Origin of the sequence: Paucibacter sp. TC2R-5, assembly GCF_025717605.1 — a bacterium.
Taxonomy (GTDB): domain Bacteria; phylum Pseudomonadota; class Gammaproteobacteria; order Burkholderiales; family Burkholderiaceae_C; genus Paucibacter_A; species Paucibacter_A albus.
On the sequence record NZ_JAJIRQ010000008.1, the window covers coordinates 230686 to 287525 of the forward strand.

Annotated in this window: 52 protein-coding genes and 1 pseudogene (2 of these 53 only partly in view); 31 read left to right on the top strand and 22 right to left on the bottom strand. The window is 61.1% G+C overall.

Annotated features, from left to right (window positions below; all coding sequences use genetic code 11):
- Positions 1 to 1997: the 5' portion of an AAA family ATPase gene (locus LNV08_RS18695; RefSeq protein ID WP_263535256.1), read on the bottom strand. 265 nt of this gene lie to the left of the window's left edge; the window shows 1997 of its 2262 coding nt (coding positions 1-1997); it begins with the start codon at positions 1995 to 1997; the stop codon falls past the left edge of the window.
- Positions 1994 to 2659 carry a hypothetical protein gene (locus LNV08_RS18700; protein WP_263535257.1) on the bottom strand — a complete coding sequence of 222 codons (666 nt, stop codon included), beginning with the start codon at positions 2657 to 2659 and terminating at the stop codon, positions 1994 to 1996. Before LNV08_RS18700 ends, LNV08_RS18695 begins: the two co-directional genes overlap by 4 nt.
- Before the next feature lie 1045 nt (positions 2660 to 3704).
- On the opposite strand from LNV08_RS18700, the gene LNV08_RS18705 reads away from it, so the two are divergent.
- Positions 3705 to 6032 carry a penicillin-binding protein 1A gene (locus LNV08_RS18705; RefSeq protein WP_263535258.1) on the top strand — a complete coding sequence of 776 codons (2328 nt, stop codon included), beginning with the start codon at positions 3705 to 3707 and terminating at the stop codon, positions 6030 to 6032.
- Between the two features lie 7 nt (positions 6033 to 6039).
- Here LNV08_RS18705 and LNV08_RS18710 read toward each other — a convergent pair whose 3' ends face one another.
- Positions 6040 to 7170 (bottom strand): beta-ketoacyl-ACP synthase III, encoded by a 1131-nt coding sequence (locus tag LNV08_RS18710; RefSeq protein ID WP_263535259.1) that lies wholly within the window; start codon positions 7168 to 7170, stop codon positions 6040 to 6042.
- A gap of 113 nt (positions 7171 to 7283) precedes the next feature.
- On the bottom strand, positions 7284 to 7772 hold the full coding sequence (locus LNV08_RS18715; protein WP_263535260.1) for a hypothetical protein: 489 nt from the start codon (positions 7770 to 7772) through the stop codon (positions 7284 to 7286).
- 207 nt (positions 7773 to 7979) lie between these two features.
- On the opposite strand from LNV08_RS18715, the gene LNV08_RS18720 reads away from it, so the two are divergent.
- From LNV08_RS18720 to LNV08_RS18735, 4 genes are all read left to right on the top strand, one after another.
- Positions 7980 to 8603 (top strand): hypothetical protein, encoded by a 624-nt coding sequence (locus tag LNV08_RS18720; RefSeq protein WP_263535261.1) that lies wholly within the window; start codon positions 7980 to 7982, stop codon positions 8601 to 8603.
- Positions 8604 to 8723: 120 nt separating this feature from the next.
- Positions 8724 to 9467, top strand: a complete 744-nt coding sequence (locus LNV08_RS18725; RefSeq protein WP_263535262.1) for a metallophosphoesterase family protein — start codon at positions 8724 to 8726, stop codon at positions 9465 to 9467.
- 1 nt (position 9468) lies between these two features.
- Positions 9469 to 10956: a bifunctional serine/threonine-protein kinase/universal stress protein gene (locus LNV08_RS18730; RefSeq protein ID WP_263535263.1), complete on the top strand. Its 1488-nt coding sequence runs from the start codon at positions 9469 to 9471 to the stop codon at positions 10954 to 10956.
- A 20-nt stretch (positions 10957 to 10976) separates the two neighbouring features.
- Positions 10977 to 11327: a YkgJ family cysteine cluster protein gene (locus LNV08_RS18735; protein WP_263535264.1), complete on the top strand. Its 351-nt coding sequence runs from the start codon at positions 10977 to 10979 to the stop codon at positions 11325 to 11327.
- 2 nt (positions 11328 to 11329) lie between these two features.
- On the opposite strand, the gene LNV08_RS18740 is transcribed toward LNV08_RS18735, so the two are convergent.
- A complete protein-coding gene (locus tag LNV08_RS18740) occupies positions 11330 to 12511 on the bottom strand; it encodes a tetratricopeptide repeat protein (protein ID WP_263535265.1) in 1182 nt (393 codons plus the stop codon).
- Between the two features lie 197 nt (positions 12512 to 12708).
- On the opposite strand from LNV08_RS18740, the gene LNV08_RS18745 reads away from it, so the two are divergent.
- From LNV08_RS18745 to LNV08_RS18760, 4 genes are all read left to right on the top strand, one after another.
- Positions 12709 to 13617 (top strand): ion transporter, encoded by a 909-nt coding sequence (locus tag LNV08_RS18745; protein ID WP_414858766.1) that lies wholly within the window; start codon positions 12709 to 12711, stop codon positions 13615 to 13617.
- A gap of 29 nt (positions 13618 to 13646) precedes the next feature.
- Positions 13647 to 15023 carry a TAXI family TRAP transporter solute-binding subunit gene (locus LNV08_RS18750; RefSeq protein WP_263535266.1) on the top strand — a complete coding sequence of 459 codons (1377 nt, stop codon included), beginning with the start codon at positions 13647 to 13649 and terminating at the stop codon, positions 15021 to 15023.
- Positions 15024 to 15184: 161 nt separating this feature from the next.
- Positions 15185 to 16144, top strand: coding sequence for an ABC transporter substrate-binding protein (locus LNV08_RS18755; RefSeq protein WP_263535267.1), 960 nt, complete (start codon positions 15185 to 15187; stop codon positions 16142 to 16144).
- A 4-nt stretch (positions 16145 to 16148) separates the two neighbouring features.
- Positions 16149 to 17801: a diguanylate cyclase domain-containing protein gene (locus LNV08_RS18760; RefSeq protein WP_263535268.1), complete on the top strand. Its 1653-nt coding sequence runs from the start codon at positions 16149 to 16151 to the stop codon at positions 17799 to 17801.
- A 73-nt stretch (positions 17802 to 17874) separates the two neighbouring features.
- On the opposite strand, the gene LNV08_RS18765 is transcribed toward LNV08_RS18760, so the two are convergent.
- Positions 17875 to 18768, bottom strand: a complete 894-nt coding sequence (locus LNV08_RS18765) for an RDD family protein (RefSeq protein WP_263535269.1) — start codon at positions 18766 to 18768, stop codon at positions 17875 to 17877.
- Between the two features lie 183 nt (positions 18769 to 18951).
- On the opposite strand from LNV08_RS18765, the gene LNV08_RS18770 reads away from it, so the two are divergent.
- Positions 18952 to 20028, top strand: coding sequence for a patatin-like phospholipase family protein (locus LNV08_RS18770; RefSeq protein ID WP_263535270.1), 1077 nt, complete (start codon positions 18952 to 18954; stop codon positions 20026 to 20028).
- Between the two features lie 61 nt (positions 20029 to 20089).
- On the opposite strand, the gene LNV08_RS18775 is transcribed toward LNV08_RS18770, so the two are convergent.
- From LNV08_RS18775 to scpA, 8 genes are all read right to left on the bottom strand, one after another.
- On the bottom strand, positions 20090 to 20506 hold the full coding sequence (locus LNV08_RS18775; RefSeq protein WP_263535271.1) for a PaaI family thioesterase: 417 nt from the start codon (positions 20504 to 20506) through the stop codon (positions 20090 to 20092).
- Positions 20503 to 20988 (bottom strand): VOC family protein, encoded by a 486-nt coding sequence (locus tag LNV08_RS18780; RefSeq protein WP_263535342.1) that lies wholly within the window; start codon positions 20986 to 20988, stop codon positions 20503 to 20505. Before LNV08_RS18780 ends, LNV08_RS18775 begins: the two co-directional genes overlap by 4 nt.
- A gap of 2 nt (positions 20989 to 20990) precedes the next feature.
- Positions 20991 to 23039, bottom strand: coding sequence for an acetyl/propionyl/methylcrotonyl-CoA carboxylase subunit alpha (locus LNV08_RS18785; RefSeq protein ID WP_263535272.1), 2049 nt, complete (start codon positions 23037 to 23039; stop codon positions 20991 to 20993).
- Between the two features lie 132 nt (positions 23040 to 23171).
- Complete coding sequence (locus tag LNV08_RS18790; protein WP_263535273.1) at positions 23172 to 23645, bottom strand: hypothetical protein; 474 nt, start codon at positions 23643 to 23645, stop codon at positions 23172 to 23174.
- Entirely contained in the window at positions 23642 to 25174 is a 1533-nt protein-coding gene (locus tag LNV08_RS18795; protein WP_263535274.1) for an acyl-CoA carboxylase subunit beta, read from the bottom strand. The genes LNV08_RS18790 and LNV08_RS18795 overlap by 4 nt, the downstream gene beginning before the upstream one ends.
- Positions 25167 to 26156 carry a methylmalonyl Co-A mutase-associated GTPase MeaB gene (gene meaB / locus LNV08_RS18800; protein ID WP_263535275.1) on the bottom strand — a complete coding sequence of 330 codons (990 nt, stop codon included), beginning with the start codon at positions 26154 to 26156 and terminating at the stop codon, positions 25167 to 25169. The genes LNV08_RS18795 and meaB overlap by 8 nt, the downstream gene beginning before the upstream one ends.
- Positions 26153 to 26602 (bottom strand): GNAT family N-acetyltransferase, encoded by a 450-nt coding sequence (locus LNV08_RS18805; protein WP_263535276.1) that lies wholly within the window; start codon positions 26600 to 26602, stop codon positions 26153 to 26155. Before LNV08_RS18805 ends, meaB begins: the two co-directional genes overlap by 4 nt.
- A 1-nt stretch (position 26603) precedes the next feature.
- Complete coding sequence (gene scpA, locus LNV08_RS18810; protein WP_263535277.1) at positions 26604 to 28784, bottom strand: methylmalonyl-CoA mutase; 2181 nt, start codon at positions 28782 to 28784, stop codon at positions 26604 to 26606.
- Between the two features lie 98 nt (positions 28785 to 28882).
- Between scpA and LNV08_RS18815 the strand changes: the two genes are divergently transcribed.
- The 5 genes from LNV08_RS18815 to LNV08_RS18835 all read left to right on the top strand — a co-directional run bounded on the left by LNV08_RS18815 (position 28883) and on the right by LNV08_RS18835 (position 31519).
- On the top strand, positions 28883 to 29545 hold the full coding sequence (locus tag LNV08_RS18815; protein WP_263535278.1) for a GntR family transcriptional regulator: 663 nt from the start codon (positions 28883 to 28885) through the stop codon (positions 29543 to 29545).
- A 49-nt stretch (positions 29546 to 29594) separates the two neighbouring features.
- Positions 29595 to 30239, top strand: coding sequence for an endonuclease III (gene nth / locus LNV08_RS18820; protein ID WP_263535279.1), 645 nt, complete (start codon positions 29595 to 29597; stop codon positions 30237 to 30239).
- A 15-nt stretch (positions 30240 to 30254) separates the two neighbouring features.
- A complete protein-coding gene (locus LNV08_RS18825) occupies positions 30255 to 30470 on the top strand; it encodes a cell division protein ZapB (protein WP_263535280.1) in 216 nt (71 codons plus the stop codon).
- Positions 30467 to 30787 (top strand): cell division protein ZapA, encoded by a 321-nt coding sequence (locus LNV08_RS18830; protein WP_263535281.1) that lies wholly within the window; start codon positions 30467 to 30469, stop codon positions 30785 to 30787. The genes LNV08_RS18825 and LNV08_RS18830 overlap by 4 nt, the downstream gene beginning before the upstream one ends.
- Positions 30788 to 31042: 255 nt before the next feature.
- On the top strand, positions 31043 to 31519 hold the full coding sequence (locus tag LNV08_RS18835) for an EVE domain-containing protein (RefSeq protein ID WP_263535282.1): 477 nt from the start codon (positions 31043 to 31045) through the stop codon (positions 31517 to 31519).
- 9 nt (positions 31520 to 31528) lie between these two features.
- On the opposite strand, the gene LNV08_RS18840 is transcribed toward LNV08_RS18835, so the two are convergent.
- Positions 31529 to 32551: a GGDEF domain-containing protein gene (locus LNV08_RS18840; protein WP_263535283.1), complete on the bottom strand. Its 1023-nt coding sequence runs from the start codon at positions 32549 to 32551 to the stop codon at positions 31529 to 31531.
- Positions 32552 to 32892: 341 nt separating this feature from the next.
- Here LNV08_RS18840 and LNV08_RS18845 point away from each other — a divergent pair, with 341 nt between their 5' ends.
- The 5 genes from LNV08_RS18845 to LNV08_RS18865 all read left to right on the top strand — a co-directional run bounded on the left by LNV08_RS18845 (position 32893) and on the right by LNV08_RS18865 (position 37665).
- Positions 32893 to 34125 carry an NAD(P)/FAD-dependent oxidoreductase gene (locus tag LNV08_RS18845; protein WP_263535284.1) on the top strand — a complete coding sequence of 411 codons (1233 nt, stop codon included), beginning with the start codon at positions 32893 to 32895 and terminating at the stop codon, positions 34123 to 34125.
- A 176-nt stretch (positions 34126 to 34301) separates the two neighbouring features.
- Positions 34302 to 34514 (top strand): 30S ribosomal protein S21, encoded by a 213-nt coding sequence (gene rpsU, locus LNV08_RS18850; protein WP_105262375.1) that lies wholly within the window; start codon positions 34302 to 34304, stop codon positions 34512 to 34514.
- Positions 34515 to 34698: 184 nt separating this feature from the next.
- On the top strand, positions 34699 to 35145 hold the full coding sequence (locus tag LNV08_RS18855) for a GatB/YqeY domain-containing protein (RefSeq protein ID WP_263535285.1): 447 nt from the start codon (positions 34699 to 34701) through the stop codon (positions 35143 to 35145).
- A gap of 180 nt (positions 35146 to 35325) precedes the next feature.
- Entirely contained in the window at positions 35326 to 35919 is a 594-nt protein-coding gene (locus tag LNV08_RS18860) for a TRAP transporter small permease subunit (RefSeq protein WP_263535286.1), read from the top strand.
- Between the two features lie 12 nt (positions 35920 to 35931).
- Positions 35932 to 37665 carry a TRAP transporter large permease gene (locus LNV08_RS18865; protein WP_263535287.1) on the top strand — a complete coding sequence of 578 codons (1734 nt, stop codon included), beginning with the start codon at positions 35932 to 35934 and terminating at the stop codon, positions 37663 to 37665.
- Between the two features lie 137 nt (positions 37666 to 37802).
- Here LNV08_RS18865 and LNV08_RS18870 read toward each other — a convergent pair whose 3' ends face one another.
- On the bottom strand, positions 37803 to 38885 hold the full coding sequence (locus LNV08_RS18870; RefSeq protein WP_263535288.1) for a TRAP transporter substrate-binding protein: 1083 nt from the start codon (positions 38883 to 38885) through the stop codon (positions 37803 to 37805).
- A gap of 168 nt (positions 38886 to 39053) precedes the next feature.
- Positions 39054 to 40469, bottom strand: a complete 1416-nt coding sequence (gene pmbA / locus LNV08_RS18875) for a metalloprotease PmbA (protein ID WP_263535289.1) — start codon at positions 40467 to 40469, stop codon at positions 39054 to 39056.
- 230 nt (positions 40470 to 40699) lie between these two features.
- Here pmbA and yjgA point away from each other — a divergent pair, with 230 nt between their 5' ends.
- Complete coding sequence (gene yjgA / locus LNV08_RS18880) at positions 40700 to 41281, top strand: ribosome biogenesis factor YjgA (protein WP_263535290.1); 582 nt, start codon at positions 40700 to 40702, stop codon at positions 41279 to 41281.
- Positions 41274 to 41873 (top strand): molybdopterin adenylyltransferase, encoded by a 600-nt coding sequence (gene mog, locus LNV08_RS18885; protein WP_263535291.1) that lies wholly within the window; start codon positions 41274 to 41276, stop codon positions 41871 to 41873. The genes yjgA and mog overlap by 8 nt, the downstream gene beginning before the upstream one ends.
- Before the next feature lie 10 nt (positions 41874 to 41883).
- Here mog and cysE read toward each other — a convergent pair.
- Positions 41884 to 42660, bottom strand: a pseudogene (cysE, locus tag LNV08_RS18890) (serine O-acetyltransferase); the annotation flags it as partial.
- Positions 42661 to 42706: 46 nt separating this feature from the next.
- Positions 42707 to 43435, bottom strand: a complete 729-nt coding sequence (locus LNV08_RS18895) for an RNA methyltransferase (protein WP_263535292.1) — start codon at positions 43433 to 43435, stop codon at positions 42707 to 42709.
- Between the two features lie 157 nt (positions 43436 to 43592).
- Between LNV08_RS18895 and LNV08_RS18900 the strand changes: the two genes are divergently transcribed.
- The 9 genes from LNV08_RS18900 (at position 43593) to LNV08_RS18940 (ending at position 53696) form a co-directional block, all read left to right on the top strand.
- On the top strand, positions 43593 to 44543 hold the full coding sequence (locus LNV08_RS18900; protein WP_263535293.1) for an inositol monophosphatase family protein: 951 nt from the start codon (positions 43593 to 43595) through the stop codon (positions 44541 to 44543).
- A 104-nt stretch (positions 44544 to 44647) separates the two neighbouring features.
- Positions 44648 to 47206, top strand: a complete 2559-nt coding sequence (mutS, locus tag LNV08_RS18905; protein ID WP_263535294.1) for a DNA mismatch repair protein MutS — start codon at positions 44648 to 44650, stop codon at positions 47204 to 47206.
- A gap of 4 nt (positions 47207 to 47210) precedes the next feature.
- Positions 47211 to 48026 carry an alpha/beta fold hydrolase gene (locus tag LNV08_RS18910; RefSeq protein WP_263535295.1) on the top strand — a complete coding sequence of 272 codons (816 nt, stop codon included), beginning with the start codon at positions 47211 to 47213 and terminating at the stop codon, positions 48024 to 48026.
- Positions 48027 to 48102: 76 nt separating this feature from the next.
- Positions 48103 to 49746: a CTP synthase gene (locus LNV08_RS18915; RefSeq protein ID WP_263535296.1), complete on the top strand. Its 1644-nt coding sequence runs from the start codon at positions 48103 to 48105 to the stop codon at positions 49744 to 49746.
- Positions 49747 to 49759: 13 nt separating this feature from the next.
- The gene (gene kdsA, locus LNV08_RS18920) at positions 49760 to 50617 is read left to right on the top strand and encodes a 3-deoxy-8-phosphooctulonate synthase (protein ID WP_263535297.1); all 858 of its coding nucleotides are present in this window, start codon (positions 49760 to 49762) and stop codon (positions 50615 to 50617) included.
- 127 nt (positions 50618 to 50744) lie between these two features.
- Positions 50745 to 52028, top strand: a complete 1284-nt coding sequence (eno, locus tag LNV08_RS18925) for a phosphopyruvate hydratase (RefSeq protein WP_263535298.1) — start codon at positions 50745 to 50747, stop codon at positions 52026 to 52028.
- 32 nt (positions 52029 to 52060) lie between these two features.
- On the top strand, positions 52061 to 52330 hold the full coding sequence (locus LNV08_RS18930; RefSeq protein WP_263535299.1) for a septum formation initiator family protein: 270 nt from the start codon (positions 52061 to 52063) through the stop codon (positions 52328 to 52330).
- Between the two features lie 34 nt (positions 52331 to 52364).
- Positions 52365 to 53009, top strand: a complete 645-nt coding sequence (pnuC, locus tag LNV08_RS18935; protein ID WP_263535300.1) for a nicotinamide riboside transporter PnuC — start codon at positions 52365 to 52367, stop codon at positions 53007 to 53009.
- Between the two features lie 6 nt (positions 53010 to 53015).
- A complete protein-coding gene (locus tag LNV08_RS18940) occupies positions 53016 to 53696 on the top strand; it encodes an ATP-binding protein (RefSeq protein WP_263535301.1) in 681 nt (226 codons plus the stop codon).
- Here the strand turns inward: LNV08_RS18940 and LNV08_RS18945 are convergent.
- The 3 genes in view from LNV08_RS18945 to LNV08_RS18955 are tightly spaced (at most 39 nt apart) and all read right to left on the bottom strand, a layout consistent with a single transcriptional unit that may run on beyond the window.
- Positions 53682 to 54749 carry a 6-phosphofructokinase gene (locus LNV08_RS18945; RefSeq protein WP_263535302.1) on the bottom strand — a complete coding sequence of 356 codons (1068 nt, stop codon included), beginning with the start codon at positions 54747 to 54749 and terminating at the stop codon, positions 53682 to 53684. The two genes, LNV08_RS18940 and LNV08_RS18945, sit on opposite strands and share 15 nt — an antisense overlap.
- 39 nt (positions 54750 to 54788) lie before the next feature.
- The gene (locus LNV08_RS18950; protein WP_263535303.1) at positions 54789 to 55403 is read right to left on the bottom strand and encodes a LysE family transporter; all 615 of its coding nucleotides are present in this window, start codon (positions 55401 to 55403) and stop codon (positions 54789 to 54791) included.
- Positions 55404 to 55440: 37 nt separating this feature from the next.
- On the bottom strand, positions 55441 to 56840 hold the final stretch of the coding sequence (locus LNV08_RS18955; protein WP_263535304.1) for a hypothetical protein. Its footprint extends 2398 nt past the window's final position; the window shows 1400 of its 3798 coding nt (coding positions 2399-3798); the start codon falls outside the window, past its right edge; the stop codon is at positions 55441 to 55443.

A 56840-nucleotide genomic window follows, 5' to 3' on the forward strand; every position in this document is an offset into this window, starting at 1 on the left:
GGCTCGACATCCCACTCCAAATCAGCCGCCACAACCACCGCCGAACTCATTGAATCAAGGCTGTCGTCATCGCCCGAGATTCCCAAATCGACGCTCTTTAAGCGATAGGCAAGCTCCAAATCCGTCGCCCCGTCACGCTGCTTATCGAGCCTCAAGGTGCACACATCACCTGTCCGCGTGACAATGATTTGCGTGTCGAGCGCGGCCCTCAAGCTTGAATGGCCCCGGGCGCCCTTTTTAGCGTCCTTGCCAGTGTGATGAATCAGCAGCACCAGCGCGCCTGTCAACTCAGCTATCTTCGCGGCCGAGTTGATCACAGCGCCCATGTCAGGGCTGGAATTTTCTTCACCGCCGGCCATGACTCGCGCCAAAGTATCAAGAACCACAAGCCGCAACGGTTGCCCCGTATCGGCAACGAATTCCTTCGCTGCTGCGATAACCCGATCAGCGTCAACCAAGCTTGTCCTAAGGTCAATCGCCGAGTCGACCAAACCGAATGGCGCATCGTCCAAGTTGACGCTGTGATGCAACTCGTAGGCGTCTTGCCGCACGCCAAAACCATGCCCGCCTTCTGCCGCGACATAGAGCACACCACCTTGAATCACTGGCCGACCCAGCCAAGGAACGCCACGGGCAATAGAGAGGCCGAGATCCAGCGCAACAAACGACTTGCCCACGTTCGAGTCGCCCACTAAGCCGGCCGTACCTTGCTCAGGAAGCCAGCCTTTGGCAAGCCACTTGGCGGGCGCGCGATTGCGCATGTCCTTGCGACGCCAGACCCTGAGCGGCTCCCTACCCCCTTTCGTGGTCGCGGCATGGTGCGTATCTGCCGCTGGCGCTTGATCGTCAAGCCCTCCAAAATCGTCCTCGGGTGAACTGCCACGCGGTTGCACATCGGCCAGAACCTGAGGGTGATGGTCGGCCACCCATTCGCAAAACGCCACCATGCTTGGCCGGCGGTGCATTGCCCCGTCTTCGGGGAAGTCAGCATCCAGATCATGGAACAAGTGCAACCGTATGAAATCGGCCAGATTGAGCCGACGCGACCCGCCCGGGGCTGTTGCATGGCCGTTGTAGAGACCATGGCCGCAGTCAGTGACAAAAATGCCCGATCGACTGTCGTGGCCGAGCCAGCTGAAATGGTTTGCGCTGCGTCCAATTGCAAACAAATCAGGCAGCAGCGTCGCCAATTGGGTCGGTGGAAAAGCGCGACAAAACGCGCCGATCAGGCCAGCCTTGAGTTTTGGGTCACTCATCGGCTCACGCATTCCTTGCGCCCGCACCGTCGCCAAAACTGATTGGTCGATGTTAAGTTCCACGGCATCAAAGCAACCTTGAAAGATGCCGGTGCGCTTTGCTACAGGATCGGTCACACCAGCTTCGAAAATCGGCGTCGCCGTGTACAGCATTTGCGCCGGCTGGTACACGCTGGGGTCGAGAATCCCAGGCGGCAGGCTTCGCGCCCATGCCTGCAACTCTACGCAGGTACGCGGTTCCGTGAGCATGAACCACACGTGCACCTTGAGCACGCCAACGTGCTTGGGGTGTCCTGCAGAACCGCTCAGCTGCCAGTAGTAGCTGGTCCCCAAGAACGCGGGCAAGTACTTCGCAAAAAGTTCCGCAAGTGCCAGCTCAACCTGCGTGATCGGATCGGCGTTCGACGGTTTGTACCCGTCTATGTCCAGCATTAGATATGAACGTGGGACGTCGACAAAATTGGTGCTGTTGCGGCGAACACAACCAACGCCCATACCTTCACCCGCGTCGTTGATAGCGGCTTGAACAAGGCCGACGAACTGGCCGCGCACAACAGCGAATGAGGGGCGTTCTTTTATGTCATCAAGCGCGCTGGCAAGTTCAGCCAAGTTGTTCGCGGCACGGCTGCGAGCGCGAAACTGCCTAGCGTTGGCCCGAGCTGCGATGGTGCCATCAGCAAGCCAAGCCTTTGCAAGCGGCCCGCTTACTGAATGCAAGACGGTCAATTCGTTTGCGCTCATGCCGACCTCCCTTCTGATATCGAGGCCACGGGGTTGTTCCACAGGCCGATCGGCACACCGTCGATCAGAATATTGGCGCAACCCCGGGGTGCCCGATTGAGGGCTCGCCAGTCAAAGTTGCCATTAAAGTAGGTGAACCCCTCGTGCTTATGGTCCAAGCCATGCATCAGCGCGGCAGCAACAAATGACCCCTCCATCACATAGCCGTTTGCTTCGCTCTGGGCGCTTTGTTTGAAGAACTCGCTGCCACCGTTCCGGCTGATGCGCCCGCCCAGCCTTTTTGAATACTTGGCAATGAATGCCAAAGAAGCGCAGATTTGCCGCAAGCCCCAGCTTGTAAGCAGTAGGTCACGTTTCAGCGCAGACAGATCTAGCGATTCAACCTTCCTAAACCCGTAGGTGCCAAGCGTTGGGTACTTACCCAGCACGTGAACCGCTTTAGCGCGCACAGCCGCCGAGTCGAATCGGTGCACCTCTGAACATGAGATCAGCGGGCAGAATTCGCCGAGGGCGATGCGAGGCTCTTGGATACGAAACCCTGTCATTTCTATGTCCTTTGCCCGTAGGCCGTTAATATGTAGCAACACTTCGGCCAGCCCTACTGAAGGGGGCTTAGTTTGCGTTTGTGTCTGGCTTTGATACAGGTTTAGTGTTGAACTCACTTTGCCGCCCTCCTGAACCACAAGCTTGGGGCCGCGCACCAGACGCGCAGAAACACGTTCTTTAGCGCGGCCATCAAGCTGTCAACCCCGGCACGGCCTTGATACATGCCTCGAGTCACCTTGACGGCACGAGTCAATGAATCGTGACCAAGAATGCAAAAGGGGCTGGTCTTTCGACTCAGCCCCTTGCAGATTGGTGCGGCCTGGTGTGGCGCAATCTTCATCAATGCAGCTCCTTGCGGCCCGCGACAAGCTCCACGACAAGGCGCTTCACCTCCACGTCATCAGCACCCGAGATACGAGCCCGCAAGACTGCATCGACCTCGGATTCAACCCAGCGCGAACAGCGTGTACCCCGACGCACAGGTGGTGGCATGAGGCCTTTACTCACGTCGGCATAGTGCTTAGCTCGGCCATGACCTGCGCGCTCAATAATTGTCCCGATGCCCAACAGCCGGACCGGGTGTGTATATAAATTCGACATGCAACTCCTTTAGGACAAAAAAATACCGCCGTTGCGTGCGCAAGGGCGGTCGGAAACAAAAAAGCCGCCCTAGATTGGGCGGCTATCGCAGCCAAAACACAAGACGTAATGACTCAGCGCGGATAGTAGCAGATTTTTACAGCCGCATATGGATTTATATGCGCGCCCTCAAGCATCTACCTGCTCGTACCGCTAACGTCGAGCAACCGGCTTGATCAAGGTAAGGAACATGACAACGGAGAATAGGCGCAGGGCTGCGCTTAAATCAACGGATAGGGTAAACAGTCAACTTGCGCACCAACCCCAATGCGAAGTGAGGGTAACACTACGGGTAACGAAATTCATATAAATTGCAGTTACGCCTATCCATGGGGAATAGCAGATGTGTTTCGAATCCCGCCCTCCCGCCAGTGGATTAAAAGCCCTGAAATGCTAGTCAAATCAACGACTTAGCGCTTCAGGGCTTTTTCAATTGCCTAAACAGGTTTGCCGCGCGCGACAAGTCCGCAATCCAGCTTCGCTCTGTCACTTCATCTCAAACGACAGCTCAAGCAGCCGTCAGTGGCCGCCATAATCAGCGCTTCTTGTTTGCCGACGCTTGAACAGCGCGCACAGTCCTTGAAGAAATTGCTGATTTATGCGGCTGCGGCCTTGGCTCTAGCACTGATGCTGCTGGGGGTGGCCGCCGTCTTGGTCTACCCCACCCTGCCCGACATTGCAGAGCTGACGGACTACCAACCCAAACAGCCACTGCGGGTATTCACCGCCGACGGCATCCAGATCGGAGAGTTCGGGGCCGAACGGCGTGACTTTCAGACTCTTGATCAAATCCCCCAACTGATGCAAGACGCGCTGCTGGCGGTCGAGGATCACAAGTTTTACGAGCATGGCGGCCTGTACTACACCGGCATTGCGCGCGCCGTGTTGGCCAATACCTTGCAGCCACGCAGCCAGGGCGGCTCCACCATCACCCAGCAGTTGGCGCGTACCTTTTATTTAACCAAGAAGAAGATCTACTCCCGCAAATTCGTCGAGGTCTTGCTGGCGCTGAAGATGGAAAGCCAGCTCAGCAAGCACCAGATCCTTGAGATCTATATGAATCAGATCTATCTGGGTCAGCGGGCCTACGGCTTCGAGGCCGCCTCAGCAGCCTATTTCGGCAAGCCCTTGAAGGCCTTGTCGCTCGCAGAAACCGCGATGCTGGCGGGCTTGCCGCCGAACCCGGCCTATGCCAACCCCATCGTCAACTTCGAACGCGCCCGCCGACGTCAGCATGTGGTCCTGACGCGCATGCAAGAACTCGGCGTCATCAGCCCAGAGCAAGCCCAGGCCGCCAAGGCCGAGACCCTGCATATTCGCAGCGCCCAAGACCCGCGCCTGCATGCCGAAGCTGCCGCTGAAATGGCCCGTCAGGCCGTGCACGCCCAATATGGCGACGAGGCCTACACCCTGGGCTTGAAGGTCTACACAACGCTGATTTCAACCGAGCAGGCTGTCGCCTACCGGGCGCTGCGCCGCAGCCTCTTGGATCTGGAACGACGCAAGCCCTACCGTGGGCCGGAAGGGTTTGTGCTGCTGCCCAAGGAGGCCGACAAGCAAGATGCCGCCATCGCGCAGGCACTGGCCGAACACCCGGATAACGACGAATTACGAGCAGCTGTGGTCACTGCAGTCGGCGCTGGCCGGGTAGCGGCCAGTCTGCAAAGCGGCGAAGACCTGATCGTGACAGGGGATGGCTTGCGGGGCCTGCAGGCCGCGCTCTCCGACAAAGCCAAAGAGGGTTTGAAGATTCGTCCAGGAGCCATCGTCCGCGTGTTGCGCGGCCCGCCGACCAAGGCCGAGCCCAAGGGGCCATGGACCATCGTTCAGTCGCCTGAGGCCGAGGGCGCGTTTGTGTCGCTGGAGCCCGCGACCGGGCGCTTGCATGCGCTGGTTGGCGGCTTTGACTTCGCCAAGAACCAGTTCAACCATGCAACGCAAGCCTGGCGCCAACCGGGCTCGAGCTTCAAGCCTTTTGTCTACTCGGCCGCATTCGAGCAAGGCGTCACACCGGCCACCATCGTCAATGACTCGCCGCTCGTCTTCGGCGACTGGGCGCCGAAGAATTACGACGGCACTTTTGATGGTTTGATGACGGTGCGCCAAGCCCTGGCCAGATCCAAAAACATGGTCACCATCCGTTTGATGGAACTCGTCGGCCCGGCCAAGGCCCGCGAATGGGCGGCCCGCTTTGGCCTGGACCCGGAGCGCCAGCCCGACAACCTGACCCTGGCGCTAGGCTCGGGCAGCGTGACACCGATGCAGATGGCCAGTGCTTATGCGGTGTTTGCCAACGGCGGACATAAATTGGCGCCGGTCTTGATCCACAAGATCACCGACAGCAGGGGCAAGCTGCTGTTTCAGGCCACAGAAGTGCCTCTGAGCGAGGAAACCCGCGCCATCTCCGAGCGCAATGCGTTTTTGACCAGCAGCTTGCTGCAAGAAGTCGCGCGTAGCGGCACCGCCGCACGGGCGCAAGCGCAGTTGCGCCGCCCCGACCTCTATGGCAAGACCGGCACCACCAATGAGGCGGTCGATGCCTGGTTCGCGGGCTTCCAACCCGGGCTGGCGGCCGTGGTGTGGATTGGCTATGACCAGCCGCGCGGCCTGGGCGAGCGCGAAACCGGCGGCGGCTTGGCGCTGCCGGTCTGGATCGAATACATGGCTATTGCCCTGAAGAACCAAGCGGTGCGCGAAATCGCCCCGGTCGACGGCCTTGTTTACAGCAATGGCGACTGGAGTTTTGATGAATTTGCCGGCGAGGCCGGCATCAAAACCCTGGGGCTGGAGCCTGTGTTACCCACCATCCCGGCTGTAGCTTCAGCGGCTTCAGCGCCATTCAGCCCATGAGCTGTTTTTAACGCTTTCGCACCACCACACTGCCGACCGAGTAGCCAGCGCCGAAGGAGCAGATCACCCCGAGGTCACCGGTCTTCAAGTCGGCTCGGTGCTCATGAAAAGCGATGATGGAGCCGGCCGAAGCCGTGTTGGCATAGGTATCCAGGATCAGCGGCGCTACATCCGAGCCCGCCGTGGCGCCTGTTTCACCGATCAGCTTTTTGATCACCAGCTGATTCATGCCCAAATTGGCCTGATGCAACCAGTAACGCCTGACGTCGGCGGGCACCGCTGAGACGCTGGCCAGATGGGCTTCGATATGCGCGGCGGCAATCGGCACCACTTCCTTGAAGACCTTGCGTCCCTCTTGCCGGAAGGTCTTGTCACGCGCCAGCGGGTCGCTGTCTTCGGCCCGGTTCATGAACCCGAAATTGTTGCGGATATTGTTGGAGAACTGCGTTGCCAGCTTGGTGCTGACAATCTCCCATTGGTCGGCCGAACTGGCCAGATCGGCCCGCTCAATCAGAATCGCGGTGCAGACATCGCCGAAGATGAAATGACAGTCACGGTCGCGCCATTCGAGATGCGCGGATGTGATTTCGGGGTTGACCACCAGCACGCATTTGCTCGCACCCGAGCGCACCGCGTTGACCGCCTGTTCGAGCGCAAAAGTGGCCGAGGAGCAGGCCACATTCATATCAAAGCCATAGCCTCCGGCGCCCAAGGCGGCCTGGATTTCGACCGCCATCGCCGGGTAGGCGCGTTGCATATTGGCGCTGGCACAAAAGATCGCGTCGACGTCGCTGGCCTGCCGGCCCGCCGCAGCCAAGGCCTTCTTGCACGCGTCCACACCGATTTCAGCCATCAGCGACAACTCGTCGTCGGGCCGTTCGGTGAAGCGCGGGTACATGCGGGTCGGGTCCAGCACGCCGGCTTTCTCGATCACATAACGCTGCTTGATGCCGGAAGCCTTTTCGATGAACTCGACGCTGGAATGCGTCAAAGCCACCCGCTCACCGGCATTGATCGCGTCGGCATGCTGGGCGTTTTGCAGATCGGCATAAGCATTGAAGGCCTCAACCAGTTCGGCATTGCTGATGATGTGCGGGGGCTGATACAGGCCGGTAGCGCTGATGACGGCTGAATACATATGAAATTTCCTGGCACCGACGGCGGCGCAAATGGCGGATGGGGCGGATGGGGCAAGCTCATGGCCTGCGCCCGGCTTGTAGTGGGTCTAATTTTAAGGTGCGGCGCCTGTGCTCAAGAACAAGTCGAGCGCAACTGGCGCAGCGCGACATTGTCGGCCGGTAAATTGGCCGAAACTTCGTCCGCAAAGTAGCGCTGGCCATGCTGCAGCTCATTGCTGCCCGCCGCAGGCCAACCCCTAACGGCAACCACCCCCGGCACCATGTCGGCCAAATTGATTCGACCCTGCTCGACGTCCCGCTGGCAAACCAGCAGCACACCATTGGCCGCCACCACCCGCTGGCGCACATTGCTCAAGGCCGCCTGCGCGCCCTGCCCCAGTGCAGCCGTCTCTGGCGGCAAGGACAGCAGGAAAAAGCGCCGCCCACCCGGATTTTGAGACATCGCGCGTTTGGCCGCCGTTGTGAAGCTGAAGCCGGCGCCGGCGATGTAGAGCCCGCCTTGCGCAGGCGCGGCTTGCACGGACCAACTGGCCGCTACCCAGCCCAGGGCTATCGTTCTAAGCAGCTTGGGCAACACAGAACCACGGGTAATAGCGCGCATAGGCCAACTCCTCAAGTAGTGGGAAAACTGCGCTGAATGCTAAATCATTGGCGGGCCTACACCGGCTCGCATCTAGACCGCGAAAAACAACTTCGCGGCCAGAACTCGGCTCGTATACTGATTGCCGCCCAAGGCCGGCGCAAATCCTATTCGCTTGCTTTGCGTTAAGTTAAATCGTTACTACCTTGACCTTTTTGGAGTTCACCGATGACACGAATCGCTTACAGCTCGACAGCGGCAGTTTTGCTTGCCCTCGCATTCAGCCACAGCGCCGTTGAAGCGCAGTCACGCGTTCAGTACGGTCGCATCACCAACGTGACCGCCACCCAAGTTAACAGTGGCTCGGCACAAACCGTCGGCACTCTTGTCGGTGGTGGTGTCGGTCTGGCCAGCGGCAGCGGCCAGTCGGGTAGCAACCGAGCGCTTCGTACGGTCGGTGGTGCCGCTGCCGGCCGAGGCATTGGCAATTTGGCCGGCCGCACGCAGGCGTTTGAATACACGGTACTGATCGGCGGAACCAGCACCGTACGTATTGTTTCAGACCAGGTCGGCAAGCGGGTCGGCGACTGTGTCGCCATCGAGCAAGGCCAGTTCAGCAATATCCGCTTGGTGGACGATGCCCGCTGCAACCCGCCACCTGCCCGCACTGTGGCGCCAGCGCCTCATCCTGCGCGCGAAGCCGCACAACCTGTGACGCCAGTAACCGTGACGCCTGCCGCGGTTGAATCAGCTAGCGCTTGCGATCAGGCCAAGGAAATGCTGCTCAGAGCCGAAACCGACGAAGCCTTCACGCTGGCCGAGCGTCGCATGCGTTTGCTGTGCGGTGAGTAAATAGCCCGGCGCCTACACGCGCAAGCGAGCGGAGCAGCGGCGTAGCTGCTGCTCCGCTCAAGCCTGATTCTTAAACGCTGTACCGTAGCCGTCAGCTAGCCATGGCATGCTGCGTTTGCCATGAAAATTGCTCTCATCACCGATATACACGCCAACGCCCAAGCCTTCTCCGCCGTGCTCGAGCATGCGCAGACGCAGGGCGTTACGGATTACGCCCTTCTCGGCGACTTTGTGGGCTACGGCGGCGACCCCGGCTGGGTGCTCGACAAGGTGCGGGAACTCGTCGCACGCGGCGCCGTCGCGGTCTTGGGTAACCATGACGCGGCCGTTGCCAAGGGCGAGGCCCCGACCATGCGGGACGAAGCGCAGGCGGCCGTGGTCTGGACGCACGCACGCCTGAGCGCCGAACAACTGGCCTTTCTGGCGCAGTTGCCGCTGAGCATCACTGTCGAGGATCGCCTCTTCGTCCACGCCAACGGCTTCGACCCAGGCGGCTGGGCCTATGTGCAGGGGCGCCTGGAGGCGATGCGCAGCCTGCATGCAACAAGCTGCCGGTTTACCTTTTGCGGCCATATGCACGAGCCCATGCTTTACCACCTGTCCGGTACCGGCAAGGCGGGCGAGTTCACACCGACCCCCGGCGTGACCATTCCGCTCTTGCCGAACCGCCAATGGTTGGTGATCCCTGGCTCTTGTGGCCAGCCCCGGGACGGCAATCCGGCTGCTTGCTACGCAATTTTTGACGCTGTAAGCGGCAACTTGAATTTCCAGCGTGTGCCTTATGACGTCGAAGGCGCCGCCGCCAGCATCCGCGCCGCCGGCCTGCCGGAGCGCTTGGCCGAACGTCTGCTAACGGGTCAATAGCATGCCCAATACCGCCAAAGAATCCAGTTTCGGCGCTGCCCCTTCCCAGTTCCCGCCGCTGCCGCCGATCAGCGTGCTGGAGCCCGGTCTGGTGCTGGACGGCTTCTTGCTGAATGAGCGCCTGCATCAAGGCGGTATGGCCAATTTGTGGAGCGTGACGCGGGTCACGCCGCTGGCGGGCGAAGACTTCCCGCTGATCATGAAAGTCCCTCGCATCAAGGGCGGTGAAGACCCGGCAACGATCGTCGGCTTCGAAACCGAGCAGATGCTGATGCCTGCCTTGAAGGGCCCGCATGTGCCGAAGTTCATCGCGCGCGGCGACTGGACCCGTCAGGCCTATATCGTGATGGAGCGCATTGACGGTGCCTCCTTGCGGCCGCGTTTTGATGCGGCTCCGCTGCCCTTGGACGAAGTCATAGACATCGGCATCAAGGTCGCCTTGGCGCTGCAAGACCTGCACCTGCAGCATGTCGTGCACCTGGACATCAAACCGAGCAACATCATGTTCAGGCCCGATGGGGCGGCTGTGCTGGTGGACTTTGGCCTGTCACGTCACGATCATCTACCCGACTTGCTGGAAGAAGAGTTCTCGCTGCCCATGGGCACCGGGCCCTATATGTCGCCGGAGCAGGTGCAATTTGTGCGCAACGACCCGCGCAGCGACCTGTTCGCGCTGGGCGTGATGCTGTATCACCTGGCCACCGGCGAGCGGCCTTTCGGCCAGCCTTCCTCGGTGCGCGGCCTGCGCCGGCGCTTGTATGTCGAGCCGGTGCCGCCGCGAGCCATCGACCCCGAATTGCCGCCCTGGTTTCAAGAAATCGTGCTGCATTGTCTGGAGGTCAAGGCCGAGCGCCGCTACCAAAGCGCGGCGCAGTTGGCGCTCGATTTACAGCACCCCGAGGGCGTGCCGCTGACCAAGCGCAGCGAGAAGATCAGCAGCAGCGGCATATTGAAGCGCTTGAAGCGCTGGTTTTTTGCCCTCGGCGCCGAGCCCTCGGCCCAAGTCAGCGTGGCCGCGCATCTGGCCCGCAGCCCCATCATCATGGCTGCCGTCGATATTCAACACGCCACACCCGCCCTGCTGGAAAAGCTCGGCGAAACCGTGCGCCGCATCGTACAAGCCGAGCCGGGCGCACGACTGGCCTGCGTCAGCGTGATGAAGACACAGCGCATCGGCATGGATGAGTTGACCGACAAGGAAGGCAAGAGCGTGCATGTCAAGCAGCTGATCGGGCTAAAGCATTGGGCACGACCGATCAGCCGGGCCTTGGAGTTAGGCGATGGACGGCTGACCTTTCATGTCCTGGAAGCGCCCGATGCCGCCGCTGCCATCCTCGAGTTTGCGGCCAAAAGCGGTTGCGACCACATCGTCATGGGCGCCCGCCGTGCCTCAGCACTGCGGCGCTACCTAGGCAGCGTCTCGGCCCAGGTGGTGACACAGGCTCCATGCAGCGTGACCGTGGTGCGTGAAGCTGCGGGCGCAAGCTGAAGCTTCAGTCAGGTGCCCGCTTGAGCCTCGTCCCCGCCCTCAGTCTCAGCAGCAACCCCTGCCTCAGCTGCGGTGCTTGCTGCGCCAGCTTTCGCGTCGACTTTGCCGTGGAAGAGTTGCAAAGCGAGGGCGGCTGCGTGCCAGACGGCCTCACGGTTGAATTGAATGCGCGACTGTGCAGGATGCGCGGCACCGATCATGCGGCGCCGCGCTGCGCCGCCTTGGTCGGAACGGTTGGCCAGCAGGCCGGTTGCGGCATTTATGAATGGCGCCCTGCCCCTTGCCGCGAGTTCGGCCTGCGCGCGCCGCTGGGGATTGGCGACGAGGCTTGCGCCCGCGCTCGCGCCAGGCACGGGCTTGCTCCGCTATAGCCTCACTGCAGCAGAGAGAAGACCTGGCGGCGCGGTTTGAGCAAATCAAGCTTGCTGGTGTAGAGCTGCCGGTCCTGCGGCGTCGTACTGTTTTCCACCGCCAGGCCCAGCTCTTGCCGCGCTGCGGCGATATCCCCCAGCCCATAGTTGGCCAAGGCCATCCAGAAGTGGAATTCATGGAAATAGGCCGAGCGCTCAATCTCTTTGCCAAACAAGTCCCGGGCTTTTTTGTAGTCGCCCGCCCGCATCGCGGCCAGTCCCAAATCAAAGAACTTGTATGGGGGATAGGGCTGCAACTGTGCCAATGTTTGCGCCCATTGAGCCGCTTCTTCATGCCGGCCAAGGTCGCCCAGCAGCAGGCTCAGGTTGGACATGGCCTGTGTATTGGCCGGCTCTTGAGCCAGCACATGGCGCAGCGGCGCTTCGGCCAGCGCCAAATCGCCATGACGGCGATAGACGACGCCCAGCGTGTTGTAGGCCGCCAGCATTTTGGGATCGGCATTCAGCGCCGCCCGCACCCACCAATAGGCGGCGTCAATCTGACCGGCCTGCAGGTTCTCGGCGGCGCGGTTGTTCATGAACATGGCCACGATGGTGTGCTCCTCGATTACCTGCATGCGCTGCCGGCTGCCAGGCGGGTGGCGCACAAAGTCCACGGTCAACATGCTGCCATCGTCGACTCGCTCACGGCCCTCCGCCAAGCTGCGCCCAAGGCTTAAATTCACATGGCCGCTGAGAAAATACAAATCCCCGCTGCGGCTCCAAATCTCATCTACATAGACGCTTTGATAGCGCACCGGCAGGCCGAGCTGCTTGGCAAATGCCGCCGTCATGATGACCAGCGACAGGCAATTGCCTTTTCTGTCGGAAAACGCTTGGGCAGCGTCGCGGGTATCGCCCGAGTCATATTCCAGTTGCAATGAGCTGCGGTTGTAGAGCGCGTCAAGCAGGCCTTGGCGGCTACCCTTGCTGCGCAACTGCGTGCGCATGCCGAAATCCAGATACTCCTGCATCGCCGGGCTGAAGGCAAACACCCGCTCGGCGTTGATGTCCTGTTCGGTGGGCTTGAACAAGGCGTCGTGAAACAACTTTGGTGGCGGTGGCTGCAGCGGCGCTACGCTGGCACAGCCAAGCAAGGAAAAACTCAATGTGAAAGTGATAAGAGCGCGGCTGCAGGACTTCATGGCGGCTCCTTGGCTCAAAGGTGGGCAGAAATTTTCGAGTCGGCAGCGACCCGCTTTGATCCTACTGCTGGCGCGGCACCGACGCCACGACCCTGATCCCCACAAAACCGCCGTTGATCCCAAGGCGCTGTTTTTTTGGCCGCCCTGCACCAAATGTGAGCCCAAAACTTGGCCTTGGCTCGGTTACGCTTCGCCCCATGATTTCACCGCCCTCGACAACGACGACAAAGCAAGCGGCTCCTGGCGCGATGGCGCCCCCGGCCGATTTTGGACGCCCCCTGCAAGGCTGGCGTCTGCGGGCCTACACGATTATTTTTGAAGCCGATACCAGGGCCGGCCGCCTCTTTGACTTGAGTCTGATGGTGGCCGTGCTCTTGAGCTTGTTGCTGGTGATGCTGGAGAGCGTGGCCAGTTTCCGGCTCCAACATGCGGCCTGGCTGAGTTGGGCCGAGTACGCTTTCACGGCCTTGTTCACGCTCGAGTATGTGCTGCGCCTGGCCTGCGTGCGCCGGCCGCTACGCTACGCGAGCAGTTTTTTTGGCATTGTCGATTTGTTGGCGGTGTTGCCCATCTACTTGGCCTTTTTCTTCCCCGAGCTGTATGCCTTGGTTGACATCCGGGTGCTGCGCTTGCTGCGGGTATTCAGGATACTCAAACTCAACAACTATGTGACCGCCTACCTCGGCCTGGGCCGAGCCTTGCGGGCAAGTGCGAGCAAGATCTTGGTCTTCTTGTCGGCGGTGCTGATGATTGTGTTGATCATGGGCACCATCATGTATGTGGTGGAAGGCCCCGAAAACGGCTACACCAGCATCCCAGTCAGCGTGTACTGGGCGATCTCCACCGTCACCACCGTGGGCTTTGGCGACATCACCCCCAAGACCGACCTAGGCCGTGCGATTGCATCGGTGATGATGCTCTTGGGCTGGGGCGTGCTCGCCGTGCCCACCGGCATCATGACGGCCGAAATGGCAGCGCAGCGCATCAGCGAAACTCCCGCCCCCACCACCCGCACCTGCCATGAATGCCTGCGCGAAGGGCTGCAGGCCGACTCACATTTTTGCCGCCATTGCGGCGCCCCGCTGCCCGAATATCAGCGCGACTAAGACGCTCCCAACGTACAACTAGCCCCAAGATGCATAGACTACAGACGCCGCGCAGCCAGCAATATGGTTGGATATTTTTTTGGATCGCCCTGAGCGTGGCCGCTTTCAGTGTTTTTTGGCTGATGGCCAAGAAAATGAGCCCGACACCGCCGAAATCGCTGCAGATGGCCACCGGTGTCGAAGACGGCGCATATCACCAGTTCGGCCTCAAGTACCAGGCCTTGCTCAAGCAGCACGGCATCAATCTGATCTTGCAGACCTCCAGCGGCTCGGTAGAGAACTTGACCAAGCTCAATGAAGGCCGGGTCGATGTCGGCTTTGTGCAAGGCGGCCTGGGGCCGCTGGCCAGCGCCGCGCATACGCGGGCCGCAAATTTTGATGCCCAGGATGAGGGCGCGGCGCAAGCCACGCCCCTGCGCTCGCTGGCCACCACCGGACATGAAGCCGTCTGGATCTTCTCGCGGGAGTTGAATCTATCGCCGGGCTTGGGCGCACTGAAAGGCCGGCGGGTTGCGGTGGGGGTCGCCGGCAGCGGCAATCAGACCATTGCGCTGGAGTTGCTGGGCAACTACGGCTTGCTGGGAGAGCAGTTGGCGCCATTGGCAGGCACCGAGTTGCTCACCATCGGAGGCTTGGCAGCCGCCCAGAAGTTGATCGACAAGGAAATCGATGCCTTCATCTTGGTCGCCTCGGTGAACGCGCCAGCCGCCCAAAAACTGCTGAACACCGATGGCCTGCGTCTGGCCTCGTTGGCGCAGGCCGAAGGTCTGGCGCGGCGACTGCCTTACTTCCAGACCGTCACGCTCAAACGCGGCTCGGTCAGCCCGCAGCTGGACCGCCCGAGCGAAGACATCCGCTTGCTGTCCACCACCACCAATTTGGTCGTGCAAGAGGATTTGCACCCGGCCTTGGCTTATCTGCTGCTGGAGGCGGCGCGTCAGGTGCACCGCATGCCAAATTTGCTGAGCCGCGCTGGGGAATTCCCCAGCGCCCAAGGCACAGACTTCCCCTTGGCCGATGAGTCGACGCGTTACTTTAAGAACGGGCGACCATTTTTGCAGACCTATCTGCCCTTTTGGCTGGCCAACCTGGTCCAACGCATGGCCTTGCTTATGCTGCCCTTGTTGGCGCTGATGCTGCCGCTTGTGCGCCTACTGCCTTGGCTGCGTACCTGGCGCCAAAGCCGGCGTCTGTACCGGCACTACGGTGAGCTGAAGTTCCTCGAGCAAGAACTGCTGACGCGGCAGCTGAGCAGCACCGAGAGCGCGCAGGCGCAGCAGCGCCTGATTCGCATCGAGCAAGACATCCGCAACACCCGCTTCCCGCTCGACTTCAGCGACCGCGTCTACACCTTGCGCCAGCATGTGGAGCTGGTGCGCAGCAAGCTGGCAACACCTGGCTCCTAAATAGGTTACCCCCTATTGCGAGGGCGGCGATAGCTGCGCATCATGCCAGAATGGGCTCACACAGGCCCTGCAAGGTGGGAGTTATGACACGCTGGGATGCCGACCTCAGAAGCGCCTCGGGGCGCCGAGCCAAAAGTCTCATCCGCCGGGCTTGGCTGAGCATGGCTTGTCTACTTTGCCTATCGGTTCAGGGTCCGGCCAGCGCAGCCGAGCCCTTGCGCTTGGCGGTATCGATGACGCCCCTGTCGCTGCCGATTTTTGTGGCCGAGCAGCAGGGCTATTTCGCCGAGGCCGGGCTGCAACTGCGCTTGCAAGAAGTGGTGGGCGGGCACCGTGCGATGCAATTGCTGCAGGAGGGCAAGGCCGATCTGGCTACCGCCTCGGACGTGGTGATGATGTTCAGCAGCTTCAAAGAGCCTTCGTTCTCGCTACTGGCCAGCTTCGTCAGCAGCAGCAGCGACAGCAAGCTGGTGCTGCGCCCCCAGACGGGCATCAAACAAGTTCGCGAGCTGAGCGGCAAGCGCGTGGGCACCGTCATAGGCACGGCCAGCCACTACATGCTGGACACCACCTTGCTGGCCAGCGGCGTAGACCCCAAAAGCGTGCACATCATCCCCTTGCAGCCCGAGGCGATGGCCGATCTGCTTAAGAGCGGCGAGCTTGATGCAGTGGCGATCTGGGAGCCCCTGCCCTTCAAGATTTTGCAGTCGGTGCCGGGCAGCGAAATCTTGCCCACACCCGGCAGCTACCGGCTGAGTTTCAATCTGCTTGGCGCCAAGGCCCTGCTGGGCCCGCGCGACGAAGAGTTGCAAAAGGTGTTGGCAGCCCTTGAGCGCGCGCAACGCCATATCGAGCGCAAGCCTGATCAGGCCCAGGCTTTGTTGCGCGAGCGGCTCAAGCTGGACCAGGCTTTCATCGATTGGATCTGGCCCATCAATCACTACCGGCTGGCACTTGATCAATCGCTGCTGTCCAGCTTGGAGGCCGAAGCTCGTTGGGCCCGCCAGGGCGGCCACCTCAAGGACGTCAAGCCCCTTGACCCCACGCCCAATTATCTTGATCTGATCTACGCCAAGCCGCTGCGCCGGGTGCTGCCGGCCAGCGTCACCTTGATCGACTGAAGCGATGCGCGTCCGCAGCCTGCTGTTTGTATTCATGGGCGGCGCCTTGGCTTTGACCCTGGCGCTGGGCCTTGCCATGGGGCAGCTGGCCAGCGAGAGCGCAGAGCTGGCGCGCGCCGAGCAGCAGGCCCGCAAGATGGCCCAACAAGTGTCCGGCCTGCTGGTCCTGGCGCAGGAATACGCACTGCACGGCGAAGCCCGCTCGGCCCAGCAATGGCGCAGCTTGCATGCCCAGGTTCTCAAGGCCTTGAAAGCGGAGCAGCCGCCGCATGAGTCACTGGCCAGCGCCGAACTCTTGGGTTCGATCTTTGCCCAGCTGCTGGACGCCAGCGAGCCGCCTGCTGGCGCCCAGCAAGACGGCACAACGCATGAACTGCAACAGCGCCGCAACAACTTGCTGCTGAATCAGCTCTTGCTGAACTCTCAAATTTTTACCGAGTCCTTGCAGCGCCAGGGTCTGGAAGCCGACCAGAAGCGGCGCCAACTCGAACAAAGCACGCGCCACATGGCGATTGCGATCCCGCTGATGATGCTGCTGATCTGGGCCTGGCTGGCACTGCTGCTACACCGGCGGATTCTCAAGCCCCTGCAACATCTGAACCAAGCGGTCGCTGCTATTTCGCAAGGCGATCTGACGCAGCGCAGCGCCACCCGCACGCCGGACGAATTCGGCGAGTTGTCGGCCAATTTCGATGCGATGGCGGTCGATCTGGTGAGCGAGCTGCGGCGCGAGGTGGCGGTGCGCAAGCAGGCCGAGGCGCAGCTCCAGCTCGCAGCCAGCGTCTTCTCCCATGCGCTCGAAGGCATCATGATCACCGACCCGGACGGCAGCATCATTGACGTCAATGAAACCTTCTGCCTGATCACCGGCTACAGCCGGGCCGAGGTGCTGGGCCAAAACCCGCGCCTGCTCGGCTCGGGTCGCCATGACCGGGCGTTTTTCGCCGAGTTCTGGAACACTCTGCTCAGCCAGGGCATGTGGACCGGCGAGCTCTGGAACCGCCGCAAGAACGGTGAACTCTATGCCCAGATGCAGACCATCAGCGCCGTGCACGACGAGCAGGGTCAGGTCAAGCAATACGTGACCCTGTTCTCCGACGTCACGGCAATCAAAGAATATGAATCGCAGCTGGAAAACATCGCCTACCACGATGCCTTGACGGGCTTGCCCAACCGGCTTTTGCTCAATGACAGGCTGCAGCACGCGATGCTGCAAAGCCGGCGGCGCAAGGACATGTTGGCCCTCGTCTACTTGGATTTGGACGGTTTCAAGGCCGTCAATGACCGCTACGGGCATGCCGTAGGCGACACCTTGCTCATAGGTATTGCAAAGAATATCAAACAGGTTTTGCGTGAAGGTGACACCCTCGCCCGCCTGGGCGGCGACGAGTTCATCGTCTTGCTGGTTGATCTGGCTTCCCGCGATGACTGCCAAGCCTTGCTGGCGCGCCTGTTGACGGCGGCGGCCTTGCCGATCGACTGCCCAGGCGCAGGCAAGAAACTGCAAATTTCGGCCAGCCTGGGTGTGGCCTACTACCCGCAAGCGACCGAATTGGATGCGGCGCAACTGCTGCAACAGGCCGATGAAGCCATGTATGAAGCCAAGCATGGCGGCAAAAACCGCTTTCGCATCAGCGGGCTGGGGGAGTTGGACTGAGCTCGCCAAAGGCTGGCTGCAAGCCCTCAGGGCTCGGGGCTCAGGGCTCAGGGCTCAGGGCCACGGCCAACGGTCAGGGAAGCAACTCATTGAGCCGCGCCGAACTGCGCGCATTGATCACCACCGTGTGGGCTGTCTTGTCTTGAATCGCCTGGCGGTTGCTGTCCCAAATCAGCTGCACAAAGCCGGTGCCGCCGGTGGCCAGGCCCGCCGCATAGCCGCCGAAGCGCTTGAACAGGATCAAGGGCGTGAGATGCTTGCCCGTCAACTCAATCACTTGCAAGCCCATGATCCGCTTACCCGGGGTCTGACCCGGCCAGACAATCGGCAGCAAGGTGAAATACACCGCCGCCCAAAAATAACTCAGGCCAATCTTGTCGGCCCAGTAGTTGAGTTCGTCCTGCACCGCATAAAAGGCCGGCGCACGGGCACGTTCGAGCTGAGCTTCCAAGCGCTCGATGCGCTCGGCCTGCGCTTTTTTCAGGGCCTCCAGCTTTGCATGCTGCTTGGCATCCTGTTGAGCGCTCGGCCCCGCCTCGTCCAAGTCTTGCAGTCCAGAGGCAGCCGCGCTCAGACTGTGCACTGTCCCGTCTTGCGGCTCTTCCAGCTGGCCCGCGCTTTGCCAAGCCTGCACCAGCCCACCCACAGCAAACACGGCCACCAGGGCCCAGGCCCAGGGGCTCGCTTGCTGCGCTGTCTTGCGGCCAAACCAACGCGACCGGCCAAACACTTCCGGTCTATACCGACGCACCCACAGCCAGAGCGCCAAGCCGGCCGCCAGCAGCAACCAAAAATTCCCCAGCTTGTTGGCCATGGCGAGCAAGGCCATGTCCGCAGCCATGGCAAACAGGCGCTGACGCGGCTTGGCCAGCGGCAGCCCGAGCAAGGCCGGCGCGACGTTCAAATCATCCGGCGTCACCCAGGCTCGCGGGTCAAATTTCGGGGCGGCATTTGCGGTTGCGGGCATAGCGGAGGCGCTGCTCTGATCACTCGTCGGATGGTTTAAAAGGCTTGAAACTAGCGGCCTTAAGCCGTGCCATCTTAACGACAAGAACGTAACGCCCAAGGTCAACGACATACCCCGAAAGCCCCCCGACAAGTGCATACTGGGATCAAACGCCTTCCAACTCAGGCGATGGAGTCCTCAACCATGACCCCACCACGCAACGCTGCTTTCAAGAAGAGCGCCCGGCCCCCTGCCATTTTGTCCAGGCCAATCAACCTGGCGCTGCAAGGCGGCGGCTCGCACGGCGCCTTCACCTGGGGCGTGCTGGATGCTTTGCTGGAAGATGGTCGCCTGCAACTTGAGGCGATCAGCGCCACCAGTGCGGGCAGCTTGAATGCGGTGGCCCTGGCGGATGGACTGCGTAGAGGCGGTGTCGATGGGGCGCGCCAGGCTTTGACAGAACTGTGGCGTGCGGTCGCAGACGCCGGACGGATCAAGCACCTGCAGCCGCCCTGGTTGGACGCCTTCATGCAAGGGGTGCAGCATTCGGCCAAGCTGGAATGGTCGCCCCCGCATCTTTGGGCCACCGCGATGTTGCAGATGTTTTCGCCCTATCAGCTCAACCCGCTGAACTTGAACCCCTTGCGGCAGATTGTGCAGGCCCAAGTCGACTTCGAGGCCTTGCAGCAGGCCTCTCCCATCAAGCTATTCCTGAGCGCAACCAATGTCGAGACCGGCAAGATCCGCGTTTTCAGCGGCGCCGAGATCAGCTTGGACGCAGTGTTAGCCAGTGCGTGCTTGCCGACCCTGTTCCAGGCCGTGGAGATTGGCGGCGAGCATTTCTGGGACGGCGGCTATATGGGCAACCCGGCGATCTTTCCGCTGATTTATGAGAGCGTGGCGGCCGATGTCTTGATCGTCCATGTTAACCCCATCTTGCGCCGGGGCGTGCCGCGCAGCTCGGCCGAGATTGCCAACCGGGTCAATGAGATCAGCTTTAATTCCTCGCTGATGCGCGAGATGCGCGCGATCGCCTTCGTTACCAGCCTGATCGACCGTGGCAAGCTCAAACCCGAGGACGCACGCCGCATGCGCATCCATTCGATACGCTGCGACGAATTGATGGCGTCTCAAGCGGTGGAGAGCAAGATCGACACCGCCTGGCCCTTTCTGACCGAGCTGCGCGACGCCGGTCGGCAGCAGGCCTTGGCTTGGCTGGATGAACAGGGGGCCAAGGTCGGCGTCGAATCCTCGGTCGATATCAGGCAAGAGTTTTTGTAAGCGACTAGCAGCTCATGAAGCTCTTCAACGGAGCGTCGATCAACCACAGCTCACCTGCGGCTCAGCGCTGCGGAATTGAATAAGTTCCCACCGCATGCGCGACCGGCACGGTCTCGCCTTCGGAGAACAAATCCACTTCGCCGACCGCCAGAGTACGGCCAACCTTCTTCATCCGGCAGACCCCAATGATGTCTTTGTCAGCGGCCGGTTTACGCAAGAAATTGATATTGAGGCTGGTGGTGACGGCCAGCGGTTTGATGCCGATTTGCCCCAACAAGGCGACATACAAGGCCACGTCTGCCACCGTCATCAGCACCGGGCCCGATACCGTACCCCCGGGGCGCAATTCAGCGCTGCCGACGGGGTGGCGGACGGTGGCCGTACCTGCTGATGAAACGGTCTCGACCGTGCATTTGGTCTGCGGAAAGTTCGCAGCCAAAAAGGCGGCTAATTCAGCATGGCTGGGTGCCTGATTCAATTTCCGTCTGCTCCGGCCAGCGCTACGATCACATCGGCCGGCGCTTGCACCAACTCGATCAGCACGCCCTCGCCGCCAATTGGGAACTCGTCATTGCTCTTAGGGTGGATGAAGCAAATGTCGAAACCGGCCGCGCCCTTGCGGATGCCGCCGGGGGCGAAGCGCACCCCGTTAGCCGTCATCCACTCAACGGCCATAGGCAGATCGTCGACCCATAGGCCCACATGGTTGAGCGGCGTGGTGTGAACGGCTGGTTTTTTGTCCGGGTCCAACGGCTGCATCAAATCGACTTCGATCTTGTGCGGGCCGCTGCCGATGGCGCAGATGTCTTCATCGACGTTCTCGCGCTCGGAGACAAAGTTGCCGGTCACCGTCAGGCCCAACACGTCGACCCAAAGCCGGCGCAGTGCCTGCTTGTCGGGCCCGCCGATGGCGATTTGCTGGATGCCCAGAATGCGGTAGGGCTTGGCGCTATCAGCCATCATCATTCGAACCTCAAAATCAGCTGATCCACCGCCAGGCTCTCGCCGACCTTGGCCAACACCTCGGCGATCTTGACGTCTTGGGTGGCTAGGAGGATGTTCTCCATCTTCATCGCCTCGATCACCGCCAAGCGCTCGCCGGCTTGCACGACTTGCCCCGGCTCGGCCGCGATCTGCACCAGCAAACCCGGCATCGGAGACAGCAGGAATTTACTGGTGTCGGGCGCCGCCTTGAAGGGCATCAAGGCCTGCAATTCGGCCGCACGCGGCGACAAGACATTGACAACGATCGCATAACCGTTGTGCTGCAAGCGGTAGGCCAAGGGCTGGCGGGGTGCACCACGCTCAGCCTGCGCCACGAAGGGTTCACCGTTGACCGTGCCCGTGAGCCGAATATCATTCAAGCGAGAGTTGCAGACAATGCGGAAACTCTGCTCGCCGACCCGTACCAAGGCCTCACCCAGATGGCCGACGAATTCGGAGATATGCAGCTCGTGGCGAGTTTGCTCGCCGGCCGTGCCTTCCGAAACCAAGGCCACATAGTCATGCTCAATCTTCACCTCATGGCCAGGCAGCTGGCCGGTGATGCCAGCTTCGCGCTCGCGCGCCTTGCGGCGAATGAAACCGGCCAACGCGACCAGGAACAGCGGGTCCTCATGCGGCACATCTTCGGCGCGGAAGCCGCCGCCGTAATGTTGAGCGATGAAGCCGGTGTTGAAGTTGCCGGTCTGAAAGTCGGCATGGGCTAGCAGCGCCGACTGAAAAGGGATATTGCTGGAGATGCCGCGGATCACAAAGCCATTCAGCGCCTCGCGCATCTTGGCGATGGCCTCGGCGCGGTCTTTGCCGTGCACGATCAGCTTGGCGATCATCGAGTCGTAGAACATCGGGATCTCGCCACCCTCGGTCACGCCGGTGTCGACGCGCACACCGTAACGCGCCGAGTCGGCGGATTCCATCGTCGCGATCGGCGGCTGATATTTAACCAAGCGACCGGTCGAGGGCAGGAAGTTGCGGAAGGGATCTTCGGCATTGATGCGGCATTCGATCGCCCAGCCTTCGCGCTTCAGATCGGCCTGCGTGAAGGCCAGAGCCTCACCGGCAGCGACGCGAATCATCTGCTCGACCAGGTCCAGCCCGGTGATGCATTCGGTCACAGGGTGTTCGACCTGCAGCCTTGTGTTCATCTCCAGAAAGTAGAAACTCTGGTCCTTGCCAACGACGAACTCGACCGTGCCGGCGCTTTGGTACTTGACTGCTTTTGCCAAGGCCACCGCCTGCTCACCCATGGCTTTGCGCGTGGCCTCGCTGATGAAGGGCGACGGCGCCTCTTCAATCACCTTTTGGTGGCGGCGCTGGATCGAGCATTCACGCTCCCACAGATAGAGCACATGGCCCTGGCTATCGCCCAGGACTTGGATCTCGATATGGCGCGGCTCCTCGACGAATTTCTCCATGAAGACGCGGTCGTCACCGAAGCTGTTACGCGCCTCGTTGCGGCAACTGGTGAAGCCCTCGAAGCATTCCTTGTCGTTGAAGGCAACTCGGAGACCCTTGCCACCGCCGCCGGCGCTGGCCTTGATCATGACCGGATAGCCAATGACGGCCGCGATGGTAACCGCCTCTTCGGCCGACAGAATCGGCTCGTTGTGGCCGGGAATGGTGTTGACCTGCGCCGCATTGGCCAGCTTTTTGGACGCAATCTTGTCGCCCATCGCCGCGATCGAGTGCGCCTTGGGGCCGATGAAAGCGATGCCGGCCTCTTCAACCCGGCGGGCGAAGTCTTCGTTCTCGCTTAAGAAACCGTAGCCGGGGTGAATCGCTTGTGCGCCAGTCTGCAGCGCGGCTGCAATGATCTTGTCTGCCACCAAATAGGACTCGCGACTGGGCGCTGGGCCCAAGAGCACGGCCTCATCGGCCAGCTCGACATGCAGCGCGTCCTTGTCGGCCTCCGAGTAGACCGCAACCGTCTTGATGCCCATCTTGCGGGCCGTCTTGATGACTCGGCAGGCGATTTCCCCGCGGTTGGCAATGAGGATCTTTTTAAACATGATTCGTCTCCGCGGGGAACTCGCCTGCGCGCGCTGCGCGCGCCATACAATTTGTCGCTGGCACGACCGCGCCGTTGGCGCGAGCACCTCTGTTCGCAATCAAAATCTTGTCAAACATTTTGAACTCCCGCTTCAATTCTGAGAAAAACGTAGCCGCCCTGACAGGCAGCGATCAGTCCATTCACTGATACGCTCGGCCATCCAGTTAGGCCCCTGGTCCTTGGCCGGTCCGCGACCCTGATAGGCAAACTCCAACATCGCTCTCGCCCGGCCGTCTTCATGCGCGTCTTCACGCTTCAAATCAGCAAGTGCCGCCACACGTGACTGCCCATCCACTCGGAATAGCAAAATCACCGGCAGGCTGAACAAATCGGCTTCACAAGCTTCGACGCGCGGCTCGCTACTCGGCCCGTAGTGCCGCAATGCACAGCGCTCGAACGCGGCCTTGGCTTCTTGCTTGCCCCGAGCGTCAGCGGCATCCGGGTCGGGTGCGCCGGCCCTGCCCTGCTCGCCGGCCGACTCATGCTCGGCCACGCATTCAGCGGCCTTTTTCTGAGCCCAAGCAGGTGCGGCGATCACAGCCAAAGCCAGCAGCCAGGCTTTCACAGCGGGATATTGCCGTGCTTGCGCCACGGGTTCTCCAGCTTCTTATCTTTGAGCATCACCAGCGAACGGCAAATGCGCTTGCGGGTTTCATGCGGCTGAATCACGTCGTCGATGAAGCCGCGCGCACCTGCGACAAAGGGGTTGGCAAATCGGGCCTTGTACTCGGCTTCTTTGGCAGCAAGCTTTTCCGGGTCGCCCTTGTCTTCACGGAAGATGATCTCGACCGCGCCCTTGGCGCCCATCACCGCGATTTCGGCGTTAGGCCAGGCGAAGTTGACGTCGCCGCGCAGATGCTTGGAGCTCATCACGTCATAGGCGCCGCCGTAGGCCTTGCGGGTGATCACCGTCACCTTGGGCACCGTGCATTCGGCATAGGCATAGAGCAGCTTGGCGCCATGCTTGATGATGCCGCCGTATTCCTGCGAGGTGCCGGGCATGAAGCCGGGCACATCGACAAAGGTGATGACCGGGATGTTGAAGGCATCGCAAAAACGTACAAAGCGCGCCGCCTTGATGGAACTCTTGATGTCCAGGCAACCGGCCAAGACCAGCGGCTGATTGGCAACGATGCCTACCGTCTGCCCTTCCATGCGGGCAAAGCCGGTCAGGATGTTCTTTGCATACTCGGGCTGCAGCTCGAAGAAGTCGCCGTCGTCGACCACCTTCTGGATCAGCTCCTTCATGTCATAGGGCTTGTTGGCGTTGTCAGGCACCAGGGTGTCGAGCGAATGATCAAGCCGGTTGCCGGGGTCACCGCTGGGGCGCGTCGGCGCCTTTTCGCGGTTGTTCAGCGGCAAGTAATTGAAGAAGCGGCGCAGCATCAGGATCGCCTCGACGTCGTTCTCGAAGCTCAAATCCGCCACACCGCTTTTTGATGTGTGCGTGGCGGCACCGCCCAGCTGCTCGGCCGTCACTTCCTCATGCGTGACCGTCTTCACCACCTCGGGGCCGGTGACGAACATATAGCTCGAATCCTTGACCATGAAGATGAAGTCCGTCATCGCCGGCGAGTAGACCGCGCCACCCGCGCAAGGCCCCATGATCATGCTGATCTGCGGGATCACGCCGCTGGCCAGCACATTCTTCTGGAACACATCGGCATAACCGCCCAGCGATGCCACGCCCTCCTGAATGCGCGCACCGCCCGAGTCGTTGAGGCCGATCACCGGCGCGCCGACCTTCATCGCCTGATCCATCACCTTGCAGATCTTCTCCGCATGCGACTCGCTCAGGGCGCCGCCAAACACGGTGAAGTCCTGGCTGAAGCTGAAGGCCAGGCGGCCGTTGATCATGCCGTAACCCGTGACCACACCGTCACCGGGAATCTTGTTGTCCTGCATGCCGAAGTCCACGCAGCGGTGTTCGACAAACATATCCCATTCCTCGAAAGTTCCGTCGTCAAACAGCAGCTCCAGGCGCTCGCGGGCGGTCAGCTTGCCCTTGGCGTGCTGCGCTGCGATGCGCTTCTCGCCGCCGCCGAGGCGAGCCTGGGCACGTTTTTCTTCCAGGCGTTGTTGGATGTCATGCATGTTTAAACGTCTCCAAAAATCGGTTCAATAATTGCCTCGCAGCGGTCGAAGCGGCCAACTGTCCTTGCAAAACTTGCGCGGTGATCTCGGGCAGCAACTCTCGCACGGCAGGCGCGTCAGCGAACTGTTGGCGCAAGCCGCTGTGGATGCGCTCCCACATCCAATCCTGCGCTTGGGCTCGGCGCTTAGCTCCAAGCCCGCCGCTCCTAGCCTGCTCCTGGCGATACAGATCCACCGCCGCCCAAAACTCAGCCAGCCCCGTGGCCTTCAAAGCACTAACTTGTAACACGTGCGGATGGCTGGCCTGCCGCCCCGAATGGCCATAATTGCGCAGGCTGGAGCCAATTTGCGCCTGCGCGCGGGTCGCGGCGGCCCAGTCCAGGTCGGCCTTGTTGATGACGACCAGATCGGCCAGCTCCATCACGCCTTTCTTGATCGCCTGCAAATCATCACCGGCATTGGGCAGCTGCAAGAGCACATACATATCCGTCATGCCGGCCACCGCGGTCTCGCTCTGGCCCACGCCGACAGTCTCGATGATGACGATATCGAAGCCGGCCGCCTCGCAGACCAGCATCGCCTCGCGGGTTTTGTCTGCAACCCCGCCCAAGGTGCCGCTGCTGGGGCTGGGGCGGATGTATGCGCGCTCATCCATGGACAAGCGTTCCATGCGCGTCTTGTCGCCCAGAATGGCGCCACCCGAGATGCTGCTGGACGGGTCGACCGCCAGCACCGCAACGCGGTGGCCGCGCTCGATCAAGAAGAGGCCAAGCGCCTCAATGAAGGTGCTCTTGCCGACGCCGGGCACGCCGGAGATGCCTAAGCGAAAGGACTTGCCGGTATGCGGCAGCAACTCGGTCAGCAAAGCGTCGGCTTGCAGTCGGTGGTCGGGCCGCGTGGACTCCAAGAGAGTGATCGCCTTGGCGATCGCGCGGCGCTGAGCGGCGCTCGGCTCAGCCAAAAGAACGGCAGCCAGGCTCATGCAGCGACCTCGCGAGTCCAACGGTAATCGATATCGAACTCACTCTCGGCGACTTGCTTGAAGCCGTGGCGCAAATAAAAACGATTGGCGTCGCTGAGCTTCAAGGCCGACAGGGTCACGTCTTGCCTGGCCGCCCGAGCCCGGTCCTTGACCCAGCTGATCACCCAGGCCCCGACTCGCTGGCCTTGCTGTTCGGGCTTCACGTATAGCTGCTCCAGATACAAGCTTGTGCCCGCTGGCTTCAGCGTGACAAAGCCGATGCGCTCCGCACCGCAGCAGATATGCCGCATGAACTCGGGCGCGAATGCAGCCTGAAAGCGCTCGCGCCCGCGCTGCAAGTCAAAGCGCCCCAGGCGCTCCAGACTCTCGCGCAAGGCGTCCATGCGCAAACTCAGCATCGCCTCGAAGTCCTCGACTTGCACCGGCTGAAGGCTGTAGTCGCTCATCTCAGAGCGGCTGCCCGACCAAGCTCAGGCGGATCTGCTCCAGCACATCCTTGGCGCTGGCCGGGATCGGCGTACCGGGGCCGTAGATGCCTTTGACGCCGGCCTCATAAAGCATGTCGTAGTCCTGCGCCGGAATCACCCCGCCGACAAACACGATGATGTCGTCGGCGCCCTGCGCCTTCAACGACGCGATGATGGCCGGCACCAGGGTTTTGTGCCCGGCGGCCAGCGTCGAGATGCCGACCGCGTGCACATCGTTCTCGATCGCCTGGCGCGCGCATTCTTCGGGGGTCTGGAACAGCGGGCCGATATCGACGTCGAAGCCCAGATCGGCGTAGGCGGTGGCCACAACCTTGGCGCCGCGGTCATGGCCGTCCTGGCCCAGCTTGGCGACCATTACGCGCGGCCGGCGGCCCTGTTCGACGGCAAAGGCGGCAATCTCTTCTTGCAGCTTGGCCCAGCCCTCGGCCGAGTCATAGGCTGCCGCATAGACGCCGCTGACTTTTTGGGTATCGGCGCGGTGACGGCCATAAACCAACTCCAACGCGTCGCTGATCTCGCCGACGGTGGCGCGCAGCCGCATCGCCTTGATGCTGAGGTCCAGCAAATTGCCCTGACCCGAGCGCGCGGCCTCGGTCAGCGCGTTCAAAGCGGCCTGCACCGCAGTGCTGTCGCGGCTCGCCTTGATGGCCTTGAGCCGCTCAATTTGGCCGTCACGCACCCGCACATTGTCGACATCCAGAATCTCAATCGGGTCTTCCTTGGCCAGCTTGTACTTATTGACGCCGACGATGACGTCGCGGCCCGAATCGATAGCCGCCTGCTTCTGGGCCGCGCTGGCCTCGATCTTGAGCTTGGCCCAGCCAGAATCGACCGCCTTGACCATGCCGCCCATCGCTTCAACTTCCTCGATGATGGACCAGGCCTTGTCCGCCATGTCCTGCGTCAGCGACTCCATCATGTAGCTGCCGGCCCAGGGGTCGATCACGTTGGTGATGTGCGTCTCTTCCTGAATGATCAGCTGCGTATTGCGGGCGATGCGCGACGAGAACTCGGTCGGCAAGGCGATCGCCTCGTCCAGCGAGTTGGTATGCAGCGACTGCGTGCCGCCGAACACCGCCGCCATCGCCTCTATCGTGGTTCTAACGACGTTGTTGTACGGGTCCTGCTCGGTCAGGCTCCAGCCCGAGGTCTGGCTGTGGGTGCGCAGCATCAAGCTCTTGGGGTTCTTCGCGTCAAAGCCCTTCATGATGCGGCACCAGAGCAGGCGTGCGGCCCGCATCTTGGCGATCTCCAGATAGAAGTTCATGCCCACCGCCCAGAAGAAGCTCAGGCGCGGCGCGAACTCATCGACGCTCAGGCCCTTGGCCAAGGCCGTCTTCACATATTCCTTGCCGTCAGCCAGTGTGAAGGCCAGCTCCAAGGCTTGGTTGGCGCCGGCCTCTTGCATGTGATAGCCGGAGATCGATATCGAATTGAACTTTGGGCAGTTCTGCGCCGTGTATTCGATGATGTCGCCGATGATGCGCATCGACGGCTCGGGCGGGTAGATATAGGTGTTGCGAACCATGAACTCCTTGAGGATGTCGTTCTGGATCGTGCCGCTCAATTTATCTTGGCTGACGCCCTGTTCCTCCGCGGCCACCACATAGCCGGCCAGAACCGGCAGCACCGCACCATTCATCGTCATCGAGACCGAGACCTTGTCGAGCGGGATCTGGTTGAAGAGGATCTTCATGTCCTCGACCGAGTCGATCGCCACCCCCGCCTTGCCAACATCGCCGGTCACGCGCGGGTGGTCGCTGTCATAGCCCCGGTGGGTGGCCAGATCGAACGCCACCGACACGCCTTGCCCGCCAGCGGCCAGAGCCTTGCGATAGAAGGCATTGCTTTCTTCGGCGGTGGAGAAACCCGCGTACTGGCGAATCGTCCAGGGCCGCACCGCATACATGGTGGCCTGGGGCCCGCGCAAATAGGGCTCGAAGCCGGGCAAGGTATCGGCATGCGGCAGATGCGCCGTGTCAGCCGCCGTGTACAGCGGCTTGACCGTCAGGCCCTCGGGCGTGTGCCAATTCAGCGCCGACACATCACCGCTTGGAGCGGACTTGGCAGCAGCCTTGCTCCAGTCAGCCAAGCTGGCCTTAGGAAACTCGCTGGACTTGGAATTCGGGGCATCAGACATCTAGGACTCCTGCAGACGCAGCATGATAGCGCGCCAATCATTCATAATTATAAATTCAGAATTGACGCTACACTGACAGTCATCCCCTTCTTTTCCACATGACCACCCCGCTCAAGCTCGCCCCACGCGCCCTCTACCAAGAGGTGGCGGAGCGCTTGCGCCAACAAATCTTCGGTCGCGAACTGGAGCCCGGTGCATGGATCGACGAGCTCAAGCTTTGCGCCGAGCTGGGCATCAGCCGCACGCCGCTTCGCGAGGCCTTGAAGGTCCTCGCGGCCGAGGGGCTGGTCACGATGAAAGTGCGACGCGGCGCCTATGTGACCGAGATGAGCGAGCGCGATGTGCGCGAGGCCTATCAGCTGCTGGCCCTGCTGGAGAGCGATGCTGCGGCGCGCGTCGCCCTGAATGCAACAGGCAGCGAATTGGGCGAGTTGCAATTACTGCATGAGCAGCTGGAGCAACAAGCCCAGGAACGCGACGCATTCTTCGCTGCTAACGAGCAATTCCATCTGCGCCTGCTTGAGATCGAAGGCAACCGCTGGCGCCAGCAAATCGTCACCGACTTGCGTCGGGTGATGAAGCTCAACCGCCACCATTCGCTGTTCAAGCAAGGCCGCCTGGCCGAGTCTTTGCAGGAGCACAGGGCCTTGGTGCAAGCCTTGATGCAGCGCCAAGGCGATGCTGCGGCGCGCTTGATGCGGGCACATTTTGACAACGGCTTGGCGGCCGCCGCCAGCCCCGCTGCGCAGACCACCGTTTAGGAAGGCTCTGGACCTTGGCCTTTGACGCCAGCGGTGGACAATTGCGGCCATGAACGCCCAACAGATCCAAATATTTTTCCAAACCCTGCGAGCTGCCAACCCCTCGCCGCAAACCGAGCTGGCCTATGCCAGCGTGTTCGAGTTGCTCGCGGCGGTTTTGCTATCCGCGCAGGCCACTGACGTTGGCGTCAACAAGGCGACCGCCCGCTTGTTCCCAGCCGCCAACACGCCGCAAAAAATCTTGGCTCTCGGCGAAGAAGGTTTGTGCGAGTACATCCGCACCATTGGCCTGTATCGCAGCAAAGCCAAGCATTTGATCGCGACATGCCGCATCCTGATCGACAAGCACCAGGGCCAAGTGCCCCGAACGCGCGAGGCGCTGGAAGAGCTGCCGGGTGTGGGCCGCAAGACCGCCAATGTGGTGCTCAATGTCGCCTTCGGCGAAGCCACCATGGCGGTGGACACCCACCTGTTCCGGGTCAGCAATCGCACCGGCTTGGCGCCAGGCAAGACACCACTGGCTGTGGAATTGGGCTTGCTCAAGCGAATCCCGGCCGAATTCATGGTGGATGCCCACCACTGGCTGATTTTGCATGGGCGCTATATCTGCAAGGCCAGACAGCCACTCTGTGGAAGTTGCTCGGTAGCTTTGCAGTGCGACCACGGTCGCCGCCTACAATCGACGCCTGCCTAGCCGCCGCCGGACGCCATGCCAAGCCTCAATGAACTGATAGATCGTGTCGAACGAATCCTGATTCGACACGATGAACTGAAACGAACCAATGCCTTGCTTCAAGAGCAAGTGCAGAGCCTGAGCCAGGAGCGCGACAGCCTGCGTTCGCGCTTGAACGCCGCCCGAGCACGCATCGATGTTTTGCTCGAGCGCTTGCCGGTTGACAGTGAATCCGGAAAGAATTCCCAATGAAGCAAATGGAAGTGACCATCATGGGGCAGAGCTATTTGCTCGGCTGCCCCGAGGGTGGTGAGGCCGCTTTGGCCAAGGCCGTGTCTCAGGTTGACCGCGAGATGAGCGCGATCCGCGACTCGGGCCGCGTCAAGGCTCGTGAGCGCATCGCAGTTTTGGCCGCTCTGAACCTGGCTTATCAATTGGCCGAGGGCGGCGCGTCCGCAGCCAATGCACAAGCCAAGTCGCGGCCACTCGCTGCTGACAACTTGCCCGATCTGGAAAGCCTGATGCGCCGGCTCGACGAAGCCCTTGAGCACGACGGGAAATTGCTCTGAGTTCACGGAACTGTCAGCGTGCAGGCCGTAGAATCCACCCTGTCCACCGCCTTCGCGTGAGCTTTATATTTCCTTGAACCAATGCTCTATGAGCAAGGGCTTGGAACATCGCCCAGCAAGCGTGATCGTCTCGCGTCAGATGAACCCAATGCTTGGCTGACCTCGCCCACCTGAACCCCTGGTTCAGGAATGCGGCTCATGGTTCGCGGTGGACACCTTTTTCTAGCTCACGCCCACAGCGTCGGGCTTTGCCTCATGAACTACTGGCTGATGAAGTCGGAGCCCGCCGAGTGCTCCATCGATGATCTGAGCCGCGCGCCCGCGCAAACCTTGCCTTGGACCGGCGTGCGAAACTATCAAGCGCGCAATTTCATGCGCGACCAGATGCAGATAGGCGATGGTGTGCTGTTCTACCACTCGTCATGCCCAGCGCCTGAAATGATCGGTATTGCCGGCATCGCTCGCGTTGCCAGCAAACCCTATACGGACGCCAGCCAGTTCGACCCGCAAGGCGCCTATTACGACGCCAAGTCCAAGCCGGAGGCCCCGCGCTGGGTGCTCGTCGATATTGCCTTTGAGCGCAAGACCAAGCTCATCAACCGCACTGCCCTGCGCGCCGATCCTGTCCTGCAAACCATGCAGGTTTTGCAGCCCGGCAGTCGCTTGTCGATCACGCCGGTCACCCCCGCCGAGTGGGCGCGCTTGCAAGAGTTGCTGCAAGACGCGACTTGAGGCGTCGCACTAACTGACGAAGGGAATAGCGGCCAGCACCACCTGATTGCCGCCGCGACGCTGCGCCTCTTGTACCGCCGCTTCACTGGCCGCCAGCAATTCCTCTTGCTTGGATGCGGTGTGGGGGAAGCTGCACACGCCCATCGAGATGGACAGGCCCATGTCCACGCCATTAAGCACGACGATTTGCGCCGTGCATTGCCGGCGCAACTGCTCCATCCGCGCATGCGCCGTGGCCAGGCCTACGCCCGACAACAAGACCGCGAACCGATCTTCGGCGATGCGGCAAGCCGCATCCATAGAGCGGGTGTTTGCGCGCAGCATTCGACCCATGCCCTCGAGCAAACGCTGACTGGCCTCATCACCCATGGCCTGGACCGTTTCCGGCGCGGGGTCCAAGGCAATGATGACCAACGCAAATTCCCGGTGCTCGCGAGTCGAAAGATCGATTTCGCGCAGCAACTGGTCGTCAAATTGCGCACGCAGATAGAGGCCCGACAAATCATCGCGCCCACTGCCTTGCTGCAGTTCCCGGCGAATTTGCTCGATGGTTTTTTGCTGTTGTTCAATTTGCTGCAGGGCTCGCTGCAAATGAGACTCACGGTGGCGCTCTTCGGTGCGCTCCCGCCAAACCGACAACAGGTGCTCGCTGCCCAGCGGCGCTCGCGTGACGGTGAACTCGCGCCTGCGCCCCGCCAACTCCAGACGATGCTCGCTGACGACCATAGCGCGTTGCGCCATCACCGACTGCTCGACCCGGCGGATGCCTACCACTTCATCCGAGCGCATCAATTCATTGTCGGTGCTGCCGGCCACAGCTCCCTTGCCGAACACATGATCCAGGCCAGCGCTGGCAAAAACATAACGCCCATTGACCAGTGATTTGACCGCAATGAATGAATCGAGCGGCTCAATCAAACTCAACAACACCCCCCCAAGCTCCGGCAAGAGCCCTGGCTGGCTGCTCAGCCAATGCGCAAAACTGCCCGCTTTAGGCAGTGACTCGTCACAAGGATCGGAAGAAGTGTCCATGAACTCTCAGTCAAACAAAAACCAGTAGTCACCGATATCGATCGGCTGACCCGCTGTTTGGAAATGTAGGCGGCAGCGATAGGCGCGGGCAAGGGGTCGATCAGAAAAACACTGCATTCCCCCCTAGATTCACGACGCTATCGATACTTTGCAAAAGATTCGAAACATGCCGCGCAGAATCGCAATTATCTGTTCCAAATGCACCCTGCTTACTCACAAATGCCATGTTACTTGGCTCGCTCGCCCTGATTTCACCAAAGTCCGATTCGTCAAAACATGCGCCTGCGGGACAATCGCGTCCAGCGTGCCACCCGGGCACCGCAGATTGAAGCTCAATAGATATGCAAAGTTTTGACTTGGTCGTGATTGGCGCCGGCGCCGCCGGGCTTTTTTGCGCAGGCATGGCCGGCCAGCGAGGGCAGCGCGTGCTCGTGATTGATCACGCCGAGCGCTTGGCCGAGAAGATCCGCATCTCGGGCGGCGGGCGCTGTAACTTCACCAACCGGGATGTTGGACCGGCCAATTTCCTTTCAGAAAATCCCGCCTTTTGCCGCTCTGCATTGGCCCGCTATAGCAGCCAGGACTTCATTGCGCTGGTACAAAAACATGGCATTGGCTTTCATGAAAAGCACAAAGGTCAGCTGTTTTGCGACGACTCCAGCGAGCAGATCATTCAGATGCTGCTGAGCGAATGCGAGGCAGGCGCCGTGCAGCGCTGGCAACCTTGTACCGTCATCGATGTCCACGCACCAGCCGAGGCCAGCGGAGCCGTAGCGGGATTCAGGCTCGAAACATCGCGCGGCTTGGTTCAAGCCAAGGCCGTCGTCGTGGCTACCGGTGGACTGTCCATCCCCAAGATCGGGGCCTCCGACTGGGGCTTGCGTTTGGCCAAACGCCTGGGCCACAACATCATCGAACCACGTGCCGCCTTGGTGCCTTTGACCTTTGACGCCGAGGCCTGGGCGCCCTTTTCCTCGCTGTCTGGGCTCTCACTACCTGTGATGGTCAGCACCGGCAAGGGCAAGGCACGCGGCCGCTTCCTCGAAGATCTGCTGTTCACCCACAGGGGCTTGAGCGGCCCGGCAATTTTGCAGATTTCCAGTTTCTGGAAAGAAGGCGAAAGCCTGCAAATCGACTTGGCACCGGATGTGGATCTGGCCGCCAAGCTCCTTGAGGCCAAAGTGGAATCTCGCCGCCAACTCGGCAATGAGTTGGCAAGCCTATTCCCGCAGCGCTTGGCGCAAGCCTGGACCGAGCGCCTGGGCTTGGACGGCAGCCGCACCATGCCCGAGTGCAAGGACCGTGACCTTCAAAATCTCGCCAGCCAGTTGCAGGCTTGGCAGCTGACGCCCAGCGGCAGCGAAGGCTGGCGCAAGGCCGAGGTGATGCGCGGCGGCGTTGACACGCGCGAGCTGAACTCGCAAGACATGCAGAGCAAACGCGTGCCGGGCCTCTATTTCATTGGTGAAGTTGTTGACGTCACCGGCTGGTTGGGCGGCTACAACTTTCAGTGGGCCTGGGCCAGCGCGGCGGCTTGCGCAAGATCCTTGGGCGAGAATGTTTCCAAGGCGTGAAATTCAGGCTACAATCGCTTTCTTTGCTGGCAAACCCTGCGCGTCGATTCGCAACTTATCTGAAGCGGATTTCCGGATAAGCCGTTTCAGACACCGATTTCAAAGCTGTAACTAATGAGCAGCGCGAATGAAGTGAGTGACGAACACCGAGCGCATATTGAAGGAACTACCTTTTCATGACAACGATTCGCGTCAAAGAGAACGAGCCATTTGATGTGGCTCTGCGCCGTTTTAAGCGCACTATTGAAAAACTCGGCTTGCTGACTGACCTGCGCGCCCGTGAGTTTTACGAGAAGCCAACGGCTGAGCGCAAGCGCAAGAAGGCTGCGGCCGTCAAGCGCAACTACAAGCGCATTCGCAGCATGCAACTGCCGAAGAAGCTGTTCTGATCGTCTTTTAGAGATCTGACGCTTCGTGCGGGCTTGATTGCCCCGCAGTGATTAAACAAAATTTGATTGCTGCGTACAAAGCACCCAGAAAAAGCCCGCACAGGACGCTGTAGCGGGCTTTTTCTTTTGACGAAGCGATTTGCTGTTCACAATTCCTCCCGTACCGATTGATCAAGGATTCGCCATGAGCCTGAAAGAACGCATTACCGAAGACATGAAGGCCGCGATGCGCGCCAAAGAAGCCGACAAGCTGACCACCATCCGCGGTCTGCTGGCCGCCATCAAGCAAAAAGAAGTCGACGAGCGCATCGTGGTGGATGACGTCGGCGTGATTGCCATCGTCGACAAGCTGATCAAACAACGCAAGGATTCGATCACGCAGTTCACCGCCGGCGGCCGACAAGATCTGGCCGATAAGGAAGCCGTCGAACTCAAGGTGCTGGAGGTCTACTTGCCGCAGCGCATGAACGCCGACGAAGTCCAACAAGCAGTGAGCGCGATCGTCACCGAGTTGGGCGCCAAGAGTGCTGCCGATATGGGCCGCGTGATGGCTGCAGTCAAGGCGCAGCTGAGTGGCAAAGCCGATATGGCCTTGGTTTCCGCCGCCGTCAAACAAGCCTTGAGCAGCTGAGCTCAGCGGGCTTGGCACCCAGGCATGCGCGCCAAGCCCCCGGGATAACTCTCCTAGGACTTGCCCTAGGAGACCCCTCTTGTTAAGGATCAATTCAGCCCTGTGCTCATACATTGCGTCAAGCGTCGGCAGCTGTGCCGACTGCGCTGTCGCATTCGTACAAGACCACAGGAGCTCAAGGTGCACGCCCTACTCAAAATTTCCGGGCTGATTGACGGCATGAGCCGTTTTATCGGCCGCTGGGTCATCTGGTTGATCCTCGCCTCGACGGTGATCAGCGCCGTCAACGCCATCATTCGCAAGGCCTTCAACTACAGCTCCAACGCCTTTTTGGAGATGCAGTGGTATTTGTTCGCAGCCTCCTTCTTGCTGGCTGCCGGCTACACCTTGCTGAACAACGAACATGTACGCATCGACGTCGTGGTCGGGCGCTTCTCCAAGCGCGTACAAACCTGGATCGACGTGTTTGGTTTCGTCGTCTTCCTGATGCCGGTCTGCGCCACCATCCTCTACCTCGGCACCCCCTTCTTTTTGCAGGCCTTGCGTTCGGGCGAAATGTCATCAAACGCCGGCGGCCTGATTCTGTGGCCTGTTTACGCCCTGATCCCTGTCGGTTTTGGTCTGCTGATGCTGCAAGGCCTCAGTGAATTGATCAAGCGACTGGCCTTTTTGCAGGGCTTGATCGACGACCCGACCAAGAAGCCCGTGGCCAAGACGGCCGAAGAAGAGTTGGCCGAAGCAATCCGCTTGGCCGCCGAGCAAAAGAAAATTTAAGGGAGCCTGGGAATGGAATTCTTTGCCCAAAATTTGGCCCCCATCATGTTCGCGGGCCTGATCGTTTTCTTGCTGATGGGCTTCCCGGTGGCGTTCAGCCTGGGTGCTTGCGGCCTGTTCTTCGGCTTCATCGGCATTGAGCTCGATGTGCTGCCGGCCTCGCTGATGCAGGCGCTGCCGCTGCGCATCTTCGGCATCATGAAGAACGACACGCTGCTGGCCATCCCCTTCTTTACCTTGATGGGATTGATACTCGAGCGCTCCGGCATGGCCGAGGACTTGCTCGACACCATCGGCCAGCTGTTCGGCCCAATCCGCGGCGGCCTGGCTTTCGCAGTGATTTTTGTCGGCGCCTTGTTGGCCGCCACCACCGGCGTGGTCGCCGCTTCGGTCATCTCGATGGGTCTGATCTCGCTGCCCATCATGCTGCGCTATGGCTATGACAGGCGCATTGCCTCCGGCGTGATTGCGGCCTCGGGCACCTTGGCGCAGATCATCCCGCCCTCGCTGGTCTTGATCATCTTGGCAGACCAGTTGGGCAAGAGCGTCGGCGATATGTACAAGGGCGCCTTCCTGCCTGGGTTCATCCTGACCGGCCTTTACACCGCCTACATCATCGGCGTGGCCATCTTCCGCCCTACCTGGGTGCCAGCGCTACCGCTGGAGGCTCGCTCAATCCGTGAAGACAATGGCAAAAGCGGCTTGCGTTCGCTGGGCTTGCTGACCCTGGCCTCGGTCGCCATCGCTGTCTATTTCGCCCAGCGCTACGCTGACATCACCAGTTACTTCAAGGGCGAAGTCATCACCAGCATGCCGACCGATGAAACCATTGTGGTGGCGATGTCGGTGGGCGTCGGTGTGGCCTTTTTGGCCTCGGTGGTGAACAAGCTGCTGGGTCTGAATCTGCTGTCCAAGATGGCCGAACGGGTGACCTTTGTGCTGATCCCGCCGCTGGGCCTGATCTTCTTGGTGCTTGGCACGATTTTCTTAGGGATCGCCACCCCGACCGAAGGTGGCGCGATGGGTGCCCTGGGTGCTTTCTTGATGGCCGCAGCGCGCGGGCGCATCACTTACAAGCTGATGACGCAGGCCTTGACCTCCACTACCAAACTGTCTTGCTTTGTGGTCTTCATTCTGGTGGGCTCCACCATCTTCAGCCTCTCCTTCCAGGGCGTCGATGGACCGAAATGGGTTGAGCATTTGTTGAGCGCGCTGCCGGGCGGGCAGATCGGCTTCCTGATCTTCGTCAACATCTTGATCTTTGTGCTGGCCTTCTTCCTCGACTTCTTCGAGCTGTCTTTCATCGTCGTGCCCTTGCTGGCACCGGTGGCCGAGAAGCTGGGCATCGATCTGATCTGGTTCGGTGTGCTGCTGGGCGTCAATATGCAGACCTCCTTCATGCATCCGCCGTTTGGCTTCGCGCTGTTCTACCTACGCAGCGTGGCACCGCTGACCGAATACATCGACAAGCTCACGGGCAAGAAAATCGCCCCCGTCACGACCGGCCAAATCTACTGGGGCGCCGTGCCCTTTGTGATGATCCAGATCGTCATGGTGGGCTTGATCATTGCCTTCCCGAACCTGGTCTCGGGCGGCTTGGGCAAGGTGGCCGATGTGGACAGCAGCAATGTCGTGATTGAAGCGCAGCCCCAAAACGACAAAGCCGACGTCACCGAAATGGATGGCAACGCCCTTTTTGGCCCTGCCAATCCGCCAGCATCTGAGGCTGACACAGGCAAGAAGTAGACAAGCAGCCTGCAGCTTTGAACAAGGGCCACCGCGATTGCGGTGGCCTTTTTTTTGCCTGTACCCCTCCCATTTGCGGGCGCAAAAAAACCCCGCTGGTCAAACCAGCGGGGTTGTAAGCAAGAAACTTCGTTAGCTCAGAGCTTTTGAGCCTGCATAAAGTCGTCAAAACCGGCTTCCGCAAAACGGAACCAGAGGTTTTGATCGCGGCGGAAGGCCGAGTAGTCTTCGTAGACCTTCTTCCAGTTTGGATTCTTGGCCGACAACTCGCTGTAAATGCCCATCGATTCCTTGAAGGCCGCATCCATCACATCCTTGGGGAAGCGGAACAGCTTGGTACCGCCTTGCACCAGCTGGCGCAGCGCCGGCGGGTTGCGGGCATCGTACTTGGCCTGCATATCGTTGTGAGCCACGGCTGCGGCAGCCTCGACAATCGCCTTGTACTCGGGTGTTAATGCCTCGAAGGACTTGGTGTTGATGAAGAAGTCCAGCTGCGGGCCGCCCTCCCACCAGCCAGGGTAGTAGTAGTTGGGCGCCACTTTATTGAAGCCCAGCTTCTGATCGTCATATGGGCCGACCCATTCGGCCGCATCGATGGTGCCTTTTTCCAGCGCTTGATAGATCTCGCCGCCCGGGATGTTCTGCGGCACACCGCCCATGCGCTCCAAGACGCGACCGGCGAAACCGCCGATACGCATCTTCATGCCCTTGATGTCAGCCACACTCTTGACTTCCTTGCGGTACCAGCCGCCCATTTGCGCGCCGGTATTGCCGCCCAGGAAGTTGATGATGTTGTACTGCTTGTAGAACTCACGCATCAGCTTCAAGCCGTTGCCTTCGAGCATCCAGGCGGTCATCTGGCGGCTGTTGAGGCCAAAGGGAATGGCGCAGCCAATCGCGAAGGTCTCGTCCTTGCCGTGGAAGTAGTAAGGTGCCGTATGGGCCATTTCCACCGTGCCTTCTTTGACGGCATCAACGACGCCGAAAGCAGGCATCAACTCGCCACCGGCGTGGGTCGAAATCTGAAACTTGCCACCGGTCATTTCGCCGACCTTCTTGGCGAAGACGTCGGCCGCACCAAAGATGGTGTCTAGGGACTTTGGAAAACTCGAGGCCAGGCGCCAACGGATATTGGCCTGGGCATGCACGACAGCCGGGGCCACGCCGGCGGCAAACACGCCTGCCAGACCAGCTTGCCGAACAAAGTTTCTACGCTCCATCTTGTTACTCCTAGGTTTGGGGACTGCACAAATAGCAGCTCGATTCTAGGAGAGCACAAAAGCGGTGCTGACAGGGGCAAACCCGTGCAAACACCGCCTCTTTTTGGGCCTTTGTCGCCAAACTTAGCGCCGACTTACGGCAAGCTGAAATGCCGCTTAAAAACGACCTTAGCTGCCCGCCAATTTCATCTTCGAAATCAACACCGAGCCAATCGTCTTGCCGCCCATGGTGTAGCGGTCGCAACCAATGCCGATGATGTTCTGGAACATCTCGGTCAGATTGCCGGCGATGGTGACTTCGTGAACGGGGAAAGCAATTTCGCCGTCTTCCACCCAATAGCCGCTGGCGCCACGCGAGTAGTCGCCATTGACGTAATTGACGCCCTGCCCCATCAACTCGGTCACAAAGAAGCCGCGCCCGAGCCGCTTGAGCATGGTCTTCAAATTGTCGCCCGGCGCCGTCAGGCGGCTGCTCATCTGCAGATTGTGCGAGCCACCGGCATGTCCCGTCGTGCGCATTCCCAGCTTGCGGGCCGAGTAGGTCGAGAGAAAGTAGCCCTGCAACACACCGGCTTCGACCACGCTGCGCGCCTTGGTCGTCACGCCTTCATCATCAAACGGTGAGCTGCCCTTGCCTTTGAGCTCGTGCGGGTTCTCATGGATGTCGATATGTGGGGCCAACACCGACTTGCCCAAGCTGTCCAGCAAGAAGCTGGCGCGGCGGTAGAGCGCTCCGCCGCTGGTGGCCTGAACGACCGCACCCAGCAGGCCGGCAGCGACCGTGGGTTCGAACAAGACAGGCACTTCGGCGGTGGCCACACGGCGCGACTTCAGGCGCGACAAGGCTCGCTCGGCGGCGTAGCGGCCGATGCTTTCGGGCGTGGCCAGATCGGCCGCGCTGCGCATCGAGCTGTACCAGGCATCGCGCTGCATTTGCGCGCCGCGGCCAGCGATGGGAGCGACCGAAATCGAATGCCGGGAGCTGGCATAGCCGCCGCGAAAGCCGCGACTATTGCCCATATAAAAATGCGACTGCTGGGCCGACACCGCCGCACCCTCGCTATTGGCTATGCGCTTGTCGGTCGCAAAGGCCGCGGCCTCGCAACGCAGCGCGATTTCGGCCGCTGCCTGGGCATCGATCGCCCAAGGGTGGAACAAATCCAAATCCGGCCGAGTCGAGGCATCAAGCGATAAGTCTTCTGCGTCGGGCAGGCCGGCGACCGGATCCTCCGCCGTGAAACGGGCAATATCAAAAGCCGCGCGCACGGTGTCCTGCAAGGCCTTGCGGGAGAAATCCGAAGTGCTGGCATTGCCGCGGCGCTGACCCACATAAACCGAGATACCGAGTGACTTATCGCGATTGCGCTCGACGTTCTCGATCTCGCCCATGCGAGTCGAGACCGACAGACCGCAGCCCTCGGACACCTCGGCGCCAGCGTCAGAGGCACCCAAGTGCTTGGCCTCGGCCAACACGTCTTCGATCAATTGCTGAAACTGTTCTGCCTGATAAGCAAAGCCGCTAACGGACTCATGCGTGCCATGCGATGCGGTAGGAGGCGAGGAAGACTTGGCGAGCTTTGACATGGATGGGAGTGCCGAATTGAGTCAGGTAATTGAGGGCTGAACGAGGAGCAGCCGGCCTTGGTGCTGCGGGCAGACGCTCAGCCTGCCTGCGAATATTTGTAGAACTAAGGGACAATCATACGAGCCGCGCGCGCAAGCTGCGCGCCAAACACGCTATCCACTGCGCTGCAAGCTACCGAAACTTTTCGGCTCAGCCCAGAACACTCGCCGAACTTTGCCCAAGAACCGCCATGCGAACACAAGAAGAAAACACGACCGAAGATGACGACTTCGACGGCCCCAGCAAGAGCCAGCTCAAGCGCGAAATGACCGAGCTGCAAAAGTTGGGCAAAGAGTTGATGACGCTGCCCGCCAGCCGTATCGCCCCCTTGAACCTGCCGGAGATCTTGGCCGACGCGCTCAAGGACGCCAAGAAGATCACCGCTCACGAGGGCCTGCGCCGGCAAATGCAATACATCGGCAAGCTGATGCGCCGGGTTGACCCCGAGCCGCTGCGCCAGGCTGTTGCCGACTTCAAGCTCGGCTTCGCCAAAGACAGCCTCGCCCTGCACCAGAGCGAGCGTTGGCGTGAGCGCCTGCTGGCCGACGATGCAGCGATGCAAGACTTCATTGAAGAGCATGCCGGCATTGATGTGCAGCAGCTGCGCAGCCTCGTGCGCGCCGCCCGCAAGGATGCCGCGCTTGTGCCCGAGAAGCGTTCGGGTCGGGCTTACCGCGATTTGTTCCAGTTCATCAAGACCGAAGAACTGCGTATCTCGCCCAAGACAGACAAAGCCGAAGCCGCCGACGAAGATGAGGATGCCGATGAGTGAGCCCGTCGAGCCAGTCCGCATCGGCATAGTCTCCATTAGCGACCGCGCCTCGACCGGCGTTTATGAGGACAAAGGCCTGCCGGCCTTGCAGGTTTGGCTGAGCAGCGCGCTGCACAACCCGATCGCGTTCGAAGCGCGCCTGATCCCGGATGAGCGGCCCTTGATCGCGCAAACGCTGCGCGATCTGGTCGACAACGCGGGCTGCGATTTGGTCTTGACCACCGGCGGCACCGGGCCGGCGCTGCGCGACGTAACGCCCGAGGCGACGCTGGATGTGGCCGACAAAGAAATGCCCGGCTTTGGCGAGCAGATGCGGCAAATATCGCTGCGCTTTGTGCCCACTGCCATCTTGTCGCGCCAGGTTGCGGTGATCAGGAAGAGGGCCTTGATCATCAATCTGCCGGGTCAGCCCAAGGCGATTGCCGAAACCTTGGCCGGCCTGAAAGATGCCGAGGGCAAGCAATTGGTCGACGGCATTTTTGCCGCCGTGCCCTATTGCATAGACCTGATCGGCGGGCCGTATCTGGAAACGCGCGATGACATCGTGCGCGGCTTCAGGCCCAAGTCGGCGCAGCGCCCGAGCAGAGTCTAAATCGCTGCCACTACTTGACCAAGCGGGTCAAGCCAGCGGCATCGAAAGCTTCGTCCTGCTGCGCGTCTTGCGGCACGCAGTCCCCAACCTTGGAGTTGGTCGCCGCTGACAGCTTGCAAACCGCCTGCCAGAGCAAGGTGATTTGATGTTCGTGTCCGGCTGCGTTATCGATCAAACCGCGCATCGCCTGTGCGACCGGGTCGTCACCCAGACTCACGCCGTAAGCCGAGAAGCGCTCGGCTGCCGTAGGCTTGGCTTCACTTTTCGCTTCGATGATGCGCGCCGGGTTGCCCACGGCGGTCGCACCCGCCGGCACCGGTTTGGTCACCACAGCACCTGAGCCAATGCGCGCTCCTGCGCCGACCGTGAAGCCACCCAGCACGCAGGCATTCGCGCCGACGATGACGCCGGCCTCCAGCGTCGGGTGGCGCTTGGCGCCTTTGACCAGGGCGGTGCCGCCCAGGGTCACGCCCTGATAAATCGTGCAGCCCTCGCCGATTTCGGCCATCTCGCCGATCACGATGCCCATGCCGTGGTCGATGAAGACCTTGCGTGAAATCTGCGCGCCGGGGTGGATCTCAATCCCGGTGAAAAAACGCGTCAGATGCGAGATGAAGCGGCCCAGCCACTTGAAGCCATGTTGCCAGCACCAATGGGCGCGCCGGTGCAAGACCAGGGCATGCAAGCCCGGATAGCAAGTCAGCACCTCGAAGGCTGAGCGAGCGGCGGGGTCGCGCTCAAGAATGCAGGCAATGTCTTCGCGCAGGCGTTGGAACATGGAGGAGGCTTGGGTGAAAAAAGCAAGAAGGGGTCGGCCAGTTTAGCGGCGCGCTTCAATCCTCGCTGGCGCGTGATCGTGGCGGCTCCACCATCGCCCGCGCGATGCCGCGAAAGATATGCACCTCGTCCAAGCTCAGTTGGACGCGGTTGAACAGCTGAGTGAGTCTGGGCATCAGCTTCCTCGGCACCAGCGGGTCCAAATAGCCGATCGTCTCCAACGAGGCTTGCAAATGATCCAGCATCCCCTTCACCGCCTGGACATCGGCCAATTTAGGGTCGGGCGTGCGCGCCGTCACCGCAAAACCACCGAGCGCCTGGCGCCAGTCATAGGCCAGCAACTGCACCGCCTGGGCCAGATTCAGCGAGCCATAGTCGGGATGGGTCGGGATCGACAGCACCGCGTGGCAGCGGTAGACGTCCTCATTGCTCATGCCGAAACGCTCGCAGCCGAACACCAGACCCAACTTGTGTTCCGAAGCCGCCAATTCGGTAAACAGCGAACGCGGCTCGCGCACGGGCGGGCCGAAGTCGCGCGGCGTCATCGCGGTGGCGCAGGCAAAAGTGACGCCGTCCAGCGCTTCTTCCAGCGTCTCCACGATGCGGGCGTTTTCCAGAATGTCGTTGGCGCTGCTGGCCATCGAGATGGCGTCCTGTTGGGTCAGCACATCGGCGTAGCGCGGCCGCACCAGCACCAGCTCCGAGAAGCCCATCACCTTCATGGCGCGTGCTGCGGAGCCGACATTGCCGGGGTGGCTGGTTTGAATCAGGACAAATCGTGTCATATCAACGGGCTGCGCTCAGGTCAGGCCGAGCAGGCATTTGGAGAAAATGCCTAGGCTCGGCTAAAATGCGGGATTATCCTTAGTCCGGACCTAATCGCCGACTGGGGTGCCGCTCTTTTTTTCCGCCAGTCCACCTCACAAAGTCAAGGTTCTACGCATGACGCAGCAGTCTTCCCTCCATCCCATGCTCAATGTCGCCATCAAGGCGGCGCGCTCGGCCGGTGCCATCATCAACCGCGCCTCCATGGACCTCGACATCCTGAAGATCAACACGAAGGCACCCAATGACTTCGTGACCGAGGTGGATCAAGCTGCTGAAAACATCATCATCGAAACCCTGCTCGGCGCTTACCCCGACCACGGCATCCTGGCCGAAGAGTCGGGCCGCGAGCATGGCAACAAGACCTCCGAGTTCGTCTGGATCATCGACCCGCTCGACGGCACCACCAACTTCATCCACGGCCTGCCGATGTACTGCGTGTCGATCGCCTTGGCGCATCGCGGCGTGATTCAGCAGGCCGTCGTCTATGACCCGACCCGCAACGATCTCTTCTACGCTACCAAGGGTCGCGGCGCCTTCATGAATGACCGCCGTCTGCGCGTGTCCAAACGCACCCGCATGAGCGACGCGCTGATCGGCACCGGCTTCCCCTTCCGCCGTGGCGACAACTTCAAGCGCTATATGAAGATGTTCGAAGAGGTGATGGTCGAATGCGCCGGCCTGCGCCGCCCAGGTGCTGCAGCTTTGGACCTTTGCTATGTTGCAGCCGGCTATTACGACGCGTTCTTCGAGACCGGCCTGCAGCCCTGGGATGTGGCGGCCGGCTCCTTGATCATCACCGAGGCCGGCGGTCTGGTGGGCAACTTCACCGGCGAGTCCGACTATCTTCACCAGCGTGAAGTGGTCGCGGGCAGCCCTAAGATTTACGGCCAATTGGTCACCATCCTGGCGCCCTACACACGCGTGATCAAGGCCGAAGAAGAGGTGGAAGCCGGCGTTGCGGCCAGCACCGGGCAAGATCCAGTGGCAGCCTTGGCCGCTGCTGCCGAACCCAAGAAGCGCGCCTCGGTGCGGATCCGCAAGTCGGATGACGCTCAAGCGGACTAAACTCCGCTCTAAGCCCACCTCAAAGCCCTCAGCCGAGGGCTTTTTCAATTCTCAAGCCATTGCCGATGAGCCAAGTTCAGGATTTCTCCGCACATACGCCCGTGATGGCGCAATATCTCCGCATCAAGGCCGAACACCCGGACGAATTAGTGTTCTTCCGCATGGGCGACTTCTACGAGGTCTTCTTTGACGACGCCCGCAAGGCCAATGCGCTGCTGGACATCACGCTGACCGCGCGTGGCCAGAGCGCCGGCCAGCCTGTTGTGATGGCGGGCATCCCGGTCAATGCCTTGGAGAGTTATCTGGCCAAGCTGATCAAGCTGGGCGAGGCGGTGGCGATTGCCGAACAGGTCGGCGATGTGGCGACGAGCAAAGGCCCGGTTGAGCGCAAGGTGGTGCGCGTGGTCACGCCGGGCACCGTCACCGACAGCGAGTTGCTGGCCGACAAGCAGGATTCCGTCTTGCTGGCCGTGGTGGCGCAGGGCAAGACCTTCGGGCTGGCCTGGCTATCGATGACGCAGGGGCAATTGGGCCTGGCCGAATGCACGGACAAGGAGCTGCCGTCCTGGCTGGCGCGCTTAAGCCCGGCCGAGGTCTTGGTGGACCGCGAAAAGCAGCCAGCCGCCGTTTTGGCCGCCCATGTGCCCATCACCAACCGGCCGAGCTGGCAGTTCGACACCGCCTTGGGCGCGCGCAAGCTCTGTGAGCAGCTGGCAGTGGCCAGCCTGGCCGGCTTCAATGCGCAGCAGCTGACTGCAGCACAAGCAGCCGCCGCTGCGCTGCTCAGTTATGCCGAACACACGCAGGGCCGCGCCTTGGCCCATGTGAAGAGCTTGAGCGTGCAGCGCAGCGGCGACTTGCTGGACCTGCCGCCCGCCACCCAGCGCAATCTGGAGCTCACCGTCACCTTGCGCGGCGAGACCTCGCCCACCCTACTCTCTCTGCTGGACAGCTGCCGCACCGGCATGGGCAGCCGCGCGCTGCGCCACTGGCTCTTGCACCCCAGGCGCGAGCGGGCCGAGGCGCTGGCGCGCCACGGCGCGATCGATGCCTTGCTGCAAGGCTCGCCCGAGCCCTTGCGCGAAGCGCTGCGCCAGGTCTCGGATGTGGAGCGCATTGCCGCACGCATCGCCTTGCGTCAGGTGCGCCCACGCGAGCTAACCGGTCTGCGTGCTACCTTGCAGGTCTTGCCCGAGCTGCAGCGTTTGGTGCCTGCCGGCAGCGCCTTGTTGGACGAGCTGGCCATCGGCCTCTTGGCCTCACCGCATATCGAGGAGTTGCTGAGCCGCGCGATCGCGGAAGAACCTGCCGTGCTGGTGCGCGACGGCGGCGTGATTGCCGATGGTTTCGATGCCGAGCTCGACGAGCTGCGCGCCATTCAAGGCAATTGCGATGCCTTTTTGATCGATATGGAAACGCGCGAACGCGCACGCACCGGCATCCCGAACCTGCGCGTGCAGTTCAACCGCGTGCATGGCTTTTTCATCGAGGTCACGCAAGGCCAGGTCGACAAAGTGCCGCTGGACTACCAGCGCCGGCAGACGCTGAAGAACGCCGAGCGCTACATCACGCCCGAGCTGAAGGCCTTCGAGGACAAGGCCTTGTCAGCGCAAGAGCGTGCGCTGTCGCGCGAGAAATTATTGTTCGAGCTGGTGCTGGATCAGCTGAACGACGAACTGCAGCCGCTGACCCGCCTGGGCCGCGCGCTGGCCAGCCTGGACGCGCTGGCCGCCTTGGCCGAGCGGGCGGCAACACTGCGCTGGTGCCGACCCGAATTCGTCAACCAGCCGGCGATCGACATCACGGCCGGGCGCCATCCCGTGGTCGAATCGCGCCTGCGAGAAACCGGTGCGGGCGAATTCATGGCCAATGATTGCCGGCTCGATGCCCGCACCCGCATGTTGATGATTACCGGCCCGAATATGGGCGGTAAGAGCACCTTCATGCGCCAGGTTGCCCTGATCAGCTTGCTGGCCGCGATTGGCTCCTATGTGCCGGCCGACGCCTGCCGGCTCGGGCCGATGGACGCGATCCACACCCGCATCGGCGCGGCCGATGATCTTGCTAACGCCCAGTCCACCTTCATGCTGGAGATGACCGAAGGCGCGGCAATTCTGCACAGCGCCACCGATCAATCGCTGGTCTTGATGGACGAGATTGGGCGCGGCACATCCACGCTCGACGGCCTCGCCCTGGCCGGCGCCATCGCCAGCCATTTGCATGACAAGAGCCGCTCGTTCACGCTGTTTGCGACCCATTATTTCGAGCTGACCGAGTTCCCGGCCAAGCACCGCGAGGCGATCAACTGCCATGTCGGCGCGGTCGAGAGCGGTGACTCCATCGTCTTTTTGCACGAGATCCAGCCGGGTCCGGCCAGCCGCAGCTACGGCGTCCAAGTGGCAAGGCTGGCGGGCATGCCGGCCAGCCTGGTGCGCCAGGCGCGCGCGACACTGGAGGCGCTGGAGGCCAAAGCCGGCGAAGGCCGTGCGCAGATCGATCTGTTCGCGCCGCCACCGGCCGCACCGACAGCCACGGCCGTCACCGAAGCGACAAGCGCTTTGCATTTGGCGATGGATGATGTTGACCCCGACACCTTGAGCCCGCGTGAAGCGCTGGCCCTGGTCTATCAATTGAAGAGCCTGAGTCGAAAAGAGTCCTCCTGAGTTCATGAGCAAGGCTATCGTCTTTTCACACGCCAATGGCTTCGGCGCCGGCTGTTACCGGCTGCTGTTCGAGGCCTGGCGCAGCGCCGGATGGAGCGTCCACGCGCTGCCCATCATTGGTCATGACCCGGCCTACCCGGTCACCAGCAACTGGCCATATCTGCGCCAGCAATTGATTGACTTCATCGAGCGCGATGTGAGGCCGCAGATGGCAAGCCCCGGGCCGGTGATGCTGGTCGGTCATTCACTCGGCGGCATGTTGAGCTTGCTGGCGGCCAGCCGTCGGCCCGAATTGGCGCAAGGTCTGGTCTTGCTGGACGCGCCCTTGGTGGCCGGTTGGCGCGCGCGCGGCTTGCAACTGGCCAAGGCGACAGGCTTGATTTCACGCGTATCGCCCGGCAAAGTGTCGCGACAGCGCCGTCACGAATGGCCGAACAAGCAAGCGGTGCTGACACACTTTGCTGCCAAACTTAAATTCGCCCGCTGGGACCCGCGCGTCTTGCAGGACTATGTCGACAGCGGCTTCGAAGACGGTGGCGACGGGACAACCCGGCTGCGTTTCAAACGCGAGCAAGAAACCCGTATCTACGACACCCTGCCCCATCATCTGGGCCGCTTGATAAGCCGTTATCCACCCCATTGCCCGGTCGGCTTTGTCGCGGGCACCGAATCCGAGGAGCTGCGCCAAGCCGGCTCGGCCGCCTCCAAGGCTCTGGCCAAAAATCATTTCGCCTGGATGGAAGGCTCGCACCTCTTCCCCTTCGAACAGCCGGACGCGACCGCCGCCTTGGTACTGCAAATGCTTGAAGCGATGCAATGAGAAGCCAAGCCCGGCCACTTGACCCCTCTATAATCGCGTTTTACCACCACAGCGTTTTTGAAAGACGCTGCACGACATGACCAAATACGTCTACGTCACGGGCGGTGTGGTGTCCTCACTCGGCAAGGGCATCGCATCGGCTTCACTGGCTGCCATCCTCGAATCTCGCGGCCTCAAGGTCACCCTGATCAAGCTCGATCCCTACATCAATGTGGATCCGGGCACGATGTCCCCGTTCCAACATGGTGAGGTGTTCGTCACCGAAGACGGTGCCGAAACCGATCTGGATCTGGGCCACTACGAGCGCTTCATCACGACACGGATGAAGAAGGCCAACAACTTCACAACCGGTCAAATTTACATGTCGGTGCTGGAGAAGGAACGCCGCGGCGACTACCTCGGCAAGACCGTGCAAGTGATTCCGCACATCACCAACGAGATTCAAGACTTCGTGCGCCGCGGCGCCGGTGTCGGCACGGCCGATGCGGTTGACGTCGCGATCGTTGAAATCGGCGGCACCGTCGGTGACATCGAGTCATTGCCCTTCCTCGAAGCCGCGCGGCAGATGAGCCTGAAGGCCGGCCCGAACAATGTCGCCTTCGTCCACCTGTCCTATGTGCCCTGGATTGCCGCCGCCGGCGAGCTCAAGACCAAGCCGACGCAACACACGGTGCAGAAGATGCGCGAAATCGGTATCCAGCCCGACGCGCTGCTGTGCCGCGCCGATCGCCGCATCCCGGATGATGAGCGCGAGAAGATTTCGCTCTTCACCAATGTGCCCGAGTACGGCGTGATCTCGATGTGGGACGTGGACACCATCTACAAGGTGCCGCGTATGTTGCACGAGCAGGGTCTGGATCAGCTGATCTGCACCAAGCTGCAACTGAACACCAAATCAGCCGACCTGAAGCGCTGGGACACCCTGGTGCACGAGGTACTGAACCCGGCCAAGGACATCACGATCGCCATGTGCGGCAAGTACACCGACCTCAGCGACTCCTACAAGTCGCTGAACGAGGCGCTGCGCCATGCCGGCATCCACAACCATGCTCGCGTCAATATCGAGTATGTGGATTCGGAGTTGCTGACGGCGGCCAACATCGATCAGCTGGCTCAGTTTGATGCCATCCTGGTGCCCGGCGGCTTCGGCAAGCGCGGCGTCGAAGGCAAGATCTTGGCGGCTCAATATGCTCGCGAACACAAGCGCCCTTACCTGGGGATTTGCCTGGGCATGCAGGTCGCTACGATCGAATACGCGCGCCATATGGCGGGCCTCACTGGTGCGAACTCGACAGAGTTCGACCCCGAGACACCGCACCCGGTGATCGCCTTGATCGATGAATGGCAAGACGCCGACGGCAGCATTCAAAAGCGCGACGAAAAGTCCAATCTGGGCGGCACCATGCGCCTGGGAGCGCAGAGCTCTGACGTCGCGGCCGGTACCTTGGCTTTTGACATCTACGGCCCGGTGGTCAGCGAGCGGCATCGCCATCGCTACGAAGCGAACGAGCATTACCTCGACAAACTGCGTGAGGCCGGCTTGGTCATTTCGGCCATCACCCAGCGCGAAAAGCTAACGGAAATGGTCGAGTTGCCGCGTGCGGTTCACCCTTGGTATGTGGGCGTGCAGTTCCACCCCGAGTTCAAGTCCACGCCTTGGGACGGCCACCCGCTGTTCACCGCCTTTATCAAGGCTGCCTTGGACCACAAAGTAGCCTGAAGGAATCTAGCCCATGAAGCTTTGCGGTTTTGAGGTCGGCATTGACCGTCCCTTCTTCCTGATTGCCGGCACCTGCTCGATCGAGGGGCTGGAAATGTCCATCGAGGTAGCCGGTCGGCTCAAGGAAGCCTGCTCGGCCTTGGGCATTCCGCTCATCTACAAAGGCTCCTTCGACAAGGCCAATCGCTCGTCAGGCTCAACCAAGCGTGGTGTCGGCATAGACGCAGGACTGAAGATCCTGGACGAGGTGCGCAAGCAGTTGCAACTACCCATCATCACCGATGTGCATGACGAGTCGCAGGTGAATGAGGTGGCCAGCGTCGTCGATGTGCTGCAAACGCCGGCCTTTCTGTGCCGCCAGACCGACTTCATCCGGGCGGTCGCCAAGTCAGGCAAGCCGGTCAATATCAAGAAGGGCCAGTTCCTGGCACCTTGGGACATGAAGAACGTCATCGACAAAGCCCGTGACGCTGCTCGCGAAGCCGGCTTGTCAGAAGACCGCTTCCTGGCCTGTGAGCGCGGCGTTAGCTTTGGCTACAACAACTTGCTTGCCGATATGTGCAGCTTGGCCGAAATGCGCAAGACCGGCGCGCCGGTTGTATTCGACGTCACCCACTCGGTGCAAAAGCCCGGCGGCCAAGGCACAAGCAGTGGCGGTGCTCGCGAGATGGTCCCTGTATTAGCCCGCGCCGGCGTAGGTGCAGGCGTGGCCGGGCTCTTCATGGAAACCCATCCGTGCCCGAATGAGGCCTGGTCTGACGGCCCCAATGCCGTACCGCTCAAGCATGTGCGCGCCCTGTTGGAACAGCTGGTCGCGATTGACCGCGTCGTCAAATCGCAGCCTTTGCTTGAGGATGCCTTCAGCGCTTGAGTTGAAGTCATTGCGTGAAACTAGCTTCAACCCTTGATTGCCGAGGCGCAATCTTGTTCAGCGCAGGTAACTGCCTGCTGGCATGATTCGACCGAACCTATTTTTTTGAAACTTTCGGAGACTTTGAATGAGTGCCATTGTTGACATCGTCGGGCGTGAAATCTTGGACAGCCGCGGCAACCCTACCGTCGAATGCGATGTGTTGCTGGAGTCGGGCGTGATGGGCCGTGCCGCTGTGCCGTCGGGCGCATCGACCGGATCGCGCGAAGCCATCGAGCTGCGTGACGGCGACAAGAGCCGCTACCTTGGCAAGGGCGTGTTGAAGGCGGTTGAGCACATCAATGGCGAAATCTCCGAGGCCGTTTTGGGCCTGGACGCGTCCGAGCAAGCTTTCCTGGATCGCACACTGATCGACCTCGACGGCACTGACAACAAGGGCCGCCTGGGTGCCAACGCGATGCTGGCCGTGTCCATGGCCGTTGCTCGCGCTGCGGCCGAAGAGTCGGGCCTGCCGCTGTACCGTTACTTCGGCGGCATGGGCGCTTGCCAATTGCCTGTGCCAATGATGAACGTCATCAACGGCGGCGCGCACGCCAACAACAGCCTGGACCTGCAAGAGCTGATGATCATTCCGGTTGGCGCACCGTCTTTCCGCGAAGCGATCCGTTGGGGCGCCGAAGTGTTCCACGCACTGAAGAAGATCCTGCACGACAAGGGCATCAGCACGGCGGTGGGCGACGAGGGTGGCTTTGCACCAAGCGTCGAGAACCACGAAGCCGCGATCCAGATGATTCTGGAAGCGATCGACAAGGCCGGCTACACCGCCGGCGAGCAAATCGCCATCGGCCTGGACTGCGCCGCCAGCGAGTTCTATAAAGACGGCAAATACCACCTGAGCGGCGAAGGCCTGAGCCTGTCGGCGCAAGAGTGGACCGATATGCTGGCCACCTGGGTCGATAAGTACCCCATCATCTCGATCGAAGACGGCATGGCCGAAGGCGACTGGGACGGCTGGAAGCTGCTGACCGACCGTCTGGGCAAGGCCGTGCAGATCGTCGGCGACGACTTGTTCGTCACCAACACCAAGATCTTGCAAGAAGGCATCGACAAAGGCATCGCCAACTCGATCCTGATCAAGATCAACCAGATCGGCACCTTGACCGAGACCTTCGCCGCGATCGAGATGGCCAAGCGCGCCGGCTACACCGCCGTGATCTCGCACCGCTCGGGCGAGACCGAAGACTCGACCATTGCCGATATCGCCGTCGGCACCAATGCCGGTCAGATCAAGACAGGTTCCTTGAGCCGCTCGGACCGCATGGCCAAGTACAACCAGCTGCTGCGCATCGAAGAAGACCTGGGCGATATCGCCTACTACCCAGGCCGCGCTGCGTTCTACAACCTTCGGTAAAGCTGCGCGGGCTTGTCGGCTAAACTCCCGCCGTGAAAGTCATCAGCATCCTCCTCGCCGCGTTTTTGCTGCTCATCCAAGCCCAACTTTGGCTGGGCAAGGGTAGCTTGCCGCGCGGCGTTCATCTGCGCGGGGTGCTGGCCCAGGCTCAGGCCGACAACGAGCAAGCGCGGCTACGCAATGCGCAACTCGAAGCCGAGTTGCGCGATCTGCGTGAGGGCCTGGAGATGGTCGAAGAAAAAGCCCGCTTCGAGCTGGGCATGATCAAGCCCGACGAGATCTTCGTCCAGATTCGCCGCTGATTTCTGGCCCTGTTTTTTTGGACGCTTGAACGCCATGGACGCGCTGCTACAGCCGCTGCAAGCCTTGCTCTTGCCAGCTTTTGAGTTGCTGGGCAGCCCCATCACCTGGATCGAGATCATCGCCTTCGCCTTGGCGGTCTGGATGGTGATCTGCAATATGCGGGTGCACATGCTGGCTTGGCCCTTGGCCATCATCAGCTCCTTGCTCTATTTCGTCTTGTTCTGGAGCGGCAAGCTCTACGGCGAAGCCTCTTTGCAACTGCTGTTCGCAGCCTTGGCGCTCTGGGGTTGGTGGCAATGGCTGCGCGGCAAGGGCGAGGACGGTCTGGCGCTACGGGTGCGGCGCCTGAGCCCGCAAGGGCTGGCCATGGCCGTGCTGGCAACGCTGTTGGCCTGGCCGGCGCTGGGCTTTTTTCTGTTGCATCAAACCGATTCGCAAGTGCCTTTTTGGGACGCGTTTCCGACCGTGGCCAGCCTCTTGGGTCAATGGCTGCTGGCACGCAAATACCAGGAGAACTGGAGCGTGTGGGTCTTGGTCAATATCGTCAGTGTGGCGCTGTTTGCCTACAAAGGTTATTGGCTGACGGTGTTGCTGTATGCGGTCTTCATTCCGATGTCGGTGGCCGGCTGGCGCGCTTGGGCCCGGCGTCTTGCACCTGCCAGCCCCAGCCCCGCGTGAATCTGCATGAGCGCATTGCTGATCGCCATATTAGGCGCTGAAAGCACCGGCAAGTCGCTGCTGGCGCAAGACCTGACCCTGCGATTGACCGAGGCCACCGGACTGCGTTGCGCCAGCGTGCCCGAGCTGCTGCGCAGTTGGTGCGAGGCGGCAGGCCGCACACCGCGCCCCGACGAGCAAAACGGCATTGCCAGCGAGCAAACGGCGCGCATAGACGCCGCTGCGAGCGTCAACGATATCGTTGTCTGCGACACAACGGCCCTGATGACGGCCGTCTACAGCCAGTACCTTTTTCAGGACGACAGCCTGCTGGCTCAAGCGCAAGCCTTTCACAAGCGCTGCGCGCTGACCTTGCTGACAGCTTTGGATTTGCCCTGGGTGGCCGACGGCATTCAGCGCGATGGCCCACAGGTGCGGGCGCCGGTTGATGCCTTGATTCGACGCGCCCTGTTGGGCGCAGGCCTGGCTTGGTCTGTCGTGGCCGGCCTTGAGCAGGCCCGGGTCGATGCGGCCTTGAATGTGATCACGCCACTCCTGAAGGCCAAACCCAGCCCCAAACGCGGCCTATTCAGCCGACTCAGTGAAAGGCAGGACGCACAGCCCGCATGGCGCTGGGCTTGCGAGAACTGCGATGTGCCCGAGTGCGAGCATTTGGTGCTGCAGCGCGCCTATTCACCCCTGGCCTAAAGACAAGCCCAAGCCCTGCGCCGCCAGTAGCAAGGGGTGATCCAGCGGCACCGTCCGGTTGCGTCCGGCCACCTCGGCCAACCCTACGTCTCGCATCTCAGCACCCTGCAGCACCACCATGCGGCCAAAACGAGCCTGCTTGATCAGTTGCGCCGCAGCCCAGCCAAACTGCGTTGCCAGAATTCGATCAAAGGCGGTCGGTGAACCACCGCGTTGCACATGGCCCAGCAAGGTGGAGCGCACCTCGCTGCTCAACAGTGCCTGCAGCTGATGGGCCAAGACCGCGCCTACGCCGCCCAGGCGCAGCGGGTCGGGGCTGTCGGCCAGGGTCCGGCTCACGACCATGGCTTCATCACGCGGATGGGCGCCCTCTGCGATGCAGACCAGCGTATGGCCCGCACCCGACTGCTCACGCTGACGGCAGACGTTCGCCACCGCCTCAACGCTATAGGGCAGCTCGGGAATCAGGATCACGTCGGCCGCGCCGGCAATGCCACCCTCCAGCGCAATCCAGCCGGCATATCGCCCCATCGTCTCGGCAATCATCACGCGGCCATGGCTGCGAGCGGTGGTCTCCAAGCGATCCAGCGCTTCGGCCACGACGCTGACCGCGCTGTCGAAGCCAAAGCTGCGGTCCGTCAAACACAAATCGTTGTCTATGGTCTTGGGCACGCCGACGATGGGCAAACCCGCGCGGCTGAGCTTGTCGGCAATCGACATTGAGCCGTCGCCGCCAATGACCACCAAGGCGTCCAGGCCCAGTTCCTTCGCATAAGCGATCAGCTCAGCGGAAACATCGGCCCCGCCCGCAGCAAAATAGTGGAAGGGATCGCAGCGATTGTGGGTGCCCAAAATAGTGCCGCCTTGCGCCAGGATGCCGCTGACCGCCGCCGCATCCAGTGGCAAGACCTGACGGTCCAGCAAGCCTAAAAACCCGCGCCGAATGCCGGTGACGCGGGCGCCGCATTGATTGATCAGCGCCAGCGTCACCGCGCGGATGACCGCATTCAGGCCTGGGCAATCGCCGCCGCCGGTCAGGATGCCAATATGCATGGTCTTTGCACTTTCAAACTGCACTCAATCCGCTGAGCTCTATTTGCTCAACACCAATTTCGCCCCGAACCCGATCAAAAAAACACCCGCCAAACGGTTCAACCAGACGCTGACGCTCGGGTTGGCGCGCATGCGCTCGGCCAAAAAATGTGTCAGCAAGACCATCACGAGGCCGTAGAGAAACGTCAGCATGGCAATCGTCAGCGCCATCGCCGCGAAGGTCAGCAAGCCTTGATGCCTTGTAGGGCTGACAAACAAGGGGAAGAAGGCCATATAGAAAATGATGGCTTTGGGATTGAGCAAGGTGATCAAGACCGTCTGTTTGAAGTAGTCGCGGGGCCGAATATTGAGCAGCGGCGCGCTACCCGGCTTGGCCAGCATCATCTTCGCTCCCAGATAAGCCAGATAGGCCGCGCCCAAGCACTGCACCGCTTGAAAGGCGCTCGGGTAAGCCGTTAGCAGCGCAGCAACCCCGGCCACCGCCAGCCACATCAAAATCTGATCCCCCGCAATCACGCCCAGGGTGGCCGCCATGCCGCCGCGAATGCCACCTTTGCCGGTCGAGGTGATCAGGGCCAAGTTGCCGGGTCCGGGAATCATCAAAAACACAATGATGGCCAAGGCAAAGGCCGGGTAATCGGTGATGCCGAACATGCCGCACTCCTAGAAACAGGGTCTCAGTCTAACGGGGTCACCGCGCCAGCAAGAGGTAGTCAAACAGCTGAGCACCACCGGCGCCGCCCAAGGGCACCAACAAGGCCTTCAACAAGGGCTGCTCGAACAAGGGGGCAAAAGCACCGGTTTGATTGCTCTCGACCGAGGCGATCAAACGTTTGAACGGCTCCACCAAGACCGCCATCTCGGCTTGGCTGCCGGCCAGCCAGCGCAGATCGGCATTCATGCTGGCCAATGCGCGTTTGCGGGTGTTCTCGGCGGCAATCTTCAGCAGCGAGGCCAGCACAATCAGCCAGACAAGATAGAGACTGATGGCCACGGCGATCGCCGGCGTCAGCGACCAGTTGTCGAACAGCCGGCTGCGCGCCACCACCAGCAAGGCCAGGACAAGAAAGGGGCCAATCACCAAGCGCGACACATAGGCTGTGCGCCGCGCCACCACTTGCACATCCAACCAGTCGTCCAGCAAGCAGTGGAAGGCCCCTGCCGGAGGCAGTGCGGCGCCGGGCACGGCCGCAGCGCTGCCCGGGCGCTCCTCCAAGCGGACAGGAAACAAGCGCTGCCACAGCGGTGCATGGGCCTCACCCAGCTGCCGGGCGAAATGTGCAATCGTCGCCTGCGGGTAAGCGGAGCGTCCGCAGTTCAGGTGGCCGATAAAGCGGAAGGCCAGCATGGTGGCATCAGCCACGGCCACCACCAGCAGAGGCAAGAGCAGCAAGCAAGCGTACAGGGTCGCGCGCACCAATTGGCGATGTTCCAAGCCGCGAACCGGAACCTCGGGCACCTGCCCTTCGCTCAGGCCGAAAAACAGCACCGTGACCACCAGCACGCTGATCAAGTACCAAACAATGGTGCGCGCCGCCCGCGGCCGGCTGTCGCCGCGCTCGCCGTACTGCGTCCACAAACTCAAAAAATCATTGCTTGCTCCGCAGGGCCGCTGCCAGGTAGAAATGCTGACCTGCTTGAACCAGCCCTTGAGCAATCCTTGCACGCCGATGCGTGACACACCCGGCGCCTTGGGTAGCGGCAACTGCAGCCAGGCCGAATCCTCGTGCATGCGTCTGAGCGTGTCGGACCAAGCAAAATCCAGAGTCCAGAGAATTGTCATCAGCGCCAACAAATGAATCAGCTGCGAGGGCCATGCGCTGACACCTTGCAACCATGTCACAGGTTCGCAGTCCAGGCAGACCTTGGCTTCGGCGCTTGGCCAAGCCACCCAAACCCAGGCGGCGGCAATCAGGGCCAACACTGCAATATGCAACTTGTCGACACCGGCTTCTTGTTCGGCCACGGAGGCGACGGCATGGCGCTGTTGCGCCAGCAAGCTGGGCAGAACCGCCAGCAAGGCGGCAAAAGCAGCAAGCGCCGACAAAATCAAAGTCTGCGCAAAGCTCATCTGCTGCGGCCGCACCAGCT

What these genes read in the sequence shown, in the direction of transcription:
- scpA (WP_263535277.1), bottom strand. Translation starts at nt 28,784, where the DNA reads ATGTCTGATGCCCCGAATTCCAAGTCCAGCGAGTTTCCTAAGGCCAGC.
- LNV08_RS18940 (WP_263535301.1), top strand. Translation starts at nt 53,016, where the DNA reads ATGAGCGCATTGCTGATCGCCATATTAGGCGCTGAAAGCACCGGCAAG.
- LNV08_RS18900 (WP_263535293.1), top strand. Translation starts at nt 43,593, where the DNA reads ATGACGCAGCAGTCTTCCCTCCATCCCATGCTCAATGTCGCCATCAAG.
- LNV08_RS18910 (WP_263535295.1), top strand. Translation starts at nt 47,211, where the DNA reads ATGAGCAAGGCTATCGTCTTTTCACACGCCAATGGCTTCGGCGCCGGC.
- LNV08_RS18785 (WP_263535272.1), bottom strand. Translation starts at nt 23,039, where the DNA reads ATGTTTAAAAAGATCCTCATTGCCAACCGCGGGGAAATCGCCTGCCGA.
- LNV08_RS18845 (WP_263535284.1), top strand. Translation starts at nt 32,893, where the DNA reads ATGCAAAGTTTTGACTTGGTCGTGATTGGCGCCGGCGCCGCCGGGCTT.
- nth (WP_263535279.1), top strand. Translation starts at nt 29,595, where the DNA reads ATGAACGCCCAACAGATCCAAATATTTTTCCAAACCCTGCGAGCTGCC.
- LNV08_RS18795 (WP_263535274.1), bottom strand. Translation starts at nt 25,174, where the DNA reads ATGCATGACATCCAACAACGCCTGGAAGAAAAACGTGCCCAGGCTCGC.
- LNV08_RS18895 (WP_263535292.1), bottom strand. Translation starts at nt 43,435, where the DNA reads ATGACACGATTTGTCCTGATTCAAACCAGCCACCCCGGCAATGTCGGC.
- LNV08_RS18870 (WP_263535288.1), bottom strand. Translation starts at nt 38,885, where the DNA reads ATGGAGCGTAGAAACTTTGTTCGGCAAGCTGGTCTGGCAGGCGTGTTT.
- LNV08_RS18855 (WP_263535285.1), top strand. Translation starts at nt 34,699, where the DNA reads ATGAGCCTGAAAGAACGCATTACCGAAGACATGAAGGCCGCGATGCGC.
- LNV08_RS18950 (WP_263535303.1), bottom strand. Translation starts at nt 55,403, where the DNA reads ATGTTCGGCATCACCGATTACCCGGCCTTTGCCTTGGCCATCATTGTG.
- mutS (WP_263535294.1), top strand. Translation starts at nt 44,648, where the DNA reads ATGGCGCAATATCTCCGCATCAAGGCCGAACACCCGGACGAATTAGTG.
- LNV08_RS18765 (WP_263535269.1), bottom strand. Translation starts at nt 18,768, where the DNA reads ATGCCCGCAACCGCAAATGCCGCCCCGAAATTTGACCCGCGAGCCTGG.
- LNV08_RS18715 (WP_263535260.1), bottom strand. Translation starts at nt 7,772, where the DNA reads ATGCGCGCTATTACCCGTGGTTCTGTGTTGCCCAAGCTGCTTAGAACG.
- LNV08_RS18825 (WP_263535280.1), top strand. Translation starts at nt 30,255, where the DNA reads ATGCCAAGCCTCAATGAACTGATAGATCGTGTCGAACGAATCCTGATT.
- kdsA (WP_263535297.1), top strand. Translation starts at nt 49,760, where the DNA reads ATGAAGCTTTGCGGTTTTGAGGTCGGCATTGACCGTCCCTTCTTCCTG.
- eno (WP_263535298.1), top strand. Translation starts at nt 50,745, where the DNA reads ATGAGTGCCATTGTTGACATCGTCGGGCGTGAAATCTTGGACAGCCGC.
- LNV08_RS18730 (WP_263535263.1), top strand. Translation starts at nt 9,469, where the DNA reads ATGCCCAATACCGCCAAAGAATCCAGTTTCGGCGCTGCCCCTTCCCAG.
- LNV08_RS18725 (WP_263535262.1), top strand. Translation starts at nt 8,724, where the DNA reads ATGAAAATTGCTCTCATCACCGATATACACGCCAACGCCCAAGCCTTC.
- LNV08_RS18760 (WP_263535268.1), top strand. Translation starts at nt 16,149, where the DNA reads ATGCGCGTCCGCAGCCTGCTGTTTGTATTCATGGGCGGCGCCTTGGCT.
- LNV08_RS18755 (WP_263535267.1), top strand. Translation starts at nt 15,185, where the DNA reads ATGGCTTGTCTACTTTGCCTATCGGTTCAGGGTCCGGCCAGCGCAGCC.
- LNV08_RS18740 (WP_263535265.1), bottom strand. Translation starts at nt 12,511, where the DNA reads ATGAAGTCCTGCAGCCGCGCTCTTATCACTTTCACATTGAGTTTTTCC.
- LNV08_RS18745 (WP_414858766.1), top strand. Translation starts at nt 12,709, where the DNA reads ATGATTTCACCGCCCTCGACAACGACGACAAAGCAAGCGGCTCCTGGC.
- LNV08_RS18720 (WP_263535261.1), top strand. Translation starts at nt 7,980, where the DNA reads ATGACACGAATCGCTTACAGCTCGACAGCGGCAGTTTTGCTTGCCCTC.
- LNV08_RS18915 (WP_263535296.1), top strand. Translation starts at nt 48,103, where the DNA reads ATGACCAAATACGTCTACGTCACGGGCGGTGTGGTGTCCTCACTCGGC.
- LNV08_RS18815 (WP_263535278.1), top strand. Translation starts at nt 28,883, where the DNA reads ATGACCACCCCGCTCAAGCTCGCCCCACGCGCCCTCTACCAAGAGGTG.
- meaB (WP_263535275.1), bottom strand. Translation starts at nt 26,156, where the DNA reads ATGAGCCTGGCTGCCGTTCTTTTGGCTGAGCCGAGCGCCGCTCAGCGC.
- LNV08_RS18830 (WP_263535281.1), top strand. Translation starts at nt 30,467, where the DNA reads ATGAAGCAAATGGAAGTGACCATCATGGGGCAGAGCTATTTGCTCGGC.
- LNV08_RS18945 (WP_263535302.1), bottom strand. Translation starts at nt 54,749, where the DNA reads ATGCATATTGGCATCCTGACCGGCGGCGGCGATTGCCCAGGCCTGAAT.
- LNV08_RS18805 (WP_263535276.1), bottom strand. Translation starts at nt 26,602, where the DNA reads ATGAGCGACTACAGCCTTCAGCCGGTGCAAGTCGAGGACTTCGAGGCG.
- LNV08_RS18770 (WP_263535270.1), top strand. Translation starts at nt 18,952, where the DNA reads ATGACCCCACCACGCAACGCTGCTTTCAAGAAGAGCGCCCGGCCCCCT.
- LNV08_RS18780 (WP_263535342.1), bottom strand. Translation starts at nt 20,988, where the DNA reads ATGGCTGATAGCGCCAAGCCCTACCGCATTCTGGGCATCCAGCAAATC.
- mog (WP_263535291.1), top strand. Translation starts at nt 41,274, where the DNA reads ATGAGTGAGCCCGTCGAGCCAGTCCGCATCGGCATAGTCTCCATTAGC.
- LNV08_RS18835 (WP_263535282.1), top strand. Translation starts at nt 31,043, where the DNA reads ATGAACTACTGGCTGATGAAGTCGGAGCCCGCCGAGTGCTCCATCGAT.
- LNV08_RS18865 (WP_263535287.1), top strand. Translation starts at nt 35,932, where the DNA reads ATGGAATTCTTTGCCCAAAATTTGGCCCCCATCATGTTCGCGGGCCTG.
- LNV08_RS18840 (WP_263535283.1), bottom strand. Translation starts at nt 32,551, where the DNA reads ATGGACACTTCTTCCGATCCTTGTGACGAGTCACTGCCTAAAGCGGGC.
- yjgA (WP_263535290.1), top strand. Translation starts at nt 40,700, where the DNA reads ATGCGAACACAAGAAGAAAACACGACCGAAGATGACGACTTCGACGGC.
- LNV08_RS18750 (WP_263535266.1), top strand. Translation starts at nt 13,647, where the DNA reads ATGCATAGACTACAGACGCCGCGCAGCCAGCAATATGGTTGGATATTT.
- LNV08_RS18710 (WP_263535259.1), bottom strand. Translation starts at nt 7,170, where the DNA reads ATGTATTCAGCCGTCATCAGCGCTACCGGCCTGTATCAGCCCCCGCAC.
- rpsU (WP_105262375.1), top strand. Translation starts at nt 34,302, where the DNA reads ATGACAACGATTCGCGTCAAAGAGAACGAGCCATTTGATGTGGCTCTG.
- pmbA (WP_263535289.1), bottom strand. Translation starts at nt 40,469, where the DNA reads ATGTCAAAGCTCGCCAAGTCTTCCTCGCCTCCTACCGCATCGCATGGC.
- pnuC (WP_263535300.1), top strand. Translation starts at nt 52,365, where the DNA reads ATGGACGCGCTGCTACAGCCGCTGCAAGCCTTGCTCTTGCCAGCTTTT.